The organism is Mesorhizobium sp. M0491 (assembly GCF_040321265.1).
Taxonomy (GTDB): Bacteria; Pseudomonadota; Alphaproteobacteria; order Rhizobiales; family Rhizobiaceae; genus Mesorhizobium.
In genome coordinates this window covers 287,299-343,587 of sequence record NZ_JAMYRE010000001.1, presented here as the reverse complement: position 1 = coordinate 343,587, position 56,289 = coordinate 287,299, and the positions used below count along the sequence as shown (strand labels likewise).

Annotated in this window: 53 protein-coding genes and 1 other RNA gene (2 of these 54 cut by a window edge); 13 read left to right on the top strand and 41 right to left on the bottom strand. The window is 63.2% G+C overall.

What is annotated here, in order from left to right; genetic code table 11:
• The 6 genes from truB to rimP form a co-directional block, all read right to left on the bottom strand.
• A protein-coding gene (gene truB / locus NKI69_RS01560; RefSeq protein WP_023811404.1) for a tRNA pseudouridine(55) synthase TruB crosses the window boundary here: on the bottom strand, positions 1 to 501 show its 5' portion. 507 nt of this gene lie to the left of the window's left edge; 501 of the gene's 1,008 nt are visible here — the first part of the coding sequence; its start codon is at positions 499 to 501; the stop codon falls past the left edge of the window.
• The gene (rbfA, locus tag NKI69_RS01555) at positions 501 to 941 is read right to left on the bottom strand and encodes a 30S ribosome-binding factor RbfA (protein WP_023811405.1); all 441 of its coding nucleotides are present in this window, start codon (positions 939 to 941) and stop codon (positions 501 to 503) included. Before rbfA ends, truB begins: the two co-directional genes overlap by 1 nt.
• Positions 942 to 1,066: 125 nt before the next feature.
• Positions 1,067 to 3,643, bottom strand: a complete 2,577-nt coding sequence (gene infB, locus NKI69_RS01550) for a translation initiation factor IF-2 (RefSeq protein WP_352719708.1) — start codon at positions 3,641 to 3,643, stop codon at positions 1,067 to 1,069.
• A complete protein-coding gene (locus tag NKI69_RS01545; RefSeq protein WP_023811407.1) occupies positions 3,640 to 4,290 on the bottom strand; it encodes an RNA-binding protein in 651 nt (216 codons plus the stop codon). The genes infB and NKI69_RS01545 overlap by 4 nt, the downstream gene beginning before the upstream one ends.
• Before the next feature lie 38 nt (positions 4,291 to 4,328).
• The gene (gene nusA / locus NKI69_RS01540) at positions 4,329 to 5,924 is read right to left on the bottom strand and encodes a transcription termination factor NusA (protein WP_013527896.1); all 1,596 of its coding nucleotides are present in this window, start codon (positions 5,922 to 5,924) and stop codon (positions 4,329 to 4,331) included.
• A 49-nt stretch (positions 5,925 to 5,973) separates the two neighbouring features.
• Positions 5,974 to 6,618 (bottom strand): ribosome maturation factor RimP, encoded by a 645-nt coding sequence (gene rimP, locus NKI69_RS01535; protein ID WP_013527897.1) that lies wholly within the window; start codon positions 6,616 to 6,618, stop codon positions 5,974 to 5,976.
• A gap of 297 nt (positions 6,619 to 6,915) precedes the next feature.
• Here rimP and NKI69_RS01530 point away from each other — a divergent pair, with 297 nt between their 5' ends.
• Positions 6,916 to 7,083: a hypothetical protein gene (locus NKI69_RS01530; protein WP_013527898.1), complete on the top strand. Its 168-nt coding sequence runs from the start codon at positions 6,916 to 6,918 to the stop codon at positions 7,081 to 7,083.
• A gap of 66 nt (positions 7,084 to 7,149) precedes the next feature.
• On the opposite strand, the gene trmB is transcribed toward NKI69_RS01530, so the two are convergent.
• The 18 genes from trmB to NKI69_RS01440 form a co-directional block, all read right to left on the bottom strand.
• A complete protein-coding gene (gene trmB, locus NKI69_RS01525) occupies positions 7,150 to 7,851 on the bottom strand; it encodes a tRNA (guanine(46)-N(7))-methyltransferase TrmB (RefSeq protein WP_128304330.1) in 702 nt (233 codons plus the stop codon).
• A 23-nt stretch (positions 7,852 to 7,874) separates the two neighbouring features.
• Positions 7,875 to 9,140, bottom strand: a complete 1,266-nt coding sequence (metK, locus tag NKI69_RS01520; RefSeq protein WP_023811409.1) for a methionine adenosyltransferase — start codon at positions 9,138 to 9,140, stop codon at positions 7,875 to 7,877.
• 169 nt (positions 9,141 to 9,309) lie between these two features.
• Complete coding sequence (locus NKI69_RS01515; RefSeq protein ID WP_023811410.1) at positions 9,310 to 9,729, bottom strand: helix-turn-helix domain-containing protein; 420 nt, start codon at positions 9,727 to 9,729, stop codon at positions 9,310 to 9,312.
• A 140-nt stretch (positions 9,730 to 9,869) separates the two neighbouring features.
• A complete protein-coding gene (lnt, locus tag NKI69_RS01510) occupies positions 9,870 to 11,462 on the bottom strand; it encodes an apolipoprotein N-acyltransferase (protein ID WP_352719704.1) in 1,593 nt (530 codons plus the stop codon).
• A 102-nt stretch (positions 11,463 to 11,564) separates the two neighbouring features.
• Positions 11,565 to 12,035 (bottom strand): VOC family protein, encoded by a 471-nt coding sequence (locus NKI69_RS01505; protein WP_352719702.1) that lies wholly within the window; start codon positions 12,033 to 12,035, stop codon positions 11,565 to 11,567.
• A 16-nt stretch (positions 12,036 to 12,051) separates the two neighbouring features.
• Positions 12,052 to 13,164 (bottom strand): hemolysin family protein, encoded by a 1,113-nt coding sequence (locus tag NKI69_RS01500; protein WP_352719700.1) that lies wholly within the window; start codon positions 13,162 to 13,164, stop codon positions 12,052 to 12,054.
• Between the two features lie 28 nt (positions 13,165 to 13,192).
• The gene (gene ybeY, locus NKI69_RS01495; RefSeq protein WP_352719698.1) at positions 13,193 to 13,693 is read right to left on the bottom strand and encodes an rRNA maturation RNase YbeY; all 501 of its coding nucleotides are present in this window, start codon (positions 13,691 to 13,693) and stop codon (positions 13,193 to 13,195) included.
• 18 nt (positions 13,694 to 13,711) lie between these two features.
• A complete protein-coding gene (locus tag NKI69_RS01490; RefSeq protein ID WP_023758127.1) occupies positions 13,712 to 14,704 on the bottom strand; it encodes a PhoH family protein in 993 nt (330 codons plus the stop codon).
• An 83-nt stretch (positions 14,705 to 14,787) separates the two neighbouring features.
• Positions 14,788 to 16,209, bottom strand: a complete 1,422-nt coding sequence (gene miaB / locus NKI69_RS01485; protein ID WP_352719696.1) for a tRNA (N6-isopentenyl adenosine(37)-C2)-methylthiotransferase MiaB — start codon at positions 16,207 to 16,209, stop codon at positions 14,788 to 14,790.
• 72 nt (positions 16,210 to 16,281) lie between these two features.
• A complete protein-coding gene (gene olsA, locus NKI69_RS01480; RefSeq protein ID WP_352554676.1) occupies positions 16,282 to 17,082 on the bottom strand; it encodes a lyso-ornithine lipid O-acyltransferase in 801 nt (266 codons plus the stop codon).
• 20 nt (positions 17,083 to 17,102) lie between these two features.
• Positions 17,103 to 17,597 (bottom strand): ribosomal protein S18-alanine N-acetyltransferase, encoded by a 495-nt coding sequence (gene rimI / locus NKI69_RS01475; protein ID WP_024503455.1) that lies wholly within the window; start codon positions 17,595 to 17,597, stop codon positions 17,103 to 17,105.
• Positions 17,598 to 18,275: a tRNA (adenosine(37)-N6)-threonylcarbamoyltransferase complex dimerization subunit type 1 TsaB gene (tsaB, locus tag NKI69_RS01470; RefSeq protein WP_352719694.1), complete on the bottom strand. Its 678-nt coding sequence runs from the start codon at positions 18,273 to 18,275 to the stop codon at positions 17,598 to 17,600.
• A 95-nt stretch (positions 18,276 to 18,370) separates the two neighbouring features.
• Positions 18,371 to 19,477: a DUF1513 domain-containing protein gene (locus tag NKI69_RS01465; RefSeq protein WP_352719692.1), complete on the bottom strand. Its 1,107-nt coding sequence runs from the start codon at positions 19,475 to 19,477 to the stop codon at positions 18,371 to 18,373.
• 352 nt (positions 19,478 to 19,829) lie between these two features.
• Positions 19,830 to 20,909 carry an imelysin family protein gene (locus tag NKI69_RS01460; RefSeq protein ID WP_352719690.1) on the bottom strand — a complete coding sequence of 360 codons (1,080 nt, stop codon included), beginning with the start codon at positions 20,907 to 20,909 and terminating at the stop codon, positions 19,830 to 19,832.
• Positions 20,909 to 22,510 (bottom strand): di-heme oxidoreductase family protein, encoded by a 1,602-nt coding sequence (locus NKI69_RS01455; protein WP_023811420.1) that lies wholly within the window; start codon positions 22,508 to 22,510, stop codon positions 20,909 to 20,911. Before NKI69_RS01455 ends, NKI69_RS01460 begins: the two co-directional genes overlap by 1 nt.
• A gap of 12 nt (positions 22,511 to 22,522) precedes the next feature.
• Entirely contained in the window at positions 22,523 to 23,008 is a 486-nt protein-coding gene (gene bfr / locus NKI69_RS01450) for a bacterioferritin (RefSeq protein ID WP_013527914.1), read from the bottom strand.
• Complete coding sequence (locus NKI69_RS01445; RefSeq protein WP_023811421.1) at positions 22,974 to 23,285, bottom strand: (2Fe-2S)-binding protein; 312 nt, start codon at positions 23,283 to 23,285, stop codon at positions 22,974 to 22,976. The genes bfr and NKI69_RS01445 overlap by 35 nt, the downstream gene beginning before the upstream one ends.
• A gap of 114 nt (positions 23,286 to 23,399) precedes the next feature.
• Positions 23,400 to 24,689 (bottom strand): imelysin family protein, encoded by a 1,290-nt coding sequence (locus NKI69_RS01440; protein ID WP_352719688.1) that lies wholly within the window; start codon positions 24,687 to 24,689, stop codon positions 23,400 to 23,402.
• Positions 24,690 to 25,122: 433 nt separating this feature from the next.
• Here NKI69_RS01440 and NKI69_RS01435 point away from each other — a divergent pair, with 433 nt between their 5' ends.
• A complete protein-coding gene (locus NKI69_RS01435; protein ID WP_352610759.1) occupies positions 25,123 to 26,376 on the top strand; it encodes an NAD(P)/FAD-dependent oxidoreductase in 1,254 nt (417 codons plus the stop codon).
• Positions 26,377 to 26,491: 115 nt separating this feature from the next.
• Here NKI69_RS01435 and NKI69_RS01430 read toward each other — a convergent pair whose 3' ends face one another.
• Positions 26,492 to 27,769: a 4-aminobutyrate--2-oxoglutarate transaminase gene (locus NKI69_RS01430; RefSeq protein ID WP_352610760.1), complete on the bottom strand. Its 1,278-nt coding sequence runs from the start codon at positions 27,767 to 27,769 to the stop codon at positions 26,492 to 26,494.
• A 243-nt stretch (positions 27,770 to 28,012) separates the two neighbouring features.
• Here NKI69_RS01430 and NKI69_RS01425 point away from each other — a divergent pair, with 243 nt between their 5' ends.
• Genes NKI69_RS01425 through NKI69_RS01415 form a run of 3 tightly spaced genes read left to right on the top strand, consistent with a single transcriptional unit; the run spans position 28,013 to position 33,320 of the window.
• A complete protein-coding gene (locus NKI69_RS01425; RefSeq protein ID WP_023811425.1) occupies positions 28,013 to 29,152 on the top strand; it encodes an efflux RND transporter periplasmic adaptor subunit in 1,140 nt (379 codons plus the stop codon).
• Positions 29,149 to 30,228: an efflux RND transporter periplasmic adaptor subunit gene (locus NKI69_RS01420; RefSeq protein ID WP_352719685.1), complete on the top strand. Its 1,080-nt coding sequence runs from the start codon at positions 29,149 to 29,151 to the stop codon at positions 30,226 to 30,228. The genes NKI69_RS01425 and NKI69_RS01420 overlap by 4 nt, the downstream gene beginning before the upstream one ends.
• Entirely contained in the window at positions 30,225 to 33,320 is a 3,096-nt protein-coding gene (locus NKI69_RS01415) for an efflux RND transporter permease subunit (RefSeq protein WP_352719683.1), read from the top strand. Before NKI69_RS01420 ends, NKI69_RS01415 begins: the two co-directional genes overlap by 4 nt.
• A 12-nt stretch (positions 33,321 to 33,332) precedes the next feature.
• Here the strand turns inward: NKI69_RS01415 and NKI69_RS01410 are convergent, their stop codons facing one another.
• The 4 genes from NKI69_RS01410 to nikC are packed head-to-tail and all read right to left on the bottom strand — an operon-like array spanning position 33,333 to position 36,230.
• Positions 33,333 to 33,671, bottom strand: coding sequence for a hypothetical protein (locus tag NKI69_RS01410; RefSeq protein ID WP_128304325.1), 339 nt, complete (start codon positions 33,669 to 33,671; stop codon positions 33,333 to 33,335).
• Positions 33,672 to 33,715: 44 nt separating this feature from the next.
• Positions 33,716 to 34,465: an ABC transporter ATP-binding protein gene (locus tag NKI69_RS01405; RefSeq protein WP_352719681.1), complete on the bottom strand. Its 750-nt coding sequence runs from the start codon at positions 34,463 to 34,465 to the stop codon at positions 33,716 to 33,718.
• Positions 34,462 to 35,307, bottom strand: coding sequence for an ABC transporter ATP-binding protein (locus tag NKI69_RS01400; RefSeq protein ID WP_031213315.1), 846 nt, complete (start codon positions 35,305 to 35,307; stop codon positions 34,462 to 34,464). The genes NKI69_RS01405 and NKI69_RS01400 overlap by 4 nt, the downstream gene beginning before the upstream one ends.
• Positions 35,304 to 36,230, bottom strand: a complete 927-nt coding sequence (nikC, locus tag NKI69_RS01395) for a nickel transporter permease (RefSeq protein ID WP_023811431.1) — start codon at positions 36,228 to 36,230, stop codon at positions 35,304 to 35,306. Before nikC ends, NKI69_RS01400 begins: the two co-directional genes overlap by 4 nt.
• Positions 36,231 to 36,436: 206 nt before the next feature.
• On the opposite strand from nikC, the gene NKI69_RS01390 reads away from it, so the two are divergent.
• Complete coding sequence (locus tag NKI69_RS01390) at positions 36,437 to 37,570, top strand: IS481 family transposase (RefSeq protein ID WP_352719738.1); 1,134 nt, start codon at positions 36,437 to 36,439, stop codon at positions 37,568 to 37,570.
• 236 nt (positions 37,571 to 37,806) lie between these two features.
• Here NKI69_RS01390 and NKI69_RS01385 read toward each other — a convergent pair whose 3' ends face one another.
• The 10 genes from NKI69_RS01385 to ffs form a co-directional block, all read right to left on the bottom strand.
• Positions 37,807 to 38,874, bottom strand: a complete 1,068-nt coding sequence (locus NKI69_RS01385; RefSeq protein ID WP_128304323.1) for an ABC transporter permease — start codon at positions 38,872 to 38,874, stop codon at positions 37,807 to 37,809.
• 18 nt (positions 38,875 to 38,892) lie between these two features.
• Entirely contained in the window at positions 38,893 to 40,536 is a 1,644-nt protein-coding gene (locus NKI69_RS01380; RefSeq protein WP_352719679.1) for an ABC transporter substrate-binding protein, read from the bottom strand.
• A gap of 262 nt (positions 40,537 to 40,798) precedes the next feature.
• Positions 40,799 to 42,076, bottom strand: a complete 1,278-nt coding sequence (locus tag NKI69_RS01375; RefSeq protein ID WP_128304321.1) for a lytic murein transglycosylase — start codon at positions 42,074 to 42,076, stop codon at positions 40,799 to 40,801.
• Positions 42,077 to 42,270: 194 nt separating this feature from the next.
• Positions 42,271 to 42,876, bottom strand: a complete 606-nt coding sequence (recR, locus tag NKI69_RS01370) for a recombination mediator RecR (protein WP_128305643.1) — start codon at positions 42,874 to 42,876, stop codon at positions 42,271 to 42,273.
• A 112-nt stretch (positions 42,877 to 42,988) separates the two neighbouring features.
• Positions 42,989 to 43,921 (bottom strand): cell wall hydrolase, encoded by a 933-nt coding sequence (locus NKI69_RS01365; RefSeq protein WP_128305644.1) that lies wholly within the window; start codon positions 43,919 to 43,921, stop codon positions 42,989 to 42,991.
• Positions 43,848 to 44,216: a hypothetical protein gene (locus NKI69_RS01360; RefSeq protein WP_352719676.1), complete on the bottom strand. Its 369-nt coding sequence runs from the start codon at positions 44,214 to 44,216 to the stop codon at positions 43,848 to 43,850. Before NKI69_RS01360 ends, NKI69_RS01365 begins: the two co-directional genes overlap by 74 nt.
• A complete protein-coding gene (locus tag NKI69_RS01355; protein WP_352719674.1) occupies positions 44,194 to 44,583 on the bottom strand; it encodes a hypothetical protein in 390 nt (129 codons plus the stop codon). The genes NKI69_RS01360 and NKI69_RS01355 overlap by 23 nt, the downstream gene beginning before the upstream one ends.
• Before the next feature lie 27 nt (positions 44,584 to 44,610).
• A complete protein-coding gene (locus NKI69_RS01350; RefSeq protein ID WP_013527931.1) occupies positions 44,611 to 44,934 on the bottom strand; it encodes a YbaB/EbfC family nucleoid-associated protein in 324 nt (107 codons plus the stop codon).
• 30 nt (positions 44,935 to 44,964) lie between these two features.
• Entirely contained in the window at positions 44,965 to 46,776 is a 1,812-nt protein-coding gene (locus tag NKI69_RS01345; RefSeq protein WP_352719672.1) for a DNA polymerase III subunit gamma/tau, read from the bottom strand.
• 105 nt (positions 46,777 to 46,881) lie between these two features.
• An RNA gene (gene ffs, locus NKI69_RS01340) (signal recognition particle sRNA small type) lies at positions 46,882 to 46,978 on the bottom strand.
• 170 nt (positions 46,979 to 47,148) lie between these two features.
• On the opposite strand from ffs, the gene NKI69_RS01335 reads away from it, so the two are divergent.
• The 3 genes from NKI69_RS01335 to NKI69_RS01325 are packed head-to-tail and all read left to right on the top strand — an operon-like array spanning position 47,149 to position 48,897.
• Positions 47,149 to 47,568, top strand: a complete 420-nt coding sequence (locus NKI69_RS01335; RefSeq protein ID WP_127293986.1) for an HIT domain-containing protein — start codon at positions 47,149 to 47,151, stop codon at positions 47,566 to 47,568.
• A gap of 41 nt (positions 47,569 to 47,609) precedes the next feature.
• Complete coding sequence (gene nudC, locus NKI69_RS01330; RefSeq protein WP_352719669.1) at positions 47,610 to 48,554, top strand: NAD(+) diphosphatase; 945 nt, start codon at positions 47,610 to 47,612, stop codon at positions 48,552 to 48,554.
• A 37-nt stretch (positions 48,555 to 48,591) separates the two neighbouring features.
• Positions 48,592 to 48,897 (top strand): Dabb family protein, encoded by a 306-nt coding sequence (locus NKI69_RS01325; RefSeq protein ID WP_127293984.1) that lies wholly within the window; start codon positions 48,592 to 48,594, stop codon positions 48,895 to 48,897.
• Positions 48,898 to 48,953: 56 nt separating this feature from the next.
• On the opposite strand, the gene NKI69_RS01320 is transcribed toward NKI69_RS01325, so the two are convergent.
• Together NKI69_RS01320 and NKI69_RS01315 are read right to left on the bottom strand one after the other, a co-directional pair.
• A complete protein-coding gene (locus NKI69_RS01320) occupies positions 48,954 to 49,817 on the bottom strand; it encodes a prephenate dehydratase (RefSeq protein WP_127293982.1) in 864 nt (287 codons plus the stop codon).
• A gap of 9 nt (positions 49,818 to 49,826) precedes the next feature.
• Positions 49,827 to 50,555, bottom strand: a complete 729-nt coding sequence (locus NKI69_RS01315; RefSeq protein WP_128305649.1) for a 3-deoxy-manno-octulosonate cytidylyltransferase — start codon at positions 50,553 to 50,555, stop codon at positions 49,827 to 49,829.
• A gap of 193 nt (positions 50,556 to 50,748) precedes the next feature.
• On the opposite strand from NKI69_RS01315, the gene NKI69_RS01310 reads away from it, so the two are divergent.
• The 4 genes from NKI69_RS01310 to NKI69_RS01295 all read left to right on the top strand — a co-directional run.
• The gene (locus tag NKI69_RS01310) at positions 50,749 to 51,435 is read left to right on the top strand and encodes a c-type cytochrome (protein WP_128305650.1); all 687 of its coding nucleotides are present in this window, start codon (positions 50,749 to 50,751) and stop codon (positions 51,433 to 51,435) included.
• 156 nt (positions 51,436 to 51,591) lie between these two features.
• A complete protein-coding gene (locus tag NKI69_RS01305; protein WP_023811444.1) occupies positions 51,592 to 53,472 on the top strand; it encodes an extracellular solute-binding protein in 1,881 nt (626 codons plus the stop codon).
• The gene (locus tag NKI69_RS01300) at positions 53,472 to 55,340 is read left to right on the top strand and encodes an extracellular solute-binding protein (protein ID WP_023811445.1); all 1,869 of its coding nucleotides are present in this window, start codon (positions 53,472 to 53,474) and stop codon (positions 55,338 to 55,340) included. The genes NKI69_RS01305 and NKI69_RS01300 overlap by 1 nt, the downstream gene beginning before the upstream one ends.
• A 30-nt stretch (positions 55,341 to 55,370) precedes the next feature.
• A protein-coding gene (locus NKI69_RS01295) for a microcin C ABC transporter permease YejB (protein WP_352719666.1) crosses the window boundary here: on the top strand, positions 55,371 to 56,289 show its 5' portion. 179 nt of this gene lie beyond the right edge of the window; only the first 919 of its 1,098 coding nucleotides appear in the window; the start codon lies at positions 55,371 to 55,373; the stop codon falls past the right edge of the window.

Genomic DNA, 56,289 nt, shown 5'->3' with positions numbered 1-56,289 from the left:
GTCGGCGCCATGCTCGACAACGTCCAGACGGCCGATCTCGATCTCGCGCGCGGGTATGTCGACTGTCGCGCCGTCGCGGGCCAGATCATAGGCACGCTCGCCCGCGATCTTGATGGCCGAGAATTGCGGCGGCGTCTGCATGATGACGCCAGTGTATTTCGGCAGCAGGGCGAGCACTTGGGCTTGCGACGGGCGCAGGTCGGACTCTTTCGTCACCGGACCTTCGAGGTCATCGGTGGAGCGCTCCTGCCCCCAGGCAACGGTGAAGCGATAGATCTTTGCGCCGTCCTGCACGTAGGGAACGGTCTTGGTGGCCTCGCCAAGCGCGATCGGCAGCATACCGGACGCCAGCGGGTCGAGCGTGCCGGCATGGCCGGCCTTTTCGGCCTGGAACAGCCATTTGATCTTGGAGACGGCTTCGGTCGAGCCCATGCCGACCGGCTTGTCCAGGATCAGCCAGCCCGAGATCGGCCGGCCCTTCTTCTTGCCGCGGCGCGCCACTATTCGGTGTCCTTGTTGTCGTCTTTGCCCTGATCCGCGTTTTCCTGGTCCTCAGGACCCAGATCGCGCGCCACTTCAGGTGACTTCAACAGGTCATTGATCCTGGCAAAATTGTCGAAGGAGGTGTCGAGCTTGAAGCGGAACTCCGGCATGAACTTCATCTGCCGCAGCGCGCCGGAGACACGGCCACGGACGAATTTCGCATGCTTGTTCAGCGCCTCGACCACCGCATCGGTATCCTTGGCGCCGAGCGGCGAGACGAAAGCGGTAGCGACCTTCAAATCGGGCGACATGCGCACTTCCGAAACCGACACCACGGTGCTCTCGATCAGCGGATCGATGATCTCGCCGCGCTGCAGGGTTTCGGATAGCGCATGGCGCACCTGTTCGGCGACGCGCAGCATGCGCTGGGATGGGCTGGATGTGGTTGGACGGGGCATTTTTCTCTATCCTGAAGCGTGAGGCGCGGGATGGGACCGTGCCGCATGTCTCATATGGGTCGTTCTCAATAGACCTCGGGCGGCGGCCTCTCGGCCACCGCCCGGTATGGACAAGTCACTCGAACTCAGAGTGTCCGGGTCACCATCTCGACGCGGAAGCACTCGATGACGTCGCCGACGCGCATGTCCTCGTAGTTCTGGAAGGCCATGCCGCACTCCTGGCCGCCGGGGACTTCCGAAACTTCGTCCTTGAAGCGCTTCAGCGTCTTCAGCGTCCCTTCGTGGATGACGACGTTGTCGCGGATCAGGCGCACCCCCGCACCGCGTTCGACCTTGCCTTCGGTGACACGGCAGCCGGCGATCTTGCCGACCTTGGTGATGTCGAAGATCTCGAGGATCTGCGCGTTGCCAATGAAGGTCTCGCGACGCTCCGGCGACAGCAGGCCCGACAGAGCCGCCTTCACGTCATCCACGAGGTTGTAGATGATCGAGTAGTAGCGGATCTCGATGCCAGCCGCCGCTGCGGCGGCACGTGCCTGGACGTTGGCGCGGACGTTGAAGCCGATGATCGCGGCACCCGAAGTCTCCGCCAGCGACACGTCGCTTTCGGTGATGGCGCCGGCACCGGCATGGACGATGCGCGCACGCACCTCGTCGGTGCCGAGCTTGTCGAGCGCGGCGTTGATCGCCTCGATCGAGCCCTGCACGTCGCCCTTGATGACCAGCGGGAATTCCTTCAGCCCGCTTGTCTGCAATTGCGACATCATCTGCTCGAGCGACCCGCGCTGGCCGGCATGCTTGGCAACCGCCTTCTCGCGCGCCAGACGCTGGCGGTATTCGGTGATCTCGCGGGCACGGGCCTCGTTGTTGACCACGGCGAAGCGGTCGCCGGCCTGCGGTGTGCCCTGCAAGCCAAGCACTTCCACCGGCATCGCCGGCGGCGCTTCCTTGATCTGCGTGCCACGATCGTTGACCAGCGCACGGACCCGGCCCCATTCGTTGCCGGCAACCAGGATGTCGCCCGGCATCAGCGTGCCGGTCTGCACCAGCACGGTGGCGACGGGGCCACGGCCCTTGTCGAGCTGGGCTTCGATGACGACGCCTTCGGCGGTACGATCCGGATTGGCCTTCAGGTCGAGAATTTCGGCCTGCAGCAGGATCGCCTCGAGCAGTTTGTCGAGATTGGTGCCCTTGGTCGCCGACACTTCGACGTCCAGAACTTCACCCCCCATGGATTCGACGAAAACCTCGTGGCGCAGCAGCTCGGAGCGCACTTTCTGCGGATCGGCATCATGCTTGTCGATCTTGTTGATCGCCACGATGATCGGAACGCCGGCCGCCTTGGCATGGCTGATCGATTCGATCGTCTGCGGCATGACGCTGTCGTCGGCCGCAACCACCAGGATGGCAATGTCGGTCGCCTGGGCGCCACGAGCACGCATCGCTGTGAAGGCGGCGTGGCCGGGCGTGTCGATGAAGGTGATCTTGTGACCGTTCTTCTCGACCTGGTAGGCGCCGATGTGCTGGGTGATGCCGCCGGCTTCGCCGGAGACGACATTGGCGTTGCGGATCGCGTCGAGCAGCGAGGTCTTGCCGTGATCGACGTGACCCATGATCGTCACGACCGGCGGACGCGAAACCAGGTCCTCGGCACTGTCGGCGATGTTGAACAGGCCTTCCTCGATGTCGGACTCGGCGACGCGGCGGACCGTGTGGCCGAATTCGGTGGCAACCAGCTCGGCCGTGTCGGCGTCGATGACGTCGCCCGGCTTCAGGATCTGGCCCTGCTTCATGAAGAACTTGACCAGGTCGACCGCGCGCTCGGACATGCGTTGCGCCAGTTCCTGGATGGTGATGGTCTCTGGCAGGATCACTTCGCGCATGACTTTCTCGCGCGGCTCATTGTGCATCGCGCGCTTGAATTTTTCCTGGCGGCGACGCATCGACGACAGGGACCGGGCTCGCGCGTCTTCGTCGGACAATGCTGAATTCAGCGTCAGCTTGCCGCGGCGGCGGTCTTCCTCGGCCTTGGTCGGCTTGGCCGGACGCGCCACTTCGGGCGTGACCGGACGGCGCACCGGGGCGCCGGCACCAACACGCTTCGGCTTGGCCACTTCCTCGTCATCGACTGTTGCCAGTTCGGCAGCCAATGGCGCGCGTCGACGGGCTTCTTCCTCGGCCCGACGGCGGGACTCGGCCTCGGTCTGCAACCGCGCCTCTTCCTCGGCCTGGCGGCGTGCGGATTCATCGCGTTCGCGCTTGCGGCGCTCTTCGTCCTCGGCGCGACGCTTGGCATCCTCGGCGGCGCGCTGGCGGTCCTCGACCTCGCGAACCTTCGAGCCCTCCAGCGCCCTGCGGCGTGCTTCCATTTCACTGCGCGAAAGCTCGTTCAGCACCATGCCGCTGCGTTCGACCGGGGCCGGTGGCGGCGGGGGTGGCGGCGCCTTCGGTGCTTCCGGCACGACGACGGGCGCGGCCACGACCGCCGGCTTCGGTGTGAAGACGGGGGCGGCAGCAGGCTCCGGCTTGTCGCCGGGCATCGAGAACTTGCGCTTCTTGGTTTCGACGACGACCTGCTTGGTGCGGCCGTGCGAGAAGTTCTGGCGCACAGTGCCCTGTTCCATACCGGGGCGCTTCAGCGTCAAGGTCTTCTTCGGCGTCACACTCAGCGTATTGTCGTCACCCGATTTCGTATCGCTCATTCCATATCCTCTGCGGCATCATCTTCGTCAGCAACAGCCGCAAGCATTGCCAGATCGTCCGGGGAACCGCCCCGATACCGGTCGAGCGCAACCATGCGCTTCTGGACCGCCCTGCCCGCGTCTCCCGCGAGAACGGCAGCATGTATCACATTTGTACCCCCCAATGCCAAGCTCAACTCGGCCTCGGAGAAAAGTTTGTAGGCAAGGATGGCGGGCCCGCCGAGATGGACTGTCGCCCGTCGCGCCTGGCTGATCTTGCGCACGCCGTCGTCGGACGCCTCGGTCGCGTGGAGCACGAAAAGCGCCAATCCACCGCGGACAGCACTTTCGACCTTGGTAGCACCAAGCGAAATTGCGCCTGCCTTGCGGGCAAGACCAAGCATGCCCAGAGCGTGCCTGGAAAGTAGCCCGTCGATCATGCCGCCAAGATCGGGCGGCACGACCACCTGTGCCTTGAAGGCGCGGGCAAAGAGGTTCTTCGCCGCAGCCTTGTCGATATGTAGGCGGTCGGCGCTCACCCAGCAACCGCGGCCGGGCAGATTTCTCTTGATGTCGGGAACGACGGCCGAATCCGGGCCGACGACAAACCGGATCAGATCATCCGGTTCGGCTTGTTTGCGCGTAACGATGCAGGTGCGATCGTTCATCTCGTCCAAGGGCGGGTTCGGTGCGATGCGGTTTCACCTCACGCACCAACGGCTTCGTCAGCCGAGACTTCTTCGGCTGCAAGCTCGTCTTCGGTGATCCAGCCGGCCTTGAGGCGGGCGGCCAGAACCATTTGTTCGGCGTCTGCGCGGGTCACGCCATGATTGGCGAGCACGCCCGGATAGACTTTTGTCTCGCCGTCCTTGCGTTCCTTCCAGCCGGTCAGGTCGTCGGCGGCATAGCCGGCGAAATCCTCGATCGTCTTCACGCCGTCCTCGCCAAGCGTCACCATCATGGCGGTGGTGACGCCGGGGATTTCGCGCAATTCGTCCGAAACGCCGAGCGCCTTGCGCTTGTCGTCGTGCTCGGCCTCGATCTTCTCCAGATATTCGCGAGCGCGGGTCTGGATTTCCGAAGCGGTGTCCTCGTCGAAACCGTCGATAGAGGCGATCTCGCCGGAATCGACATAAGCGACTTCCTCGACGCTGGTGAAGCCTTCGGAGGCCAGCACCTGGCCGACCATCTCGTCGACGTCGAGGGCTTCCATGAACAGCGACGAACGCTCGACGAATTCCTTCTGGCGGCGCTCGGATTCTTCGGCCTCGGTCAGGATGTCGATATCCCAACCGGTCAGCTGCGAAGCCAGGCGCACGTTCTGGCCGCGGCGGCCGATGGCCAGCGACAGCTGGTCGTCGGGAACCACGACTTCGATGCGTTCGGCATCCTCGTCGAGCACGACCTTGGCGACTTCCGCCGGCTGCAGCGCGTTGACGATGAAGGACGCCGCCGAAGGCGACCACGGAATGATGTCGATCTTCTCGCCCTGCAATTCGCCGACGACGGCCTGGACGCGGCTGCCGCGCATGCCGACGCAGGCGCCGACCGGATCGATCGAGCTGTCGCGCGAGATGACGGCGATCTTGGCGCGCGAACCCGGGTCGCGGGCGACCGACTTGATCTCGATGATGCCGTCATAGATTTCCGGCACTTCCATGGTGAACAGCTTGGCCATGAACTGCGGATGAGTACGCGACAGGAAGATCTGCGGGCCGCGCTGCTCGCGGCGCACATCGTAGACATAGGCGCGGACGCGGTCGCCATATTTGTAGTTCTCGCGCGGGATCAGCTCATCGCGGCGGATGATCGCTTCGCCGCGGCCGAGATCGACGATGACGTTGCCGTATTCGACGCGCTTGACGGTACCGTTGACGATCTCGCCGATGCGGTCCTTGTACTCGTCATACTGGCGGTCGCGTTCGGCCTCGCGGACCTTCTGCACGATGACCTGCTTGGCCGACTGGGCGGCGATGCGGCCGAAATCCATGGGCGGCAGCTGTTCGGCGATGAAGTCGCCGAGCTGAGCGTCGGGATTGCGCTCGCGAGCCGAGGAAATGGCGATCTGCGTGGCGTAGTCATCGACCTTCTCAACCACTTCCATCAGCCGCTGCAGCTTCATCTCGCCGGTGTTCGGGTTGATGTCGGCGCGGATGTTGGTCTCCTGACCGTAACGCGAGCGCGCCGCCTTCTGGATCGCATCGGCCATGGCGGCGATGACGATCGACTTGTCGATCGACTTTTCACGCGCGACCGCGTCGGCGATCTGCAGCAATTCAAGTCTGTTGGCGCTTACAACCATCGTTTTTCTCCCGAGCCTGTTTGCCGGACCTTTGCGCCCGGCAGCTCAATCATAGTTCCTGTTCGTGTTCTTCCGTGGCGTCCGCTTCCGCACCCGACTCGTCGTCGTCCGGTTCGCCGCGGCGTTTCTTGGCTTCCTTGCGCGCCCTGTTGTCCTTCGACAGGGCATCGCGGATAAGATCGTCTGTCAGGATCAAGCGCACATCGGCAATCGCATCATAGGGGACGCGCACCGTCGGCTCCTCGCCATAGGCGGCCTTGTCGCGCTCGATCAGCACATCGTCTTCGCCGGCTTCGGCGATCTTGCCCTTGAAGCGCTTGCGGTCGGCAACGACGATCGATGTTTCCATCTTCACCAGATGACCCGTCCAGGTCGTGAAATCCGATTTGCGGACCAGCGGCCGGTCGATGCCGGGCGACGAGACTTCAAGATGATAGGCCTTTTCGATCGGATCGTCGACGTCGAGCGCCGGCGACACCGCGCGGCTGACCTCTTCGCAATCCTCGACGGTCATGGTGCCGTCCTCGCGTTCGGCCATGATCTGCAGCGTCAGCCCGTTCTGGCCCGACAGATGCACCCGCACGAGGCGGAAGCCGATGCCACGCAGGACCGGCTGGACGATCAGCGCGATGCGCGCATCGATGCCGCTTTCGCGGATGATGCGATCGTCGCCCTCGCTTGCCGTTGCAGTCATTGAAGCCCTGTCGTTCTACCAAGTTATCGGCAGGTAATAAAAAAGAGCGGGACCGGGTGGACCCACTCTTCGTCATACCGACCAAGAATTTGAGGCTGATATAAACGATCATGGCCTGTGTTTCAAGCCCGCTATGCTGGTCGGGCAACGCCGCCATCGAGGCGGCCCGCGCCAGCGTTGCATGGGGTGCATGGCGCCTATGCGGCGACCCCCATGGGATTGGCGCCGAAACGCACCTACCTATGTTGCGCTGCACAAATATGGCCGTGGGTCACACGTGCGCGAAAGGACATGATCATGAGCAATCGCAAGATATTTTCTGCAATAGGCGACTTCTTCACCGTATTCGGCAGCGCCGTGGCCGCTTCACGGGCCGTGGAAGCCGGTCGCAGGCCGCGCGCCGACGACCTGCGCAACCTCGGCGTCGAGCCTGCCGCCTTCGATCGCATCGGCCGCCGCTTCTAGCTTTGACGCAATTCCGGACGGAAAACCGTTTCACACTTTTCCTGGAATTGCTCTAAGACCGCGAGCCTATTTCCGAATGAAGGTAAGATAGGCCGGCCGCCGTCCCTCGCGAATGGCCTTGGCCTCATAACGGGTGCCCGGCCAACCATCATAAGGCCGGTGCCAGTCTGCCGCCTCGCAAGCCTGCCATGCGAACGCGCCATGCGCGCGGCAATGCAGCAGGGTCCAGTTGACATAGGTGTCGATGTCGGACGCAAAGCGGAATTTTGAACCAGGCTTCAGCACACGCGCGAACCGCTCCAGATTGACCGGGCTGACGAAGCGCCGTTTCCAGTGTTTCTTCTTCGGCCAGGGATCGGGGTAGAGCAGATCGATGCCGTCGAGCGAGGCTTGCGGCAGCCAGTCCAGCAGCCTTGTTGCGTCGTCGTCATAGACCCGCAGATTGGCGAGCGGTTTCTCGCGCACCGCCATCATCATCTTGGCCATGCCGTTGACGAACGGCTCGACGCCGATAAAGCCGATCGAGGGCGCCTCGGTGGCGCGATGCAGGAGATGTTCGCCGCCGCCGAAGCCGATCTCGAGGCGAACCGCGCTAACATCGGCTTCAAACAGAGTGTGCAGATCAGCCGGCGGCTCGGCCGCCAGATCGAGCCGATATGTGCCGAAGCCGCTTTCCAGCGCGGCCGCCTGCTGCGGGCGCATGGTCTTGCCGCGCCGGCGACCGAAAAAGGCTTCGGTCGCGCGGCTTGGTCTGTCCTTCGGATCCATGGCGGGACTTTGCGGTGCCGCTGTCAGGCGGCGACCGCGTCCTTGAGTGCCTTGGCGAGATCGGTCTTTTCCCAGGAGAAAGACCCATCACGGCCGGCCTTGCGGCCGAAATGGCCGTAGGACGACGTCTTGGCGTAGATCGGTTTGTTGAGATCGAGGTGACGGCGGATGCCCGACGGCGACAGATCCATCACCGTGCGCAACGCGTCCTCGAGCTTTGCCTCGTCGACCTTGCCGGTACCGTGCAAGTCGACATAGACCGACAGCGGCTGGGCAACGCCGATGGCGTAGGAAAGCTGGATGGTGCAGCGGTCGGCGAGTTTCGCCGCCACGACGTTCTTGGCCAGGTAGCGCGCCGCATAGGCCGCCGAACGATCCACCTTGGTGGTGTCCTTGCCGGAGAAGGCGCCGCCGCCATGGGGTGCGGCACCACCATAGGTGTCGACGATGATCTTGCGGCCGGTCAGTCCGGCATCGCCGTCCGGCCCGCCAATGACGAACTTGCCGGTCGGATTGATGTACCACATGCAATCGTCGGCGATCTTGAGGTCGCCCAGCGCCTCTCGGATATAGGGTTCGACGACCTTGCGGACCTTCTTCGAATCCCAGCTCGCATCGAGATGCTGTGTGGACAGCACGATCTGCGTCGCCTCGGCGGCCTTGCCGTCGACATAGCGAACGGTGACTTGGCTCTTGGCATCCGGCCCGAGCTTGCCGGCTTCACCGCTGCCTTCGTGACGGGCGGCAGCCAGCAGCTCGAGGATCTTGTGGCTGTAGTAGATCGGCGCCGGCATCAAATCCGGCGTCTCGCGGCAGGCGTAACCGAACATGATGCCCTGGTCGCCGGCACCCTCTTCGCCCTGACGGTCGGAGGCGTTGTCGACGCCCTGGCCGATGTCAGGCGACTGGCCGTGCAGCAGAACCTCGATCTTCGCCGTTTTCCAATGAAAGCCGGCCTGCTCGTAGCCGATTTCGCGGATCGCCTTGCGGGCGACCGATTTGAACTTGGCCGGATTGACGACCGAATGCCCGGCGGCATCCTTGAGAATATTGCCGGCCTTGTCCCGCTTGAGCAACGTGTCGGGAACACGCACTTCGCCGGCGATCACGACACGGTTTGTGGTGGCCAGCGTCTCGCAGGCGACACGGACTTTCCACGGGTCCATGCCGGTCTTCTTGGCTTCGCGATACACCAGATCGACGATCTCGTCGGAAATCCGGTCACAGACTTTGTCGGGATGGCCCTCGGCAACGGATTCCGAGGTAAAGAAGTAGTTCTGCCGCGTCACGGGTGTCCCCTCTTGAAAAACGATCGGCAGGCTGCCGATTTTGGCGCGCCACGTGTTAGCGGGGCGAAGCGCCGCTCGTCAAGCGGTGCTTCGGTTCTGGCATGAATGTCGATGCAGTTATCTTGTGCCACCGGCGGCAAGACGCCGCCAGTCCTGGCGTGATTGCCGATCAGTCGGGATCGTCGGTGGAGAGGGACTTGACCAGGTCTATGATCCTGCGGCGCACCTTGGCATCCGCGATCTTGACAAAGGCCCGGTTGAGCTGGAGTCCTTCGGGACTGCCGCAGAATTCGACGGCGAAAGCCATCGACGCGTCCTCGGCAAATCCACGGCCCGCCACGGGCTCCTGGCCGGGCGCATCCTCGAAAAAGAAGGCGACCGGCACGCCGAGTATGGACGCTATCGCCTGCAGTCGGCTGGCGCCGACGCGGTTGGTGCCTTTTTCATATTTCTGAATCTGTTGAAATGTGATGCCGAGGTTTTCTCCCAGCTTTTCCTGGCTCATTCCCAGCATGTTACGGCGAAGCCGGATGCGACTGCCAACATGGATGTCGATCGGATTCGGTTTCTTCTTGTTGTCTTCTGTCATTTTTTCCTCGCCGAATTTTTTCGGCTTTCTCTATTTTTTCCTGCCCAAACAAAGCCGGAGGCAACTGCCCCAACAGAACGATCCACCGGCTTCGAGAAATTTTCAGGCACTTACAGTATGAGTTTCTAATGTGTTGGCTGTCAATTCACCCGTAGCCTTTGCCTTACGTTCAACAGCGCTGCCCCAACGGCAAACAGCAACATGATCAGCATTCCGTTAATGCGCCGTTGGCCGGGAGATATGAGCGCCTGTCCGGAAATCGGTATGTGGGCGTCGATGGCGCCGCGTGCGTCGATCGCAAGCGCATCGACGATGCGCCCGCGCGGATCGACGACGGCCGAGATGCCGTTGTTGGCAGCACGCACCAATGGCAATCCATTTTCCACCGCACGGATCTGGGCCTGCCTGAAATGCTGATACGGACCCGGCGTGTCGCCGAACCACGCATCGTTGGTAACGTTCACAATAAGCTGCGCTGACGCAGCGTCAACTGCCACAAGATCGGGAAAGATCACCTCATAACAGATAAATGGCAGCGCACGGATGCCATCGGGCAGCGTGATGGCGTGGCGCTCATTGCCGGCCGCGAAACTCATCGGCCCGGCAACCAGTTGCTCGATGCCGAAACGCTGGAGCAGATCGGCGAAAGGCAGGTATTCGCCGAACGGCACCAGGTGAACCTTGTCGACGGCGTCAGCGATTTCACCCTTGTCGTCGATCGCCACCACGGAGTTGTAGTAACGGCTGTCGGCATTCGCGGCCGAACCGCCTTCCTCGCGAACGACGCCGGCAATCAGCATCTGGCCGGGTCCGAGCATGTCCCCCAGCGCCGTCAATGCGTCCGGTCGCTCGGTGAAGAGGAACGGCACCGAGGTTTCGGGCCACAGGATCAGTTGCGGCTTTTGATGGCCTGGGTCCGGCGCCTTGGCCGAGAGCCCCATCAGGACCGCGAAGATGCGGTCGCGCACCGAGGCATCCCATTTTTCCGACAGGTCCACGGACGGCTGGACGATGCGGACATCCAGGCTGCGTGAAGCTGGCGGTTCGGGAGCGGCAAGCCTGATATAGCCGAAGCCGACATGGGCGGCGGCGAGCACGACAAACAGTGCCGCGCCGAGGCGCAGGTGCCGACGTGCCGCCAGCAGTGCCGGCAGTGCGAAGACGAACACCGCGAGCGCGTTCATGCCGATCATGCCCGTCACCGAGACGCTCTGCATCAGCAGCGGCACGGGCATGGCCGCGTAGCCGACGGCATTCCAGGGAAAACCGGTGAACAGGAAATCGCGCAGCCATTCCGCCAGGCCGAAGCCGAAGGCAAGGGCGGCGATGCGGCCAATGTCGTTGCTCCACAGCAGCCGGGCAACGATTGCCGCAAAGCCGTAGAAAAAGGCGAGCATGAAAGGAATGCCGACCACCGCGAAGGGAAGCGCCCAGGCAAAGCTGTCGGCCTCGACCAGCAGCGCCGAACCAATCCACCAGAGGCCGGCGAGGAAATAGCCGAAACCGAACCACCAGCCAACGGCGAAAGCCGGCCGCAGGCGCTGGAACAGGCTGCCGGAAGCTTCACCGGTGGCGCCGTCGAGCAGCCAGACCAGCAGCGGAAACGAGACGAAACAGGCAGCGAAGAAATCGTAAGGCGCCTGCCCAAGCACCGCAAAAGCGCCTGCGAGAAACGCCACGAGCGCACGCCGCCAACCCCAAAGCAGAATTATCCGGCCGGTGAGGCGCTCCATGCATACTTCCGAGTCGCGAATCAGGACACAAGATTTAACAGGCTGCGCTCCGCGCTCCAAACGGCGGATGGGCTGGCTGAGATGCACAGCTTCGGCCCTGCCCTACCGGTGCCAACCCTCCATTTGAACGCCGCCCAGCCGCTCGGCCTCCTCGCGCGGAACCGAACGGATGGTCTGCGTGAAGGTCCAGACATGGCCTTCGGGGTCGCGTGCACGATACTGGCGCTCACCGTAGAACTGATCCGCCGGCTCCTGGATTATATCAGCCTCGGCAGCCCGCGCCTGCTCGCAATGCGCATCCAGGCCGCGCTTCAGCCTGACATAGATCGACTGCGTGTTCTTGCCCAAGACCGAAGCCGGGCTGGCAACATAATCGCTCCATTCGGAATCTACGATGATGTAGCTGTCGCCGAATCGCATCTCTGCATGGACGAGTTTTCCCTCGGCATCGCTGACCACCATGCTGCGCGCGAAGCCGAAGGCTGCTTCCAGCCAGTCCAGCGCGGCACGAGGGTCCTTATAGAAAACACCGGAACCCAGACTTGGATGCTTGAACGGGTCGTCGACAGTCATCGGGCGAGCGTAACGCTTACGCCTGTTCGGTGCGCGCGGTGGCGCGCCGGCGGCGCTCACCCTTCTGGCTCTGCACGATGCGCACGCGCTTGACGCGGCGCGGATCGGCGTCGAGGACGTGGAACTCGAAGCCGGGTATGGCCTGCACCACCTCGCCGCGGGCCGGAACACGGCCAAGCGTGTTGAAAATCATGCCGCCGATCGTGTCGACATATTCGCCATGTTCACCGGCGGCGAAATCCCCGCCGATCATCTTGGCGACGTCGTCGATCTCGGCCTTGCCGTCGACGATGAACACGCCGTCGCCGCTCTGGGTGATCATCGGCTCGTCGTCGTCATGCTCGTCCTCGATGTCGCCGACCACCATCTCGACGATGTCTTCCAGCGAGGCGAGGCCGTCGGTGCCGCCATATTCGTCGATGACCAGCGCCATCTGGGTGCGCGTCGTCTGCATGCGGCCCATCAGGTCGGAGGCAAGCATCGACGGCGGCACGAACAGCACCGGGCGGATCAGATTGAGGTCGCCAATGGTGCGGGCGAGATCGACCTGGGCAAGATCGAGAACCGTGGCAGCAGGGGTTTTCCTGGTCGTGCGGCCCTTCTTGACGCGCGCGATCTTGGTGATGTGGGCCAGCACGTCACGGATATGGACCATGCCGCGCGGATCATCGAGCGTCTCGGAATAGACCGGCATGCGGGAATGGCCGGATTGTTCGAAAGTGCCCAGGAGATCGCCGAGCGTCGTCGTGATTTCGACCCCCTGAATGTCGGCGCGCGGTACCATGACGTCCTCGACGCGCACTTCGCGCAGCCGCAGGATGTTGTTGAGCATGGCGCGTTCGCCGGGCGAAAAGGCGCCGGCATCGCTCGTCGTCTCGGCAAGCGCGCCGGCGATTTCCTCACGCAGGCTGGTTCCGTTGCGTTGCCTGAACAGGCCCAGAACGCGGTCGAACAGGGAGGGACCGGCAGGCAACGTCTCGCTGGCAGCGCTGCCAGCACCGGCAGCAGCAGAGGTACTGCTAGCGCCAGACGTAACGGTACTCGGACTTGATCCCTCTTCCGACGTGTCGGAAGCCTTGGTCGCACTGCCGGCGTCGGGGCGGGCGGCAGTCTCTGGTTTGTCGTTCATCGTCGTCCGGTCAATTGATCAGATGTAGTTACGCGTAGGGGTCGGGAATGGCAAGCCTTGCAAGCGCCGCGCGTTCGACGGCTTCCATCGCCTCGGCCTCGGCCTCGGTCTCGTGATCGTAGCCCAGCAAATGCAGCAGGCCGTGGATGACGAGATGGGTGATATGGTTCTCGACCGGCTTGTCTTCCAGTGCCGCTTCATGGGCGACCGTTTCGGCGGCCAGCACGATGTCGCCCAGCATCGGCGGCAACGGACCGCCTTGCGCAAACGGAAAAGCCGGAAAAGACAAGACGTTGGTCGGCTTGTCCTTGCCGCGCCAGCCGGCATTGAGGAGCTGGACATGGGCGTCGTCGGTAAAAACGAGGCTGAGTTCGGAACAGCCCGCCACGCCGGTTTCGGCAAAAGCCGCCTTGACGGCGCCATCGACCAGCCGCGTCAGGCTTACCTCGTCGGGCCAGTTGCCCGCCTCAACCGATATGTCGATGTCGACGGGAACATTCCCGTCGCCGGATATTATGTCCTCAGGCATGAAGCCGCATCGTCAACATCAATTCTCGGCGCCGAGGCCGCGCGCCAGCTTGGCGTCCCGGTCGTAGGCCCTGACGATTTCCGCCACCAGCGGATGGCGGACCACATCGCCGTCGTTGAAGCGCACGGTGACCGCGCCCGCCACACCGTCCAGCACCCGCAAGGCTTCGACGAGGCCCGATTTGGTGTTCGAGGGAAGGTCGATCTGGGTCGGGTCGCCGGTGACGATCATGCGCGAATTTTCGCCCAGACGCGTCAGGAACATCTTCATCTGCATCGGCGTGGTGTTCTGCGCCTCGTCGAGGATGACGGCGGCATGCGCCAGCGTGCGGCCGCGCATGAAGGCGAGCGGCGCGATCTCGATCACTTCGGCGGCAATGGCGCGCTCGACCTTGTCGGCGGGCATCATGTCGTAGAGCGCGTCATAGAGCGGCCGCAGATAGGGATCGACCTTCTCCTTCATGTCGCCGGGCAGGAAGCCCAGCCGTTCGCCGGCCTCGACCGCAGGCCGCGAGAGAATGATGCGCTCGACCATGCCGCGCTCGAGCAGCATCGCCGCATGCGCCACCGCCAGATAGGTCTTGCCGGTGCCGGCCGGGCCGATGCCGAACACCAATTCCGACCGTTCCAGCGCCCGCATATAGGCATCCTGGTTAAGTGAACGGGCATAGATCGTCTTCTTGCGGGTGGCGATCTGGGCGGCGGAAACCTTGCCCTTGCGCTCCAGCGTCGGCAGGGTCAGCTGATCGTCGGCGGCGATCGCCATGCGCACGGCGCCGTCGACGTCGGACTGGCCGATATCGACGCCCTTCTGGAGAATGCCGTAGAGATTGTCCAGGGCGCGGCGCGCCTGCTCGGCGGCCGACGCTGAGCCCTTGATGGTCAGCTGGTTGCCGCGTGAGCGGATGTCGACGCCAAGCTTCTGCTCCAGCCTGGCGAGGTTTTCGTCGAACTGACCATAAAGGGCGCTGGCAAGCTTGTTGTTGTCGAAAGTCAGAACGATGTGCGCCATGTCAGAAGCCCCAGATGCCGGTACCGGGGGCAGGTTCTTCAGCTCTGCTGCGCTCAACCGTCTCTCCTCATCTGCCGAGACCCTCAGGCCAATTCGGCGAACAGGCTATTGTAGCCCGTCTTCGTGATTCGCACCTGGATAATGTCACCGATTTCGCCGGCCTTTTCATCAACAATAACCGGCTGCAGCCAAGGTGAGCGGCCAACCTTCTGGCCGGCCTGACGGCCGGGCTTCTCGATCAGCGTGTCGATGGTGGTGCCGACGAGGCTCAAGCCGAAATCCTGCTGCTGCTTCACAAGCAGAGCCTGCAGCCGCTGCAAGCGCTCGTCCTTGACCGTTTCCGGCACATGATCGGACATTTCGGCGCCCGGCGTGCCGGGGCGCGGCGAATATTTGAACGAGAAGGCCGAGGCGTAATTCACCTGACGCACCAACTCCATGGTCGCCTCGAAATCCGCCTCGGTCTCGCCGGGGAAGCCGACGATGAAGTCGCCGGAGAGCGCGATGTCAGGCCGTGCGGTACGGATACGGTCGAGCAGCGCCAGATAATCCCTCGCCGTGTGCCGGCGATTCATCGCCTTGAGGATGCGGTCGGAGCCGGATTGCACCGGCAGATGCAGATAGGGCATCAACGTCGGCAGATCGCGATGGGCCGCGATCAGTTCGTCATCCATGTCGCGCGGGTGGCTGGTGGTGTAGCGCAGACGCGCCAGCCCGGGGATTTCGGCCAGCCTGAACAGCAGGCGGCCAAGGCCCCACTCCTCGGTCTTGCCCCCTTTGGCCTCGCCCCGGCCATGCCAGGCATTGACGTTCTGGCCAAGCAGCGTCACTTCGCGCACGCCGGCTTCGGCCAGGCGCTCAGCCTCCGCGACAATCTGCGCCACCGGCCGGGAGACTTCGGAGCCCCTTGTGTAGGGCACAACGCAGAAGGTGCAGAACTTGTCGCAGCCTTCCTGCACGGTGAGGAAGGCGGTGACGCCGCGCTTGATGACCTCGGCGCGCTTGGGCTGCGGCAGATGCTCGAACTTGTCCTCGATGGCGTAGTCGGTCTCGACGATCTTTTCGCCGCCGCGCACCCGCGCCAGCACGTCCGGGAGCCGGTGATAGGTCTGCGGACCGATGACCAGGTCGACGGCAGGCGAACGGCGGATGATCTCGGCGCCTTCGGCCTGCGCCACGCAGCCGGCGACGCCGACCAGCATCTCACGGCCGGCCAGGGCACGCTCGGCTTTCATGTCGCGGATACGGCCGAGCTCGGAATAGACCTTTTCGGCCGCCTTCTCCCTGATATGACAGGTGTTCAGCAACACCAGGTCGGCCTCGCCAATGGCATCGGTCGCGGAATAGCCGTCGGCAGCCAGCGCATCGGCCATACGCTGTGAATCATAGACATTCATCTGGCAGCCATAGGTCTTGATGAAGACTTTTCTCGCTGCCGCGGGAAGCACCGCCGGCTGTCCAGCCGTAGTGCCGATGTCGTCGCTTTCTATCGTGTTCAAGTCCATAAGGCGGCTTCTAACGCCTTTCCGTGACAAAAAACAGACGATTCTCGGCGCGCCAGCAAGGGCATGCCGGAGCTACCGGCTCGGCCGCGGGTCGGCAAGCGCCGCCTGCATCATCTCACGCACCTGGCTTTCCATCAGTTTCGACGTCTCCTTGCGGTTCGAACCCTTGGAAAAGGCGATTGCCTCGCCGAAATGCACCTCGACGTCGAGCGCGCCCTCAGCGAGCAATACCTTGAGATGCGGCATCAGATCCTCATCGCCGATCCAGGCGGCAAGCGGGCGATGCCGGCGGCCGAGCGGCACGCCGTGCAGACGCGTATAGGCGATCGCCACCGGCTGGATGAACACCTGTTCCGCCGCGCCTTCGGAAATCGCCATCGAGGCGGCGCCGAACAGCGTGCTCTTGAACGGCAGGACCATATTGCCGTCGCCGGTCGAGCCCTCGGCAAACAGCACCATCGCATCGCCCTTGGCCATGCGGCTGGCAATCTCGCTTGCCTGGTCGCCCGACGATCGCTTGCGCTCGCGCTCGATGAACACGGTGCGCTGCAGCTTCGACAGCATGCCGATCAGCGGCCAGCCTTCCATATCCGCCCTGGCGATGAACTTTACGTCGGCAAAAGAGCCGAGCACCATGATGTCGGTCCAGGAGATGTGATTGGACGCAACCAGCAGCGGGCGCTTGTCGGACAGCGCTCCCTTGACATGGATGCGCATGCCGAGCGCCCTGACGATCAGCCTGTGCCAGACCTTGAGGATGAAGGTTTCCGGCCACCAGCCAGTCTTCATCGACAGTATCTGTAACGGCACGAGGACCAGCGAACCGGCGACAACGAGGCCCAGCGCCAGGAGAATCCTGATTTTCTTGATCATCGCCCCATCCGGCCGTCTCGCTAGCGAAGATCGCGGCGCATGACAAGCGCGCCGGTCGGTCCGTGTTCGGCCGATCTGTAGTAATTCGGCCGCTTGCCGACCTCACGGAAGCCCAGCCGACGATAAAGCGCGATCGCCGCGACATTGGTCTCGTCGACCTCGAGGAACAGCGCTTCGGCGCGCTGCGCGTGCAGTTCGCGCAACACCGCGTCCATCAATTGCCAGCCCAACCCCTGGCGACGATGCGATCGCGCCACCGCGACGGTCAGGATCTCGCCCTCGCCTGCCGCAAGCCTCGCCAGTACGAAGCCGACGGGCGGCTTGGAGCCCTGTCCGGTTTCGCGCGCGGCATAGCCGAATACGGTGTCCTGTTCGAGCAGGGCGGCGAATTCGCCATCGGTCCAGGGGCGGACAAAGTCCTCGCGATGCAGCAGCGAGACCGCCGGACTGTCGGCGATCCTCAGCGGCTCGAGCGCGTAGTCCCTGCGGCGTGGTTGGAGAAAAGGTATGCGCATTTATCTTTCTTGCCTTGATAGAATAAAGCCAGCCTGCGGCTTGGCGTCGGCGCCGCGCATATAGAGTGGTTTCGGCCGTTCGCCTGCGCCCTTGGCGGCAGCCAGGCGGGCGTAGGTGACAATGTCGGCGGTGGCTGTCCGAGGGCCGACATCGAATTCGCGCCCGGCCGATGCGCTGATGAGCGCTGCCGCGGTGCCGGCAAGCACCGGAGACGTTTCCTTCGCCATGGCCACCACGTCAGCCAGCGTGGCCGCGGCCGGACCGTAAGCCAAGGCTGACATTTCATCGTAAAAGGCCGCGTGGATCTCTTCACGGCCGGCATCGAGCGCCGCCAGCACGGCGCGACCGGGAAATGCGGCTGCTGCTTCGGCGGCCAGCGCCTCCAGGGTCGTCACCCCGATCGCCGGTATCTTCAGCGCCAGCGCCAGGCCACGCGCGGTCGAGACGCCGACCCGCAGACCGGTGAAGGAACCTGGGCCGACGGAGACTGCGATGGCGCCAAGACCGGCATAGTCGGTTGCGCTTGCCTCCAGCGCTTCGGCTGTGACCGCCATCAGGTGCTCGGCATGGCCCTTGCCGAGATCGAGCACCGAGCGGCCAAGCTCCCGCTTCGCCACAGCATCATAGACGCAAGCGGCGCAAAGGTTGGCGGCACAGTCGATGGCAAGCAATTTCATGAGGCAACCGGTTCGAAAAACAATTCCCTGTGCCCGCCACGGCCCGCCACCGCAAGGGGATAGTGCATAATTCGTTAAACGGCTTCGCTGGTAGACTATGCGGCCTGTTCGATGCGCAGCATGTGGTTGTCCCAGACATAGTCCGGTTCGGAGCGTGTCGCGCCGCTGCCCTCGACGATCTCGCCGGCGCCGGTGGTGGCCATGAAGCCGGTTCCATCGGGGGCCACGCCGCAGACCTCGACCAACGCGCTGTTCGCAACGACCCGGCCGCTGGCCGCATCGATCACGACAAGCGAGTTGCCTTCCGGCGAGGAAACGGCGACGGTTCCGGCAGCCCGATTGGCCGCGACCGAGCCTATGTAGTTGCGGAAGCCGGACAAAACGTCCTGCGGCATGTCGAGCAACTGCAGATCCTTGCCGCGCGCGGCGCGACCGACCAGCAATGGACGATCGCTGCCCGGTCCCCGGTACTGGCAGCCGAACCAGACGGTTCCGGCCGGATCGGTGTCCATGTGGCGGATCGACAGCTGATGCAGTGCGGCCGGCAATTCGTGTTTCTCGATGACATAGCCGGTGACGCGGTCTATCAGCACATAGGACGGCTTCATGGTGGCGATGTTGAGCTCGGCGCGGCCGTAGTCCGGATGAGTCTCGATGCCGCCATTTGCAACCGCAATCGTCCTGCCATCGCCCAGGAGCAGAAGCTCGTGCGGACCCATGCCATAGGTCGGGAACTCACTGATGCGGCTGAATTTCGCCCGCGCGTCGTAGACGCCGACGACGCCGGCAGCATTCTCGAAGTCGTTTTCGGTGGCATAAAGCAGCGCCCCGTCGGGCGAGAACACGCCATGGCCGAAGAAATGCCGGCCGGCGATGCTGGCGATGGTCAGCGGCGCGTCACGGCCCGAGTGATCGAAAACCACGGCGAAGGTGCCGGGCTGACGCGCGAAGACCACCGAGCGTTTCGATATGGGATCGAAGGTGACATCGTGGCCGCGATCGGGCAGGTCGATCGCATGCAGGACCTTGCCGGCCTCGGACAGGACGGCAGCGCCAAAGCTGCCGTCGCGTTTGACGAAAGCGGTGGCGAAGACGGCGTCGGCCGCAAGCGTCGTTGCCCAGGCCGACGGCGCCATTGCCGCGGCAAAGCCGATACCCGCAGCCCTCAGGAAATCGCGGCGATCGATGAGGGAGGTTTTCAAGAGACTATCCTCCCCTGCACTGGCTCGCTCCAGGACACGGTGATTATTACGGATCGGAGCTGACGCTTGGCACCTACCGATTCTTGGAATAATCCATCGCAGACATTGGAAGTTGGCCGAAGCCTCCGGAACTTCGTCATCCACGGGCGGAGCAGGAGCGAAGCTCCGTCGCGGAGACCCGAGGATCCATGCTGTGACCTTGACCGTCGGGTGCAACGGAGCAAAATTCTGGACCGCGGCAGCGCTTTGAAGTCGCGGCATGGATCCCGGGGTCTACGCTGCGTCGCTTCGCTCCTTGCTTCGCCCCAGGATGACGAAGCTATGGGCGTATCGGCCAATCTCAAGGTCATGCTCAGTCCCCATCCAGCGAGGAGAAGCCTGCGGTCAGGCCGAATTCAGCGGTCAGCCTGGTGCCGATCAAGGCCGACAGGCTGGAGGTGATCAGCGCGAAATGATCGAGCTTGTTACGCAGCGCCGGATCGGCAAGCGCCTTGTCGATTGGACCGCTGACCGCCTTGGCGGTGGCGACACCGTTGACCAGCTGGATATGGATCGATTCGGCCATCCAGCGTGCATCGGCCGGCAGAGCGTCGCCAAGTTTCGAGGCCTGGAACAGCGTATCGATGCCGGAGAGATTGCCGGCCAGTGACGCGGTGGTGTTTTGCGAGCGCCAGTAGATTGCCTGTTTCGGCTTGTCCGCATCCGGCTTGCCGCCGAAAAACCCTTTCAGGCGCACGTCGCGGACCATTTCCAGTTCGTTGATGAAGACGCCGACCAGTTCCGTCACCGCTTCGTTGCCGTCGCGGTAGAGCGGGTTCTGCGTCCCCGGATTGGCCCAAAGCGCGGCAAATCCGTCCGGCTTGTTCCAGGCGGCGCTGACCTCGCCGGCCATGGTTTCGATGTTGCCGGCAACAGCAGTGCCATAAGCGCAGCGGTAGGGATCATCCTTGCCGGCAAGTGCATCGGCGCCGTCGCCGTAAAGAACGAATTCGAGCGCGCCCAGCCCCTGCATGGCAACGCTCTTGCCAGCCAGTTGTGCCGGATCGGTCGCGGTCGGATCCTTGTCGGACAGCGCCGCCTGTACCTGTTTCAGGCCGATGCTCTTGCGATCCGGCCAGAACAGCATGCGTTCCAGCCGGTTGTTCTCCTTGATCGGTCCGAAGGCGATGATTTCGGCTGACGACCAGGCATAGACGGTGGCGGAGAATTCGGCGCGTGCGGCATCGAGTTCTCCTTGCGAGGGCGCTTCGCAGAGCTTGTGCATCGCTTTCGTCAAGGCTTCCGCATGCTGATGCAGGCCGGCATAGGCCGGGCGGACAAAGCCATCGATCGCCCGCTGGATGATGTCGGAGGCTTTGACCGCCGCCGACGCCGGGACGACGCCCAGCAGAGCCAGCGGAAGAACGAGAAACAATGCAGAGCGCTTGAACATCACAGTGCCTCCAGGAATTTGAGCAGCGCATTGCGGTCGGCCGCATTGGCTGCGGCAAAGCGGTCGCGCGCTTTCTGCGCCTCGCCGCCATGCCACAGGATCGCCTCGGTCAAGCTGCGCGCGCGCCCGTCATGCAGGAAGAAGGAATTGCCGTTGACCGTCTCGGTCAGGCCGATGCCCCACAGCGGCGGCGTGCGCCATTCATTGCCCGTCGCATCTCCCACGGCCTGGCCGTCGGCCAGATCAGGCCCCATGTCGTGCAGCAGGAAGTCGGAATAGGGCCAGATCAGTTGGAAGGCCTGCGCCTTGTGGGCCGTGCCGCGACGGGTGACGAATTTCGGCGTATGGCAGGCGATGCAGCCGATCTCGTAGAAGATTTTCTTGCCAATGAGCACCTGCGGCGTGTCGAGGTCGCGGCGCGCCGGCACGGCCAGGTTCTGCGAATAGAAGGTGACGAGATCCATCACCGGCGGCGGCGCCTCGACCGGGCCAAGACGCTGCTGCACGCCGTTCGGCATGGCGATGCATTTTGCCTCCGCAGCAGTGCAATCGCCCCAATGCTTCGGCTCTTCGGGCGTCGAGATGCCGATGTCGCCGGCAAAGGCATCCGCTGCCTGCTGGCGGATCGACGCGGTCTGCGCCTTCCAGCCGAAGCGGCCGAGCGTCAGTTCCCCGCTCAAGCTATCGCGCACGATGTTCGGCCTGCCGGAAATGCCGTCGCCGTCCCTGTCGTCCGGATCGGCGTGGGCGAGAATATCAGCCGGCGCGATCTGTTCGATCAGGCCCAGGCCGATCATTGGCGGCGTCAGTCGCGGCGACAGCGTGGTGCGCGGGTCGAGTGGTCCATAGGCAGGGTCGACGACCGAATAGCTCGGTTTGCGCAAGGAAATCACGGTGCCGTCCGTCAGCTCCGCCTTACGTTCCTGGTAGTCGACATGCATCCCACCTTCGCCGCGCAGACCGGGTACGGCGAGCTCCTGCAATTGCGTGCCGTAGACCGGGTCGGGGAAGTTGAGCACCTTGTGTTCGGCAATCGCTGCCCTCTCTTCCGCGTTGCTGGCCTCCCGTGCCAGCCGCAGGAACATCGAGGTCGTGCCGGCGTCGCCTTGCGGCGGGCGGCCGCGGCCATCCTTCAGATGGCAGTTCTGGCAGGCACGTTCGTTGAACAGCGGGCCGAGCCCGTCCGAAGCCTGCGTCGAGGATGGCGACGACACCCAGTTCTTGCGGAAAAGGGCATTGCCGAGCTTGAAGTCGCCCTCTTCCTCGAAGGTGATGTTGGCCGAGGATTGCGAGAAGGAATCGCGGCTGACGTCCTTTCGGGACGTGCCGGCGCCACCTTGCATCAGTTCGAACTGCTCTGGCCTGGAAAAATCCATGGTCGGCCTGGTGACGGCGATGACGCGCGCCTGATCCTTCGCATTGAGGTCGGTGCGCGTGGTGGCGAGCCCGGCCGGCTGAAGATCACCGGCCATCGCCGAAGAGGCAAGCGCAAACACGAGCACGACACAGCGCCGACGCGCCAATCCGGCCGGCGTCTTCTCAGGGAGCGGCGAGCCGTCGGCCCGCCGCGAGCGGCGCACGAATTCTAGCAGGCGCCGCATTCCCGCATGCCCTTACTCCGCCTCGTCCGCCGATGCGGCGTTGAGCTGGCCGTATTTCTCCTCGCCGATCGAGGCAAGCAGGTCGAGCTGCGTCTCGAGAAAGTCGATGTGACCCTCCTCATCGGCCAGCAATTCCTCGAACAGCTTCATCGTCACGTAGTCGCCGGCGTCGTTGCAGATTTCGCGCGAGCGCTTGTAGGCGGTACGTGCGTCATATTCGCCGGCAAGGTCGGATTCGAGCACTTCCTTGACGTTCTGCCCGATGCGCAGCGGCGCCACGGACTGCAGGTTCGGATGGCCTTCGAGGAAGATGATGCGGGCGACGAGCTTGTCGGCATGGTGCATCTCCTCGATCGATTCCGCCCGCTCCTTCTTTGCCAGCTTGGCGTATCCCCAGTCCTCGAGCAGGCGGAAATGCACCCAGTACTGATTGACAGCCCCAAGTTCCAGAAAAAGGGCCTCGTTAAGCCGCTCGATGATCTGCGGATCGCCTTTCATGAATTCTGCTCCCGTATTGGACGCGCAGGCCTCTGACGCGATCCAGGTGTGAAACGACATCCACGCCGCTCGCCTCCGAGCGGGCGTGGTAATTTTCGGTGACCCGAATGATCGTTTCCACCACATTTGGGAAGCAGCCGCAACAGCGACCGCGCTTTTGCATGGCATGATAGATCTTCGCCGGCACGATCAGCTGCCAGGGATCCTGGTCCAGCAGCCCGACGATCGTCTGCTCGATCTCCTTCTCGGTGATGATATTGCAATGACAAATCAGCATTGGCTTGCTCGGCTGGCTGACGGCGTCTCCCGCGCCGTGTGGCTTGATTTTCTAGCGGAGGCCGTTCCAGAGCCGGTTTTCCGGCTCCCGGATCAGTCACCTGTCTTTCGACCCTTACTTGAACACCTTGTCCGGCGCGTCGAGGCTATCGGACCCTTCGAAGGCGATGGTGCTGAGCTTCAAGGAGCCGACGGCGCGCTCAATCGACTTGGTCTGATCGATCAGCGCATCGATCGCCGCCTGCACGGTGGCGTTGCCCTCAATGTTGCCCTCGGCGATCTGCTGGTCATAGGCCTCGCCGGCCAGTGCACGCGCCTTGATCGCCTCCATCTTGGCGACCGAAACATCGAGCTTGTCAGACAGTTCCTTGTCGATCGCCGGATCGGCCGCCTTCACCATATCGGCCACCGAGGGACCCGAAACGACGGTGCCGTCGAGACGCGTGTAGCTCGCATGATAGGCCGCGCGAATGCCGATGGCGTCGTAGAGATGCGAATTGTACGTGTTGTCGGAGAAGCAATCGTGCTCCTCTTCCGGATCATGCAGCAGCAGGCCGAGCTTCATGCGCTCGCCGGCCAGTTCGCCGTAGGACAGCGAGCCCATGCCGGTGAAGATGGTCGAGATCGCCGTGTTCGGCTCGCCATCGACGAGAGCCTTGCGGGCGGCGCCGTCTTCCTTCCAGTTGCCGACCATCTCCTGAATATCCGAAACCAGAAGGTCGCTGGCCGATTTCAGATACTCGGCGCGGCGATCGCAATTGCCGCCGGTGCAGTTCTGGAGGTCGTAGTCGGTATAGGGGCGCTCGCCGGCACCCGGCCCGGTGCCATGCAGGTCCTGGCCCCAGAGCAGGAATTCGATGGCGTGGTAGCCGGTGGCGACATTGGCCTCGATGCCGCCGGCTCCCTGCAGCGTGCCGGAGAGGAATTCCGGCGAAAGCTTCGATGCATCGACCTTCTTGCCGTTGATCTCGATCTCCTTGTTGGCGATCACATTGGCCGTGTAGAGCGCATTCGCGTCCGATTCGGTGCCGTAGCTCTTGGCGACGTAGTCGATCAAACCTTCATCCAGCGGCCAGGAATTCACCTTGCCTTCCCAGTCGTCGACGATCTTGCTACCGAAGCGGTAGACCTCGGTCTGCTGGTAGGGAACGCGCGATGCCTTCCAGGCGTCACGGGCAGCGTTGAGGGTTTCCGCCGATGGCGTGGCGAGCAGCGCGTCGACCGCCTTGTCGAGCGCCTGCGCGGTGGTCAGCGAATCCTCATATTTGGCGAGCGCGATGTCGGAATAGGTCTTGATGACGGCCTTTGCATCGGTTTCCGCCTTTGCCGGCAACACGAATACCGCCGCCGTCAGCAGGGCAGTGGCGCCGATCGCCGCAAGCCTGCTGCCATATCGTGCTGTCATAATCACTCTCCAGTTTCTCGGAAATTCTGTAAACGGCGCGCACAGCAACCGGCGCCAGGCCATCTGCGGGCCATTGGGCGCAAGAGATGCCGCGCTAGCGCGCGGTTCGCGGAAGAAAGACACCAAAATGCCTCCAATCGAAAGGGTTCAAGGCCCAGACATTAAAGGGATGCGCTGACGCGCGAGCTTCCATAAAGCTGCGACATCGTCGGATGTCAATGACAATCCGTAGGAAAAGTCAATTGAAACAACAGTTTAGAATTATTCTAAACTACGACTGTCAACTTATGCGTCTTTCTGCACCGGTCTTGCCGTTGAACTGTACGATTGACAGCTGCCATTCCGGGTGCGACCCGCAAAAGCTCTCTTGCGGCGGCACCAGACAATTGCCACTTGGCGAGACATCCTAGGATAGAAGCGGGATTGGAATGCGATGAAGAACGGTGTGGTCATTGTCGGCGCGGGTCATGCGGGCGTGCAAGCGGCCGCCAGTCTGCGCGAAGACGGCTATGACGGGCCGGTGATCCTCGTCGGGGATGAGGACGAACTTCCCTATCACAAGCCGCCGCTGTCGAAGACTTTCATCAAGGATGCCGAGGCCAAGCCGCAACCCTTGCGCGGCGAGGCCTTTTACACCGGCAGCGCCATCGATTACCGGCCTGGCGTCAGGATCGATCGCATCGATGCCGAGCGCCGCAGCCTGGAGATATCAGGCGGTGGCGCGCTTGCTTTTGATCACCTGATCCTGGCGACCGGCTCGCGCCCGCGCACCCTGCCGTTGCCCGGCTCGGACCTGTCCGGCGTGCTGTCGCTGCGCTCGCTGGCCGATGCGCGGCTGATCCGCGACCTCAGCGCGCAAAGCGACGAAATCGTCATCCTCGGCGGCGGTTTCATCGGGCTGGAGATAGCAGCCACACTGCGGGCCACCGGCCGCACGGTGACAGTGGTGGAGGCCGTGGACCGGCTACTCGGCCGCGCCGTGGCGCCGGTGGTGGCGAGCCACGTCCGGCAACGGCTGGAAGCGACAGGCGTGCGCATTCTCACCGGCACCTCGATCGCCAGGCTCGATGGCGAAAACGGTCATGTCACGGCCGCCATCACCTCGTCAGGCGAAAGGCTGCCGGCGCGCATGGTCATCGTCGGCATTGGTGCCATGCCGAATGTCGAACTGGCGCAGTCTGCAGGCCTCGGCATCGCCAACGGCATCCGCGTCGATCATCAGATGCGCACGTCGATGCCGGAGATTCTTGCCATTGGCGATGCTGCCTCCTACCGTCACTGGTTCACCGGCGGCGACGTGCGGCTGGAATCGGTGCAGAACGCCACCGATCAGGCGCGGCTTGCCGCGCGCACGATATCAGGCCACACCGACGCCTATTCGGCGGTGCCATGGTTCTGGTCGGACATCGGCGACATGAAATTGCAGATGGTCGGCCTGACCGCCGGCGGCGACAGCCATGTCGTGCTGGGCGACCTGCCCGAAAACAAATTCTCGATCTACCACTATGCCGGCGACCGGCTGCTCGGCATCGAATCGGTCAACCGCCCCGGCGACCACATGCTTGGCCGCAAGATGCTCGGCGCCGGCTTTTCGCCGACGCCGGAAACGGTTGCTGAGGGACCTGACGGTTTGAAGGCGGCGCTGGCCGCGTTTCAGCAGGATGAGCCTGCCAGGGCTGCGGGCTAGCCCCCGCTTACCCTCCCTTGTGGGGAGGGTCGCTGTGAAGCAGCGGGGTGGGGTCTGCGCGAGGCGCCCCACCCGGACCTTCGGTCCGACCTCCCCACAAGGGGGAGGTAGAAGTTCAGGCGGCGCAGACTTCGCGGATCGAGCTTTCCAGGATGTCGAGTGCTTCGTTCATGACTTCGTCCTGGATGGTGATCGGCGCCAGGAAGCGGATGACGTTGCCGTAGACACCGCAGGTCAGCAGGATCAGGCCCTTGTCGAGCGCCTTCAACCGGATCGCATTGGCGATCTCGGCCGACGGCAGGCCCTTCTTGACGTCGTTGAACTCGACCGCGTTCATGAAGCCGAGGCCTCTGATGTCGACGATCTCGGGCACGTCGTCGCGGATCGACTGCAACCGCTGCTTCAGCCTTGCGCCCAGCGTGTTGGCGCGGTCGCACAGGTTTTCGTCCTCGATCACGTCCAGCACGGCGTGCGCGGCGGCAACGCCGATCGGGCTGCCGCCATAGGTGCCGCCTAGCCCGCCGGGGCCGGGCGCATCCATGATTTCGGCGCGGCCGGTGACCGCCGCCAGCGGAAAACCGCCGGCCAGGCTCTTGGCCATGGTGGTGATGTCAGCCGCCACCTCATGGTGATCCATCGCAAACATCTTGCCGGTGCGGGCAAAGCCGGTCTGCACTTCGTCGGCAATCAGCAGCATGCCGTGCTGGTCGCAAAGCTTGCGCAGCGCAACCAGGAAGTCACGCGGCGCCTCGTAGAAGCCGCCCTCGCCCTGAACCGGCTCGATGATGATGGCGGCGACGCGGGCCGGATCGACATCGGCCTTGAACAGCCGGTCGAGCGCCGCCAGCGAGTCGGCGACCGAGACACCGTGCAGCGGCACCGGGAACGGCGCATGATAGACATCGCCCGGCATGGCGCCGAAGCCGACCTTGTAGGGCACGACCTTGCCGGTCAGTGCCATGCCCATGAAGGTGCGGCCATGGAAACCGCCGGCGAAGGCGATGACCGCCTGACGGCCGGTGGCATTGCGGGCGATCTTGATGGCGTTCTCTACCGCCTCCGCCCCGGTGGTGACGAAGATCGTCTTCTTCTCGAACTTGCCGGGCAGCATGCCGTTCAGCCGTTCGGCCAGGCGCACATAGCTCTCATAGGGCACCACCTGGTGGCAGGTGTGGGTGAAGCGGTCGAGTTGTGCCTTGACCGCTTCGATCACCCTGGGATGGCGATGCCCGGTGTTGACGACGGCGATGCCCGACGAGAAATCGATATAGCGACGCCCCTCGACATCCCAGATTTCCGAATTTTCAGCCCGGTCGGCATAGATCTGCGTGGTCATGCCGACACCGCGGGAAATCGATTGGTTCTTGCGTTCGGAAATGGCTGAATTCTTCATCGTATCCCTCACCGGGCCGGCGCCCGTCCTGTTTGATGCCGTTGAGACATCTTCTGACCTTATTTCACGTTTTCCTCAAGTCGGCACCACCGGCAGGCGATTGGGCCTGCGGTGGGCAGATCCCGGCGCTTAACCAGTCAGGCGATACACGTACGAGACCGGTTTCCTTTTCCCGGGGATCGACTATCCTCTGGATGTCCACGAGGCATCGCGACCAGCGAGCCGCCGCGGCCGGGGGAGCCCATGAGCAGGAACGTGACTTCGCCCGTCTCGCAGCCGTCGGTCCAAGCTCCCGGTCTTTTGTCTTTTCCAGCCGCCCCGGCGCTTTTCGCCTGCACGGCTGCGCTGCTTTTGGTCGGCTGCCAGAAGCAGGAAGCGGTGGACAAGAAACTGCAGATCATGGTGCGCACCGAAACGGTGGCGATGGCCGACTATGCGCCAAGGACCTCGCTGACCGGGGTGATCGCGGCGCGTACGCTGAACAATCTGTCGTTCCGGGTCGGCGGTCGCGTCGCCGAACGGTTTGTCGATGTCGGCCAGCATGTCGATCAAGGCACGGTGCTTGCCCGGATCGATCCGCAGGAGCAGGAATCCGATTTGCGCTCGGCGCAGGCCGATCTCGACGCGGCACAGGCGCAATTGACCCAGTCCGCCGCCGCCTTCGAACGGCAGAAGACGCTGCTCGCCCAGGGTTTCACCACCAGGCGCGATTATGACGCCGCGGACCAGGCCCTGAAGATGGCACAAGGCAGCGTCGATGCCGCGCAGAGCGCTTTCTCCAACGCCCAGCAAAACCTGTCCTTCACCGAACTCAAGGCCGGTGCCGCCGGCGTGATTACCGCCCGCCAAGTCGAAACCGGCCAAGTGGTGCAAGCCGCGCAAACCGTCTTCACCGTCGCCGAGGACGGGGACCGCGACGCGGTATTCAACGTGCAGGAGACGCTGATCGCCAAGACACCGGCATCGCCTGCGGTGACGATCACGCTGTTGTCCGATCCGCAGGTCAGGGCGACGGGCAAGGTCCGCGAAATCTCGCCTGCGGTCGACCCGGCTTCGGGCTCGATCCGGGTCAAAGTCGCCATTCCCGACACGCCCGCCGGCATGCCGCTGGGGGCAGCCGTCATCGGCTCGGTAAGCGCCAAACCGGCGAAGGCGATCCTGCTGCCTTGGCAGGCGCTGACGTCCAGCGGCGGCAAGCCGGCGGTCTGGATCGTCGATCCCTCGACCAAGGCGGTGACGATGGCGCCGGTCGAAGTGCTGGCGTTCAATTCGGGCACGGTCGTGATCGCCAAGGGGCTGGACGCGGGCCAGAGCGTCGTCACCGCTGGAGGACAGCTGCTCAGCCCTGGACAGACGATCGAAATATCGGGAGCGGGCCAATGAGCCGAACGCCACGCATCCTGCTCGGCGTGCTCATGCTCGGCGCGCTGGCATCCTGCTCCAAGTCGGAGGAAAAGCCGCCAGAGATCATCCGACCGGTGCTGTCGATGGTGATCGAGCCGCGCACCACGCAAATCTTCGGTTTTGCCGGATCCGTCGAACCGCAGGTCAGCGCCGACCTGGCCTTCCGCCTGCTTGGCCGGGTCGTCTCGCGCGACGTCCAGGTCGGCGACATCGTCAGCAAGGGCACGACGATAGCGGCACTCGATCCGACCGCGCTGGAGTTGGGCCTCCAGGCGGCCAAGGCGGAACTGTCCAATGCCGAGGCGCAGCTCGCCAACGCCGCCGCCAGCGAGGAACGGCAGCGCCAGTTGCTCGCCTCGGCCAACGCCACGCAAGCTGTCTTTGATGCCGCGCAGCAGGCGCGCAAAGCTGCGGAGGCAGGTGTCGAGCGGGCCAAGGCTTCGCTTGCCAAATCGCAGGAGCAGCTCGGCTATGCCAGGCTGTTCTCTGATTTCGACGGTGTCGTCACCGCGGTCGGCGCCGAAGTTGGCCAGACGGTCTCGCCCGGCCAGACCGTCGTCACCGTGGCGCGTTCGGACCTGCGCGAGGCGGTGGTCGACATTCCCGATCAATTGACCGGTGATCTTGAGGCCGGCACGCCCTTCCAGGTGATCCTGCAGTCGCTGCCGACGATCCAGACCGGGGCCAAGCTGCGCGAGATCGCACCGCAATCCGAGGGCTCGACCCGCACGCGGCGCGTCAAGCTGACGCTCACGGATCCGCCACAGGCCTTCCGGCTCGGCTCGACGGTAACGGCGACCCGCGTGACCAAGGTGGCACCGACGATCGAACTGCCGATGTCGGCGCTGTTCGAAAAGAACGGTTCCGCGAAAGTGTGGATCGTCGACCCGCAGACATCCAGCGTGAACGCACGCGACATCAAGATCGCGTCGAAGAATGGCGTTATCTTCACCGTGGCCGAAGGGCTTGACGCGGGCATGCGTGTCGTCACGGCGGGCGTCCACAGCCTGAGCGAAGGCCAGAAGGTGAAAGTGCTCGAGGGAGGCGCCTCATGAAAGGCTTCAATCTCTCCGACTGGGCGCTCAACCACCGCTCCATGGTCTGGTATTTTATGCTGGTCTTCGTCGTGGCTGGCGTGTTCTCCTACCTCAATCTCGGCCGTGAAGAAGACCCCAACTTCACCATCAAGACGATGATCATCCAGGCCAACTGGCCGGGCGCCTCGGTCAAGGAAACCGTGCAGCAGGTGACCGACCGTATCGAGAAGAAACTCGAGGAACTCGACAGCCTCGACTACACCAAGTCCGTCACCACGGCCGGCCAGACCGTCATCTTCGTCAACCTGAAGGACACCACCAAGGCACGCGATGTCGTGCCGAACTGGATTCAGGTGCGCAACATGGTCAACGACATCGGGGCGCAGTTTCCGCAGGGGGTGCAGGGACCGTTCTTCAACGACCGCTTCGGCGACGTCTATGGCAACATCTACGCCTTCACATCGGACGGGCTGACGCCGCGCCAGTTGCGCGACTATGTCGAGGACACCAGAACAAAAATCCTGACCGTGCCCAACGCCGGCAAGGTCGACCTGGTCGGCGCCCAGGACGAGGCGATCTATCTCGAATTCTCGACCCGCCAGATCGCCGCCCTCGGCCTCAACCAGCAAGCGATCGTGGCGAGCCTGCAGGCGCAGAACGCGATTACGCCGTCCGGCCTCATTCAGTCCGGGCCGGAGCGCATCAGCGTGCGTGTCGGCGGGCAGTTCACCTCCGAGGACAGCCTGCGCGCCATCAATCTGCGCGTCAATGACCGCTTCTTCCGCCTCAGCGACGTGGCGACGATCACGCGCGGCTATGTCGATCCGCCTACGGCGCTATTCCGCTTCAACGGCCAGGACGCGATCGGGCTCGCCATCGGCATGAAACCCAACGCCAACCTGCTCGAATTCGGCGAGGCGCTGCACAAGGAGATGGACAAGGTGCTGGCCGACCTGCCGGTCGGTGTCGGCGTGCATCTGGTGGCCGACCAGCCGGTCATTGTCGAGGAGGCCGTCTCGGGCTTTACGCGCGCGCTGTTCGAGGCGGTCGCCATCGTGCTCGCGGTGTCGTTCATCAGCCTCGGCATGCGCGCCGGCTTCGTCGTGGCGCTGTCGATCCCGCTGGTGCTGGCCATCACCTTCACGGTCATGGCCTATCTCGGCATTTCGCTGCAGCGAATTTCCCTGGGTGCGCTGATCATCGCGCTCGGGCTTCTGGTCGACGACGCGATGATCGCGGTCGAGATGATGGTGGCGCGGCTGGAGGTCGGCGACAATCTGCGCAAGGCGGCGACTTATGTCTACACATCGACCGCCTTTCCGATGCTGACCGGTACGCTGGTGACGGTCGCCGGCTTCATCCCGATCGGCCTCAACAACAGCGCCGCCGGCGAATATACCTTCACCCTGTTCGTGGTCATCGCCGTTTCGCTGCTGGTGTCATGGGTCGTGGCGGTGCTGTTTGCGCCACTGCTCGGCGTCACCATCCTGCCGGCGACGATGAAAACCAAGCATCACGACCAGCCCGGCCGCTTCACCTCGCTTTTCCGGCGCGTGCTTGTCGGCTCGGTGCGCCATCACTGGCTGACCATCATCGTCACCGTGCTTTTGTTTGCCGGCTCGATCGCCGGCTTCGGGCTGGTGCAGCAGCAGTTCTTTCCGCCATCGGACCGGCCGGAGCTGATCGTCGACTGGAACCTGCCGCAGAATGCCTCGATCGCCGATACGCGCGACCAGATGGAGCGGTTCGAGCAGCGGGCGCTGGTCGGCAATCCCGACATCGACCATTTTTCGTCCTATATCGGCCAGGGCGCGGTGCGTTTCGTGCTCGCCTATGACGTGCAGCCGGCCAACCCCTATTTCGGCCAGACCGTCATCGTCACCAAGAGCATCGCGGCCCGCAACCGGGTCAAGCCGGCGCTTGAAAAACTGCTGCGCGAGGAGTTCGTCGGCACCGACGCCTTCGTCAAGCCGCTCGAACTCGGGCCCCCGGTCGGCCGCCCGGTGCAGTATCGCATCGGCGGTCCCGACATCCAGACGGTGCGCGAACTGGCGCAGCAATTCGCCGGTGTCATCTCCGCCAATCCAAAGCTTGCCGCGCCTACCTTCGACTGGAACGAGCCGCAACGCGTGCTGAGGGTCGACGTGCTGCAGGACAAGGCACGCCAGCTTGGCATCACCTCTTCCGACATCGCCAGCGCGCTCAACAGCACCGTCGGCGGCGCTACCATCACGCAGGTGCGTGACGCCACCTACCTGATCAATGTCGTGGCGCGCTCGCGTGGGTCCGAACGCGGCTCGATCGAAACGTTGCAGAACATGCAGCTGCCGACCAGTACCGGCGAGGCGATCCCGCTCGCGGCCGTCGCCAACTTCCGCTACGATCTGGAGCAGCCAACGGTGTGGCGACGCGACCGCATCCCGACCATCACCGTGCGCGCCGGACTGGTCGGCGACGTGCTGCCGGCCACCGTCGTCAACGAATTGAAGCCGTCGGTCGATGCCTTCACCGCCAAGCTACCGCCGGGCTATTCGATCGCCACCGCCGGCTCGGTCGAGGAGAGTGCCAAAAGCCAAGGACCGATCGCCGCCGTCGTGCCGTTGATGCTGTTCGTCATGGCGACGATCCTGATGGTGCAATTGCAGAGTTTCCAGCGCCTGTTCCTGGTGGTGGCGGTGGCGCCGCTCGGCCTGATCGGCGTTGTGGCGGCCCTGGTGCCGAGCGGCGCGCCGCTCGGCTTCGTCGCCATCCTCGGCGTGCTGGCGCTGATCGGCATCCTGATCCGCAACTCGGTCATCCTGATCGTGCAGATCGAGGATCTCGTCCGGGAAGGCAAGGACCGCTGGGCGGCCGTCATCGAGGCGACGGAACACCGCATGCGGCCAATCGCGCTGACGGCGGCGGCCGCAAGTCTCGCCCTGATCCCGATCGCGCGCGAAGTGTTCTGGGGCCCGATGGCCTATGCCATGATGGGCGGCATCATCGCCGGCACGGCGATCACGCTGCTGTTCCTGCCAGCGCTTTATGTGACGTGGTTCAGGATCAAGGAGCCGAAAGCCCAGGAAGAGCTACCCGTGGAGAGCGGCGAACCGGTGCAAGCTCAGACTTAAGGCTTTGCCGGGTCATTCGTTGTCGTTGGAGGGTACGGGGCGTGACTTGGCGCGTTGCCACGGCGACGATTTTGAGGTGCGCCAGGCATGCCAACCTTTCGGCAAATCGGCCAACTCCACGATGGTTTCATCCAGTTGAACCACCTCTTGCAGGCCTACGAGCATTACCTCGCGTTCATCCCAATCTCGAGTGTCGCTGCTGTAGAATTGCCAACTGCCACCTTCGTCGTTGTAGCTGTCGTCGTCGTCATCTTCATGCACAACGTATGCGATCCAGTCGCCACGTTTAAATAGGCTCTTGTCCGACAACACCGCGAGGTTGGGCGGATCCGCAAACTTCCATTCCTCCATCGGAATCCCTGAAGACGGTTGGTTCTGCACACAGGAAGACGAATTCAGGCGGTTCTCACAAACCCGTCGCTCGCTCTCAGCAGGTTGCGAGTATAGTCCTTCGTCACGCGACGTTCGACGAGATCCGCCGCCGCCAGGTTCTCAACCGCCTCGCCGCTTTGCATCACCATCAGCCGCTCGCACATATGGGTGATGATGGCGAGGTCGTGGCTGACCATCAGGAAGGTCAGCTTGCGCCGCTTGCGTACCTCTTCCAACAGGTTGAGCACTTCCGCCTGCACCGAGGCATCGAGCGCCGAGGTCGGCTCGTCGAGCAGCAGGATCGAAGGTTCGAGGATCAGGGCACGGGCAATCGCCACGCGCTGGCGCTGGCCGCCCGATAGTTGGTGCGAATAGCGGAAGCGAAAGCCGTTTCCCAGCCCGACCTCGTCGAGCGCCCGCTGGATGCGCTTTTCGCCATCGGCGAAGCCGTGGATGGCAAGCGGCTCCTGCAGCAGGCGGTCGACGGTCTGGCGCGGGTGCAGCGAGCCGTACGGATCCTGAAAGACCATCTGCACTTTGCGGTAGAAGGCCTTGTCGCGGCGTGGCCCGAGCGTCTTGCCGTTGACGGCGATGCTGCCCGATGCGACCGGCGCAAGGCCGGCGATGGCCCGAAGCAGCGTCGATTTGCCGGAGCCGGATTCACCGACCAGGCCAAAGGATTCACCCGGCTGCACGTCGAGGCTGACGCCCTTCAGTGCGCGAAAACGGTCGAAGATCACTTCCAGCCTGTCGACGGCAATCGCAGAAGTCATGCCGCCCACTCCGGCTTGCGGTCGAGCACCGGCAGCGGGTGGCGGTCGGCACCGATCTTGGGCATGCAATTGAGCAAGCCGCGCGTGTAGGGATGCTGGGCATGGCCGAGTTCGGACGCCTTGAGCTGCTCGACCACCTTGCCGGCATACATGACGATGACGCGGTCGCAGAAGGATGAGACCAGGCGCAGATCGTGCGAGATGAAGATCAGCCCCATGCCGCGCTCACTGACCAGCCGGTCGAGAATGCCGAGCACATCAAGCTGCACGGTGACGTCGAGCGCCGAGGTCGGCTCGTCGGCGATCATCATTTCCGGACCGGCGATCAGCATCATGGCGATCATGGCGCGCTGGCCCATGCCGCCGGACACTTCATGCGGATGCAGGTTGAAGACGCGAGAGGGATCACGGATCTGCACCGCCTCCAGCATGGCCAATGCGCGGTCGCGCGCCTCGGCCTTGCCGACCTTTTCATGCGTGCGCAGCGTTTCGACGATCTGGCGGCCGATGCTCATCACCGGGTCGAGCGAGTATTTCGGATCCTGCAGGATCATGGCGATGCGCTTGCCGCGCAGCGCCCGGCGTTCGCGCGGCGAGACGCTGAGCAGGTCGATGCCGTCGAAGGCGAGCTTGTTGGCCGATATCCGCGCCTGCGGCGGCGTCAGGCCCATGATGGCGCGGCCGGTCTGCGATTTGCCGGAGCCGGATTCTCCGACGATGCCGAGCCGTTCGCGGCCGAGCGAGAAGGAGACGCCGCGAACCGCCTCGATCAGCCCGGTGCGGGTCGGGAAGGTGACGCGCAAATCGTCGACCTCGAGCAGCGTCTTCGTTTCCCTGCTCATTGGTCACCACTGCGGGGATCGAGCGCGTCGCGCAGGCCGTCGCCGAGCAGGTTGAAGCCGAGGCTGACGATGAGGATGGCGAAGCCCGGCGCACCGGCCACCCACCACTGGTCGAGCACGAAGCGGCGCCCCGACGCGATCATCGTGCCCCATTCCGGCAGCGGCGGTTGCGCGCCGAGGCCGAGGAAACCGAGCCCGGCGGCGGTCAGGATGATGCCGGCCATGTCGAGCGTCACCCTGACGATCAGGGACGAAATGCAAAGCGGCATGATATGGCGCAGCACGATGCGGAAGGGCGAGGCGCCCATCAGCTGCACCGCCTTGATGTAATCGGAATTGCGCACCGTCAGCGTCTCTGCCCGCGCGATGCGGGCATAGGGCGGCCATGAGGTGATGGCGATGGCCAGCACCGCATTCTCGATGCCGGGGCCAAGTGCTGCAACAAACGCCAGCGCCAGGATCAGCTTGGGAAAGGCGAGAAAGATGTCGGTGATGCGCATCAGGATGGCATCGGTCCAGCCGCCGGCATAGCCGGCCACCGTGCCGACCAGAAGGCCGATCGGTGCCGCGATGATGGCGACCAGGATGACCACATAAAGGGTCCAGCGCGAGCCGTAGAGGATGCGCGACAGGATATCGCGGCCGAGATCGTCGGTGCCAAACCAGTGCTCGGTGCTCGGCGCCAGCAGGCGCGCGTTCTTCAGGTCGCCGAACGTCGGAGAATAAGGCGCCAGCACACCGGCAAGGGCGGCAACGATCAGCAAGGCAATGATAATGAGCAGGCCGAGAAAGGCCAGCCGGTTGGCGGAAAAGCGCCGCCACGCCACATAGGCGCGGCCGAGCCTCGCCTGGGTGCGCGAGGCCGGCCGCTCGCTGAGCAGCCAGTCGCGACGAGAGAGAGGACGGGCGTCGGAGGCGGTCATGATGATGCCTCTTGGAGCTGTCGACCCCCACTCCGGCCTGCTTCGCAGACCACCTCTCCCCCGCTCGACGGGGGAGAGGAAAGGCGCGAAGCGTGCGACCGGCTTTTCCTCTCCCCCGGGCAGGGGTGTTTGGACCGGAGACATCGCGAACAGGTGTGCGAGGACATCGCGAACAGTTTGGCGTGCTTTGCGCCGGGAGGTTCGCGATGCCATTTGGGAACACCAGCGTGATGGATGGGAAGTTGGAGTTTGTGCGTCTTGCGGTGCAGGATGGCAGCAATGTCAGTGCGCTTTGTCGTCGTTTCGGGATTGGCCGAACCTGTGGTCACAAGTTGATCGCGCGGTATCGCGCCCATGGCGAGGCCGGGCTTGCGGAGCAATCGCGCCGTCCAGCGACGAGCCCGGCGCGCAGCCCGGATGCAGTCGAGGCGGCGGTTCTTGGCATGTGCCGGGCGCACCCGGCCTGGGGCGGACGCAAGATCTCCAAGGTCCTGCGGCGCGAGGGAACCGGTTCGCCTGCACCTTCCACGGTGACCGGGATCCTGCACCGCAATGGCGTCGAGCTGGGTTTGCTCGGGGGTGGAGCCAAGCCGTTCGGGCGCTTCGAGCATGCCGCCCCCAACGATCTGTGGCAGATGGACTTCAAGGGCCATGTCGCATTGCGGCAGGGCGGCCGGCTGCATCCGCTGACCGCGCTCGACGACCATTCGCGCTTCTCCGTCGTGCTGCAGGCTTGCATCAACGAGACCGGCGAAACGGTCAAACCCCACCTGATTGTCGCCTTTCGCCGCTATGGACTGCCGCAGCGCATGGCTTTCGACAACGGCCCACCGTGGGGAGATGGCGGACGAAGCAACTTCACACGCTTCACCATCTGGCTGATCGAGCACGGCGTCGCCATCTCCCATTCCAGGCCTCTGCATCCGCAGACGCTGGGCAAGGAAGAGCGCTTCCACCGCTCGCTCAAGGCCGAAGCGATGGCCGGACCTGCTTTCGAAAATCTCGATCGCGCGCAGAAAGCCTTCGATGCCTGGCGCGACCTCTACAACACCGAAAGACCCCACGATGGCCTCAAGGGTTGCGTCCCCCTCGACAGATACACACCCTCGCCGCGATCCTTCTGCGAGGCCGTCGAAGCTTTCGACTACCCACAAGACGCCATCGTTCGCAAGGTCCAGAAAGAGGGCCGCGTCGCCTTGTGCGGCTACATCCTGCGCCTCTCCAAGGCATTTGGAGGGAAAGCCGTGGCCTTCACCCCCACCGGCAAGGACGGCGTCTTCCAAGCCTTCTTCAGACATCAGAAAATAGAAACAGTCGACCTCAACCTCTGCAGACGATAAGTGACAAAACTGTTCGCGATGTCCTCGCACACCTGTTCGCGATGTCTCCGGTCCAAACAAGGGGGAGAGGTGACCCGAAGGGCCGGAGTGGGGGTGATTGGCCGCAGCTGGAGCAATTCCAGGAAAAGTGTGAAACGGTTTTCCGTCCGGAATTGCGTAAAAACAAGGAGTTGGAGCGGGTCGCCGTTTCCGTGAAACGGTGAACTGCTCTAGGCCCGAAAGTGGAATACCTCTGCTCATTGAACCTTCGTCCTCGGATCGAGCACCCGATACAGAAGGTCGGAGAGGAGATTGATGGCGATGAACACCGAGCCGATGACTATGGTGCCGCCGAGCACCGCGTTCATGTCGGCGTTCTGCAGCGAGTTGGTTATGTAGAGGCCGATGCCCGGCCATGAGAAGACGGTCTCGGTCAGCACCGAACCTTCGAGCAGCCCGGCATAGGAGAGCGCGATCACCGTCACCATCGGCACCGCCGCATTGCGCAGCGCGTGGCCCCAGATGATGCGGGTTTCCGACAGTCCCTTGGCGCGCGCCGCGACGATATATTCCTGCGACAATTCGTTGAGCATGAACGAGCGCGTCATGCGGCTGATATAGGCGAGCGAGAAATAGCCGAGCAGCGAGGCCGGCAGGATGATGTGGCGGAAGGCGTCGTAAAAAACGTCCCACTGCCCCTGCATCGCAGAGTCGAGGAGATAGAAGCCAGTGATCGGCGTAAAGGTGTATTCGTAGACGATGTCGAGCCGCGCGGGGAAGGCAACCCATTGCAGCTTGGCGTAAAACAGCACCAGCGCCAGCAGTCCCAGCCAAAAGATCGGCACGGAATAGCCGATCAGGCCGATGATACGCACGATCTGGTCGATGAAACTGCCGCGCCTGACCGCGGCCAGCACGCCAAGCGGCACGCCGAACAGCGCGCCGATCAGCGTCCCCAGCGTCGCCAGTTCCGTCGTGGCCGGAAGCGCCCGGCGAATGTCGGTCATGACAGGATTGGTGGTCAGCACAGAGACACCGAAATTGCCGTTCAGGGCATTTTTCACATAGATGTAGAACTGCTCGACCAGCGGCAAATCGAGGCCCATCTCGCGGCGCGTGCGCTCGACGACATTGGCCGGCGCCCGGTCGCCGAGCACCGCCAGCACCGGGTCGATCGGGATGACGCGACCGATGAAGAAGGTGACCGCGAGCAGACCAAGATAGGTCGTGATCGCGATGACCAGGAAACGGCCAAGCGATGATGCAATAGCGACGGCACGGGCGCTGCCGCGCCCCGCCGCCACTTCCTTTTCAACCGTGCTCATGCGGCGTGTCCGCGAGCACTATTCCTTGGACACCGGCCCGACGAAATTGCTGTCGAAGCTCGGGCCGAGGGCAAAGCCCTTGAGGTTCTTGCGCAGGCCGGCCACTTCCAGCTGCTGGTGGATGACGACGAAGGGGCTGGTGTCCAGGATCTTCTTCTCGAGATCCTTGTACATGTCAGCGCGCTTGCCGGCGTCCTTCTCAAGCAGCGCTGCTTCCGTCTCCTTGGTCAGGTCCGGAATGTCCCAGGCATTGCGCCAGGCCAGCGTCTTGGACTTACCCGCATCCGAGTTGTCCGGATTCGAGGCAAAGGTCTGGGCGTTGGAGTTCGGATCGAAATAATCCTGGCCCCACTGGCCGATATAGATGTCGTGGTTGCGGGCGCGGTACTTGGTCAGCGTCTGCTTGCCGTCGCCCGGGACGATCTCGAGCTTGATGCCGGCCTGTCCGAGCGTCTGCTGGATCGATTCCGCCATGCCGGTCGTCGGCTGACCGGTGCGTACGTCCATGGTTACGCTGAAGCCGTCGGGCAGACCGGCCTTGGCCAGCAATTCCTTGGCCTTGGCGACATCGAACTTGAACGGATTCTCATCCAATTCGCCGAGCACACCCTTCGGCAGGAAGGTCTGGTGGATTTCGCCGATGCCCTTGAGGATCGTCGAGCTCAGCGCATCGTAGTCGACCAGGTATTTGAAGGCTTGGCGGACCTCGGGCTTGGCGAGGTTGGCATTCTTCTGGTTGAGGCTGATGTAATAGACCGTGCCCTTCGGCGCGCTGGTCGAGGTGAGATCGGCGTTCTCGGCGATGGCGTCGAGGTCGTTCGGCTCGAGATTGCGGGCAACGTCGATGTCGCCGGCCTCGAGCGCCAGGCGCTGGCCCGAGCTTTCCTTCATGTTGCGGTAGATGACGCGGGCAAGCTTGGCCTTCTCGCCGTAGTAATTATCGTTGCGCTCGAGAACGACCACCTCATTGGCCCGCCATTCGCGCAGCTTGAAGACGCCGGAGCCGGCATAGCCGGTCTTCAGCCAGGCATTGCCGAAATCATTGTCCCATTTGTAGTCGGCGCTCGGCGTCACCGCAGCGACATGTTCCTTGACCAGCTTGGCGTCGACCACCGATGCAACCGTTGCCGACAGGCAGTTCAGCACGAAGCTCGGCGCATAGGCCTTGTCGACGGTGAACTGGAAGGTGGTCTCGTCGACCGCCTTGGCCTTCTCGGCGACGTTGTCGCCGCTGATGCCGAATTGGCCGATGATGAAGGCCGGGCTCTTGTCGAGCTTGACGGCGCGTTCGAACGACCAGGCGACGTCGGCCGCGGTGATCGGATTGCCGGAAGCGAATTTCAGGCCGGGCTTGAGCTTGAATGTGTAGGTCAGGCCGTCATCGGAGACGGTCCAGCTTTCGGCAAGGTCTCCCTTGACCTTGGAGGTGTCGCTGAGGTCGAGACGGACAAGCAGATCATACGTGTTGCCGGTGACCTCGGCGGTCGACAGCTCGAACGCCTCGCCCGGATCCATGGAGATGATGTCGTCGATCGCGAAACCTTCGACCAGCGTGTCGGCGGGCGTGACCGCACCGGCGGGCGCGCCGGCCAGAAGCAGCGCGGACATGGCTGCACCCGCCAGCAGGAAGCGAGAGCGTAGAGCAAACTTTTCCATCATCATCGTGATTGTTCCCTGTTTTGTTGTTTGTTGACCTGAGTTCCCGGCTCAGGGTTGTGCAATTCTTTTCGGGCCTGGAGAAGGCCCCAGTGATCTCTTACCGTTGCGGTTTTTGTCCAGTTGGTCAACACCATATCCGGCAGCCTCGTGGCGGGCAACGAGCATTTATACGATGGCTCAATGGGCCAGAAAGGCCGGTGGGATGTCGACGCATCGGCCAGCCAATCGAGGCTGCCGATCGAGGATAATCTGGCGAATGTCGCGGCTATCTCAGCGCCGCGACCAGGCTGGTGTCAGGGAAGCAGGTGGCGGCGCGGCCGTTCTTGGCTTGCCAAATGCCGATCGAACGGCGGGTCTTGAAGCCGGGCAGGCCATCGGCGCTGCCGACGTCATAGCCCTTGGCTTCCAGCGCGCGTTGCAGAGCGGCTATGTCCGAACGGTGGAGCCCGCCGACCGCGCCCCAGCTGCCGGCAAAATTCGAATCGCCATGGGCGATGCGATCGGCGCCATGGCCGATGAACAGCGCGTAGAGGTCGCTGGTGTTGTACTGCTTCAGCACGTAGAAATTGGGCGTGGCGATAAAGGCCGGACCGCTGCGCCCTGCCGGCATCAGCAGGAAGCCTTCGGCCTTCATCTCACTCGCTGGAAACGGCTTGCCGCCGACGCGCCTAACGCCCATTGCCGCCCATTCGGAGATTTTCTTGCCCTGGTCCGGGCCTTCCAACGAACAGGAAACGCTTTCCGGCACCATCACCTCGAAACCCCAGCCACGGCCCTTTACCCAGCCATAGTGGACGAGATAATTGGCGATCGAGGCCAGCACGTCCGGCGTCGAGTTCCAGATGTCGGCGCGGCCGTCGCCGTCGAAATCGACGGCATGTTTCAGGAACGAGGTCGGCATGAATTGCGGCTGGCCGAGCGCTCCGGCCCAGGACGATTTCATCGCGCCGACCGGAGCCAGCCCGCGCTCGACGATCTCGAGTGCAGCAAGCAGTTCGGTGCGGAAGAAGTCCTTCCTGGTCGACATGAACGCTTTGGTGCCCAGCACTTCGAAGGCGTCGTAGGGCATCTTCGCCGCGCCGAATCCGGTCTCGCGGCCCCAGATCGCCAGCAGCACTTCGCCCGGCACGCCGTAGCGCTTTTCGATAGATGCAAGTGTCCTGGCATTGGTGGCTTCGCGCGCCCGGCCGCCTGCCGTCACCGCGCGAACCGTCTTCTCGGCGAAATAGGCGCCGGGTGAGCCGAATTCGGCCTGGTGCTGCTTCTGCGGCGTGGTCGCCTTATCGCCCGGCTTGACCAGGTCGGGCAGCTTCAGATTGGGATTGATGCCGTCGAAGGCGGCATCGAGGGTGGCTTTGGAAATGCCTTTCGCCCTGGCTTGCGGCCAAAGGTCGTTCTGCAGCCAGGCGCGAAACTGGTCGTCGATCTTTGCGGCGGAGGCGGGGGTGGAAAGGAGGACCGCGAGAAGAACTGCAAAAAAGGAAAACAGAGCCAATCTGAGAGGTTTGCGTTCCTTCACACCCCCCTCTGTCCTGCCGGACATCTCCCCCGCAAGGGGGGAGATTGGCCGCTTCATCGGCGGCGCTCTTGTTGCAATGTCGGCGATTTGCGAAAACAAAGATGACATCCGATCTCCCCCCTTGCGGGGGAGATGTCCGGCAGGACAGAGGGGGGTGCTTGGCACCAGCCTCGACGGATGCGCAACAATCATGATCCGCATCCTCTGCCGCAACTTTGTCAAAACGCCGTCCGCGAGCGCAGCGCCGCGGCCAGCGTGCCCTCGTCGAGATAGTCGAGTTCGCCGCCGACAGGCACGCCATGCGCCAGTCGTGTCACCTTGATATCGAAGCCGGACAGCTGATCGGTGAGGTAATGCGCGGTCGTCTGGCCCTCCACCGTAGCATTGACGGCGAGGATGATCTCCTTGACCTCGCCACCGGCGACGCGGTCGATCAGCGAGCGCATGTTGAGCTGCTCGGGGCCGATGCCGTCGAGCGGGGACAGCGTGCCGCCGAGAACGTGGTAACGCACATTCATCGCCGCCGCGCGCTCCAGCGCCCACAGGTCGGAGACGTCCTCGACGACAATGATGGTGCCGGCATCTCGGCGCGGATCGGTGCAGATCATGCAAGGGTCCGATGTATCGACATTGCCGCAGGTCGAGCAGATGCGCACCTTGTCGGCCGCCTCGGCCATGGCGGCGGCCAGCGGCGACAGAAGCTGCTCCTTCTTCTTGATCAGATGAAGGGCGGCACGCCTGGCCGAACGGGGACCCAGCCCCGGCACCTTGGCCAGGAGCTGGATCAGACGTTCGATCTCGGGACCGGCGATTCGCTTCGACATCGCTCTGATCTAGGATTTTTCAGAGCGCTTTGGAACATCCGCATACGCATGACCGCCATATTGGCCTTGGCGGACCAAAATGGGCGGGGCCCATGGGATCATGGAGAGCAGATCAGTTGGTTTCGAGCGGCCGGCCCTGGCTGACGATCATCGCGCCGACAGCGTCGGTGTTCTCAGGCGTCGACTGGAAACCCATAGACGCCTCTTGCGGCGCTTCCTCGACCGAGGAGATGACCCTCGTCCTTGTGTTCAAGGTTCCGCCAAAACGGGCGGCATCCGGTTCCTCCATCGGCTCCTGCATCGCCACCACCGTCGGCTCCGCCGAGACACGCGCAGATTTCGCGGCCGGCGCGGCGGCCGCGGTCATATAGGTCTGTTGGGCAGGAGCGGACCGGACGGTGGCCGGCTTGGCCGGACGCACCGGCTCGGCGGACGCGACCATCGTCACCGGCTCCGCTGGCTTCTGCGGCGCCGCCGAGGCAATGGCGACCTGCGGCTCGTCCGGCAGCGGCTGCCAGTTGCGGCCGCGCTTCTCGTAAAAGGCATTGCCGCCGGCAACCATGGTGTAGTGCATGTTCTTGTAGGGGAAGCGTAGGCCGGCGGTGTGGAAGAACATGGTGTTCTTGAGCTTGGACTTGCGCTCCCCCTTCAGCACCGCGTCGGCGGCTTCCTCGACATCGGGCATTGCGCGTGAATTCATCGGCCTTGTCATGACGCCGGGGGCAAACTGCCCGCGCTCGCCCACCACCGCGCAGATGGTGCTGCCGTGCTTGCCGGAGCGCAGCCGGTTCATCACCACCGTGCCGACCGCGATCATGCCGTCGCGGCTCGAGCGGTTGGATTCAAAGAACATCGCCCGTTCCAGGCATTCCTTGTCCTTCGGCGTGTGGCTGTACGCCCGGGAGCTCAGGAAACCCGGCGTGATGGCGTCGGTCAGGCTGGCGACGGACATGCCGTGTGAAGTGGTCTGGCTACAGGCAGCCAAGAACAGGGGTGAAATGACGGCGCCGAGCAACAGCGGCGTCTTCCATCGCGTAGAAATCAACAGGTAACCCTCTCACTTCGTGCCCGCCCCCAGGCTGCGGCAAGAATGAGACACTTTCGGGCAAAATGATGGCCAAAACGTTATTAACAACGCGCTGTTGCCAAATTGGCACAATTTCCTGGTTTTCCAGATAGATCGCACCCATCATTTCACAAAGGCGATGACCTCTCTCTCTTTGTTTCGCCGCAATTGCCCCAAGGGAAAGCACTACGCGCTTTTCCCGGGCAAACGCTGTTAATTTCTCCTGGAACCGGTCTGCAGCCCGGCCGCAATCACGGCCGCTGGCCAGGCTCAAGCTCCTCGACCTTCTCCGAAAACAGGCCGCGCCGGAGGAACAGCGTCCGCGCCTCCCTGGTCGTCGGGGCGATCTTTCCCGGCCAGTCGCTGTCAATGAACTCAGCCTTGGTGAAGTCCGGATTTGTCTCGCTTGCCGCCTCCAGGAATTCGGCGATCTCCAGCACGATCGCGCGCTCGTCCTTCGAAAGCGCCGATGTGCCGGCTTCGATCGAAGGGCGATGGACGAAATCCTCGAACAGATAGAAATAACCCTTGATGCCGACGAGATCGACGCCGTCGTCACAATCGGCCAGGATTTCCAGGATCTCGTAGATCCTGTTGCGGATACGCTGCTCGATCAGTCTTTCGGAGGGCTCTTCGGTCATGTCGATGATGGGCGCGCACGCCGAATGCTAGAAGGGCAGTTTCATTCCCGGCGGGATCGGCAGACCTGCGGTCAGCGCCTTGGTCTTTTCCTGCATGATCTGCTCGACCTTGGTCTTGGCGTCGTTGTGAGCGGCCAGCACCAGGTCTTCCAGGATCTCGACATCGTCTTCCTTGAACAGAGACGGATCGATCTTCAGCGACTTCATCTCGAATTTTCCGGTCAGCGTCACATTGACCAGGCCGCCGCCGGCCTGGCCGGACGCTTCCAGCGTGGCGATCTCGTCCTGCATGGCCTGGAACTTGGCCTGCATTTCCTTCGCCTTGCCCATCAGGCCGAGAAGATCTTTCATGGTCGGGTCCTTTGCGGATTCGTGGCTGGATCAGGGTTCATCGTCGTCAGCCGGCGGCTCGACCGGCACTTCAGCCTCTGTCGTTTCGGCTTCCGGCGCGTCTGGAATGCGCACGTCGATGATCTTGGCGCCGGGAAAGCGCGCCAGGATAGCGGCCACGGTCGGGTCGCTCTTGGCATCGAGAAAAGCCGTCTCGCGCTTGGCCGATTCCATTTCGGCGAGCGTCTGGCCGCCCTCTTCCTTCGACAGCGAGACCAGCCAGCTGCGGCCGGTCCAGGCGCGCAATTTCGTCGTCAGGTCGTTGAGCAGCATCTTGGGCGCATCGCCGGTCAGGCCGACGTCGATGCGGCCGGGCTCGATGCGCACAAACCGGATGCAGCTCTTGACCAGCACCTTGAAGGCGATGTCACGCTGCGCATCGGCGAGCGCAATGATGTCGGCCAGCGATTTCAGCGGCGCCGCTTCCATGGCCGGCTCCGGAGGAGCGACGTAGGCAACGGCAGCAGGCGAGGCTTCGACCAGCCGCATGGTCTGCGCACCGCCAGGACCGGCGGGCATGCGCGTCTGCGCCACCGCGCCGGCGCCACCGCCGTTGCCGGAACTTGCAGGCGCGCCATTCGGGCGCGGCGCGCCGCTTTGGACCGACGCTCCGCCCTCGAGCGATCTCAACGCCTCGTCCAGCGTCGGCAGGTCGGCGGCATGCGCCAGCCGGATCAGCACCATTTCGGCGGCACTGACCGGCCGGTTGGAGGACTGCACTTCGGGAATGCCCTTGAGCAGCATCTGCCATGTCCGCGACAGCACCCTGACCGACAGCGTCCTTGCGAAATCGGCGCCGCGCTGCCGCTCGTCCTCCGACAGCGAGGCATCCTCGATGGCCGTCGGCACGAAACGCAGCCGGGTGACGAGATGGTTGAATTCGGCAAGGTCGGTCAGCACGGCGGCCGGATCGGCGCCGGTGTCATACTGCGCACGGAATTCGCCAAGGGCGGCTGCCACATCACCCTTCATCACATGTTCGAACAGATCGACGATGCTGGCGCGGTCGGCAAGTCCCAGCATCGCCCGCACAGCCGCGGCACCGACAGTGCCGGCGCCATGGGCAATCGCCTGGTCGAGGATGGAGAGCGAATCACGGGCCGAGCCTTCGGCGGCGCGCGCGATCATCGCCAGCGCGTCGTCGTCGACCGCAATGCCTTCCTGGGCCGAGATCGAGCCGAGATGCGCGACCAGCGCGCCGGCGTCGATGCGCCTCAGGTCGAAGCGCTGGCAGCGCGACAGGACAGTGATCGGGACCTTGCGGATTTCGGTGGTGGCGAAGATGAATTTGACGTGCGGCGGCGGCTCTTCCAGCGTCTTCAGCAGGCCGTTGAAGGCCTGCGTCGACAGCATGTGCACTTCGTCGATGATATAGACCTTGTAACGGGCCGAGACCGGCGCATAGCGCACGCGCTCGATGATATCCCTGATGTCGTCGATGCCGGTATGCGAGGCGGCGTCCATCTCGATGACGTCGACATGGCGGCCCTCCATGATCGCCTGGCAATGCTCGCCGAGCACCGCGAGGTCGACCGAAGGCTGGTCGATATCAGCGGTTTTATAATTCAGGGCCCGCGCGAGGATGCGCGCCGTCGTGGTCTTGCCGACGCCGCGCACCCCGGTCAGCATCCAGGCCTGGGCGATGCGGCCGGTGGCAAAGGCATTGGTGAGGGTGCGCACCATCGGCTCCTGGCCGACCAGCTCGGAGAAGTTCGAAGGACGGTACTTGCGCGCCAGCACGCGATAGGCGGCGGCCTTGCCTATCTCCAGGCTTTTTGGTCCCGAATTTCCGGCTTCGCTCATACGCCCGTAAAGCTCCAAATGGCCGCGCCCGAAGGCGGCCGATTCCTGCGCATAGTCTCGCCCGCGCTGCAATGCGTCGTCAATGTCGCGAGAGGGGCCGATGAGGTGGGAGGCTGGAACAATGACCCGTTCCGGGCTCGTTAGGGCTGCTTCCTTCCGGACCTGACCCGGTTGGCGAGTGGATCGTCCACCACCAACCTCCCGCTTTCCATATCGGCAATTGCGCGACGAAATGCAAGTCCGCCGAAGAAATCGCAAAATATGGAATTGGCGCACCAATGCGTGAGGGGCGCAATGATTCGCTTGCAGCCCCCTTGCCGCCGCTCTAGCCTTCATGTGTTGAGCAAACCAAGAAAAGCAAGGGAAACGCCGATGCTGCCGGGCCTGGAGGCCGGATTCACGCTGGACGCACGGCTGGAGGCGGACAGCGAACAGTTGATGTGGCTTGGGCTGTGCGAATTGCGGGTGATGAACGACCGCCGCTGGCCATGGCTGCTGCTGGTGCCGCAGCGGCCCGGCGCGGAGGAAATCCATGACATGACGCCGCTCGACCAGACGATGCTGACCTTCGAGACCAATATGGTGGCGCAGGCGCTGAAGAAGGCGACCGGCTGCACCAAGATCAACACCGGCGCGCTCGGCAACATCGTGCGCCAGTTGCACATCCATGTCATCGCGCGTTCGGAAGGCGATCCCGGCTGGCCAGGCCCTGTGTGGGGACATGGTCTGCGAGAGCCCTATCAACGTTCCGACTTGCGACGGTTTGCCGAAACGATCAAGGCGGCGCTATAAGCGTTCCCCGTGTCCATCCCTCAACGTATCCCAGAGTCCCCATGAGCTTCCGCCTGTTTGACGCGCCTTTGCGCGAGCCGAGCCAGTTCGTCGGCTTTACCGGCAACATGATCGACCGGCAGTCCGAGAACCGCGCCGACGATTCGGTCGACAAGGCGCTGGCCGATCCGGCGACGCGGCTGCTTCTGATGCATGGCGGCCGGCTCTATTTGAAGCTCGGCGATAGCGGTGCTCTCGATCCCTGGTTCGGCGCCACCGAGAGCGAGCCCTTCAAGGTTTCCCTGGCGCAAGGCATTCTGCTCGGCTTTTCCGAACGAGGACCGGTGCTGGCCGTGCCCGCCGGCTTCGAACCCGAACAGCTTCCGGAAGCAGTCAAGGCCATCGACTACCGCTCGGTCTACATGCAAGGGCTGATCGACGAGGCGGCGGCTGGCGCGATGGCGCAAGGGGCGGCCCTGCTTGCCTGGCATGCCAGCCATCGCTTCTGCAGCAAATGTGGTACGGAATCGCAGATGCGGGCCGGCGGCTACAAGCGCCATTGCCCGAATTGCGGCACCGAGCATTTTCCGCGCACCGACCCGGTGGCGATCATGCTGACGGCGACGCGGGAAAAATGCCTGCTCGGACGCGGCCGGCATTTCGCGCCGGGCATGTACTCGGCCCTTGCCGGCTTCATCGAGCCGGGCGAGACGATCGAGGCGGCGGTGCGCCGCGAGACGCTGGAAGAGGCCGGTATCCGGCTTGGCCGCGTCGTCTACCACGCCAGCCAGCCCTGGCCGTTCCCCTATTCGCTGATGATCGGCTGCTTCGGCGAGCCGCTCAATGACGATATCCAGGCCGACCTCAACGAGCTTGAGGACTGCCGCTGGTTTTTTCGCGACGAGGTGCGCCTGATGCTGGAAAGGACGCACAAGGACAATCTGGTCACGCCGCCGAAAGGCGCCATTGCGCATCACCTCATCCGCGCCTGGGTCGATTCAGAATGATGGCAGCGAACACCGAAAGACATTGCAGGAGCAGGACATGATCCGTCACACCGTCGTTTTCACGCTGAAGCATCCGCCGCATTCGCTGGAGGAAAAGCGGTTCCTGGTCGACGCCAAGAAAATCCTAACCGCGATCAGAGGCGTCACGCATTTCGAGCAATTGCGGCAGATCAGCCCCAAGAACGACTATCATTTCGGCTTCTCGATGGAGTTCGCCGACCAGGCCGCCTACAACAGGTACAACGACCATCCGGACCATGTCGCCTTCGTGCGCGACCGCTGGGTGCCGGAGGTCGAGGCCTTCATGGAGATCGACTACGTGCCGCTGGGCGCGGTGATTTAGGGCATGGTCCCGAAAAGTGGAAACCGGTTTTTGGACAAGATCATGCCCAGTAGCGATCAGTCCGCAACCTTCCACTGCTCACGCGACTCACTGGCCGGATAGACGCCCAGAATCCGCACTTCGCGGGAGAAGAAACGGAGCTCGTCCAGCGCAAGCTTGACCAGCGGGTCGTCGGGATGGCCCTCGATGTCGGCATAAAACAGCGTCGCCGTGAAAGCGCCCAACTGGTAGCTCTCCAGCTTGGTCATGTTGATGCCGTTGGTGGCAAAACCGCCCATCGCCTTGTAGAGCGCGGCCGGCACGTTGCGGACGCGAAAGATGAAGGTCGTCATCATCTTGACGTCGGGTGATGGGCGCTCGGCCCATTGCTTGTTCTTGGTCAGGACGACAAAGCGGGTGACGTTGCTGTCGGTGTCCTCGACGTTTTGCTCGATGATGTCGAGCCCGTAGAGGGTCGCTGCCAGCGCCGGCGACAGCGCCGCCATGGTGCGGTCCTTGACCTCGGAGACCATCTTGGCTGCACCAGCCGTATCGCCGGCGACGATCGCCTTCCAGCCGTTCTTGCGGATGTATTTGCGGCACTGGCCAAGCGCGTGGATGTGGCTGTGCACCGTCTTGATCTCGTCGCGCCTGACGCCCGGCAGCACCATCAGCTGGAAATGGATCGGCAGGAAATATTCGCCGATGATGTGCAGCTTCGATTCCGGCAAGAGATGATGGATATCGGCGACGCGCCCGGCAATGGTGTTCTCGATCGGGATCATGGCGAGATCGGCCTTGCCGGTCTCGACCGCGTTGAACGCATCCTCGAAGGTCGGGCACGGCAACGGCTCCATCGATGGATAGACGTTGCGGGAGGCGGTGTCGGAATTGGCGCCCGGCTCGCCCTGGAAGGATATTCTGTTGGTCTTTTCAGGCATGCCGATATCTCAGGTTGAAAGGATCTGTCTGGCGCGTTCGAGGTCTTCCGGCGTGTCGACGCCGAGCGGCAGCGACTGGACGATCTCGGCGTCGATGCGCATGCCGGCTTCCAGCGCCCGCAACTGTTCCAGCCGCTCGCGCCGTTCGAGCGGCGACGGCTTCAGCGCGACGAAACGCTCAAGTGCTTCGCGGCGATAGGCGTAGAGGCCGACATGATGATAGAGCGGCCCCTCGCCCCAAGGCGCCGTGGCACGGGTGAAATAGAGCGCCCTCAGCCTGCTGCCGGAAAGCGGCGAACCGACGATCTTGACGACATTGGGATTGGTCTTTTCCTCGTCGCGGACGATCTCGACGCCGAGCGTGGCGATGTCCACCGCACTGTCCTCGAAAGGCCTGAGCGACGCGGCGATAATCTGCGGATCGATGGTCGGCAGGTCGCCTTGCACATTGACGATGGTTTCGACCTTGCGCCCGGGGTCGAGCGCGATCAGCGCCTCGTGGATGCGGTCGGAGCCGGATTCGTGATCCGTGCGCGTCATCACGGCCTCGAACCCGTGCGCGCGCATCGCTTGCGCCACGCTTTGCGTGTCGGTCGCCACCACCACCCGGCCAAGGCCGGCTTCGGCGGCGCGGCGGGCGACATGGACGATCATCGGGGCGCCTGCGATGTCGGCCAGCGGCTTGCCCGGCAGGCGGGTCGAGGCCATGCGGGCCGGGATCAGGATCAGCGTGGACATTTCGGGTGCAAGGCGTCTCGAAAGAGGACAGGGAAAGTGGCAAAAGGTCTCACTGGAAGCGCCCTTATAGGTGTTGCAACGCCGCAGCAAAAGACCTAGTTTCCGCCCGATTTGACCGCCCTGGCAGGACGGGTCACGATACCGACGGACGGAGTGGACGGTTCTGTCCGCCGGAAAAGGGAGCAAGGGGCGTATGGATTCCAACGAAGTCAACAAACTGCTCGCCGGATTGCTCGGAACCGTTTTCGTCGTCTTCTCGGTCGGCATTGTGTCCGATGCGCTGTTTGCCTCGCCTGCGCCGGAAAAGCCCGGCTTCGCCATCGAGGCCGCGGAGCCCGCCGAAGGCGGCCCGGCCGCTCCTGCCGCAGCCGAAAAGCCGATCGCAGATCTTCTGGCCAATGCAAATGCCGAACAGGGCGCTGCCATCTTCAAGAAGTGCCAGGCCTGCCATTCCGGCGAAAAGGGCGGTCCTAACAAGGTCGGCCCCGATCTGTGGGACATCGTCGACCGTCCGGTCGCCTCTCACGAGGGCTTCGCCTATTCGGCGGGCATGAAGGAATATTCCAAGGGCGGCACAGAGAAGTGGACCTACGATAACCTCAACCACTTCATCACGTCGCCCAAGAAGGACGTTAAAGGCACGGCGATGGGCTTTGCCGGCCTGCCGAAGGAAGAAGACCGCGCCAACGTCATCGCCTATCTGCGCACGCTGTCCGACAATCCCAAGCCGCTGCCGGCACCGGGTGCCGCCGCCGATGCAGGCGCCAAGCCTGCCGATGCAGCCGCTCCGGCAAAGCCGGCTGATGGTGCCGCGCCCGCGAAACCGGCCGCTCCTGCCGCCCCGGCTCCGGCCGCACCCGCACCGGCGCCTGCCCAATAGTCAGATATCATCTCGACGACCTTGAAAAAGCCGGGTTCAGCCCGGCTTTTTTGTTGGGAAAACCGCATAGGCGGCGACAAAGCCGCGCATGGCGGTTTTCACGGGCGCCAAATCATCTAGATTGCCGATGAACGGGCATTGCGAAGAGGATAGTGCATGACGGTTGGCCGAACGCTTCTCAAGTCGTTGCTGGCGGCAGCCCTTCTGGCGGCGGGATTGCAGGCTGCCCTCGCCGATGAATGGCGCACCACGTCATCGCTGATCGGCGAGTCCAAATACGGCGCCAATTTCCAGCACTACGACTACGTCAACCCCGACGCGCCCAAGGGCGGCACGCTGAACCGGGTGGTGATCGGCACCTACGACAACTTCAATCCTTATATCGTGCAGGGATCGCCGGCGGCCGGCCTCGTGGGATTCGGCGGCGGCCTACTCTACGACACGCTGATGGAGCAGGCGACCGACGAAGGCAGCACCAGCCACCCACTGATCGCCGATGCCTACAAGTATCCGGCCGACTATTCCTCCGCGACCTACCGCCTCGACCCGCGCGCCAAATGGCACGACGGCCAGCCGATCACTGTCGACGACGTGATCTGGTCGTTCCAGGTGCTGAAGGCCAACAGCCCGTTGTATAACCGCTATTTTGAGAACGTCACGGACGCGGTCGCGGTCTCCGATCGCGAGGTCGAGTTCCACTTTAATCAGAAAGGCAACAGGGAACTGCCGAAGATTCTCGGCGATCTCGTCGTTCTGCCAAAGCATTGGTGGGAGGGCAACGACGCCAGCGGCAAGAAGCGCGACATCACCAAGACGACTCTGGAGCCGCCGCTGGGGTCAGCGGCCTACAAGATCGCGAGTTTCAAGCCGGGTTCCGAAATCGTCTGGCAGCGTGTGCCGGACTATTGGGGCGCCAAACTGCCAGTGAAGATCGGCCGCGAGAATTTCGACAGGCAGCGTTTCAGCTATTTCCTTGACGACAACGCCGGTTGGCAGGCCTTCACCAAAGGGGGGTTCGAAGACTTCCGCGCCGAGACACGCGCCCAGCGTTGGGCGGTCGAATACACCTTTCCGGCGATCAAATCCGGAGATGTCATCAAAAAGGAGTTCCCCACAACCTCACCGGAACCCATGCAGTCCTATTTGATAAATACGCGCCGCCCGCTGTTCCAGGATGTACGCGTACGCCAGGCACTCACCTACGCGTATGATTTCGAGAGCATGAACCGAACCATTTTCTTCGGCGCCTATACGCGCACAGACAGCTATTTCGAAGGCGGCGATCTGGCCTCGACCGGCCTGCCACAGGGCAAGGAGTTGGAGATACTCCAGCCGTTTCGAGACAAGTTGCCACCTGAACTGTTCAAGCAGGAATTCAAGCTGCCGGTCTACGACACGCCACAATCGGGTCGCGAGAATTTGCGCAAGGCCTACGAGCTTTTCAAGCAAGCCGGCTGGGTCAATCAGGCCGGAAAGCTGGTGAATGCGAAGACCGGCGAAGTGTTCAAGATCGAGTTCCTCGGCAACGATCCCGTTGACGAGCGGGTCGCCTCGCCTTTCATCGACAATTTGCGGCGGCTGGGCATCGATGCAACGCTGCGCATTGTCGATGACAGCCAATACACCAACCGTACTCGCGCTTTCGACTTCGATATGCTGGCGCTCGCAGGTTTTCAGCAATCCAACTCACCCGGCAACGAACAGCGCGACTTTTTCAGTTCCACAGCTGCGGACAGGGCCGGATCACGAAATTTGGCCGGCATCAAGAATCCTGTCGTCGACGCACTGATCGACCGCGTCATCTTTGCAACGGACCGAGACGACCTGATGGCTGCGACCCATGCCCTTGACCGAGTGTTGCTTTGGAACTTCTACATGGTGCCGCAATGGCACCTGGGGAAAGTTCGGGCCGCATACTGGAACAAGTTCGCAATGCCTGAAAAACAGCCAACCTATCTCGGCGTCGATTTGGACTCTTGGTGGATCGACCCGGACAAGGAGAAGGCGCTGGCGGCCAAATACAAGGGTGGCAATTGATGGCGGCCCTTGCCCGCCGCGACTTTCTCGCCCTGGGCAGTGCCGCGGCAGCCGCCGCCTTGCTGCCCGGCAAGGCCTTCGCCGACACTGCGACCGGCACCAAGCTGCACGGCCTGTCGGCCTTCGGCGACCTCAAATACAAGCTCGGTTTCGCGCATTTCGACTACGTCAATCCGGACGCCCCAAAGGGTGGCCAGATGAATTTCGCGCCGCCGAACTCGACCCTCAATCAGAGCTTCCTGACCTTCAACACATTGAACTCACTGGTGTTGAAGGGGGAGGCGCCGCCGCGTACCGAACTTTGTTTCGATTCCCTGATGACAAGCGCGCTCGATGAGCCGGATGCGGCCTACGGCCTGCTTGCCGAAACCGTTACCCTGTCGCCGGACCGCAACGGTTTCCGCTTCGCGCTGCGACCGCAAGCGCGTTTCCACGACGGTTCGCCGCTGACCGCGCAGGACGTTGTCTTTTCGCTGAAGCTTTATCAAGACAAAGGCCATCCTAACCTTTCCCAAGCGTTGCGGTACATGACCGACGCGGTTGCGGTCGATCCCGCTACCGTCGATCTCACCCTCAACGGCAAGCAGTCGGCGCAAAACATCCTTGCGATCGTGGGAATGCCTATCGTCTCCAAGGCCTTTTATACGGCCAATGATTTCGATGCTTCGACCATGACACCGCCGCTTGGCTCGGGTCCCTACAAGATTGGACGCGTGGCGGCCGGACAGACTGTCGAATATGACCGCGTGGCCGACTATTGGGGCCGCGATCTGCCAGTGAACCGCGGCCTCTACAATTTCGACCGCATCCGCATCGACTTCTATCTTGACCGGCAAGCGGCATTCGAGGCCTTCAAGAAAGGCGACACGCATTTTCGCGAGGAATTCACCTCACGGGTATGGGCTACCGGCTACGACTTTCCGGCGCTGAAGGACGGCAAGGTCGTCAAACGGGAATTTCCCGGCGAGAAGACGCCGGACATGCAGGCTGTCGCGCTGAACCAGCGTCGTCCGCAATTCCGCGATGAGCGGGTGCGGCGGGCGATCGCCAGGTGCTTCGATTTCGAATGGATGAAGCGGGCGCTGTTTTACGGCTCCTACGAGCGCTCTCAATCGAATTTCGAACGGTCGGACTACAAGGCCGAAGGCCTGCCCTCGCCTGAGGAATTGGCCCTGCTGGAGCCGTTCCGGGCCGAGTTGCCGCCAGAGGTTTTCGGTGAAGCGGTAACACAGCCCCTGTCCGACGGTTCGGGCCATGACCGCAAGCTGCTGGGCGAGGCTTCGAGATTGCTTGCGCAAGCCGGCTGGAAGCGCGATGGCAGTTTCGTCGTCAACGACAAGGGTGAGCGGCTGCGGGTCGAAATGCTGGCGGAGGACGACGGCATCGTTCGCATCTACACCCCTTGGTCCGAGAATATGAAGGCGATCGGGATCGACGCATCGATCCGGCAAATCGATTCGGCGCAGTATGAGCAGCGGCACAGCAATTACGACTTCGATCTCGCCTTGCTGCATTGGTCAATCGGGGCGACGCCGACCGACGACAGCCTGCAGATGCTCTATGATTCCCGGATGGCGAAAATCCCGGGGCAGCGCAACTATCCGGGCACCGAAAGCAAGGCCATCGACGCCCTGATCGCGGCAGCCGGCAAGGCGAAAGACCGTATAGAACTCGTCACGGCGCTCAGAGCGCTCGACCGGGTCTTGCGCGCGCGGCTCGACTGGATTCCAACATACTATCTGGCGAATCACCGCGTCGCCTATTGGGACATGTTCGGCTTTGTCGAACAGAAGCCCGATTTCGGCTTTCCGGTCGAGACGCTGTGGTGGTTCGATAAGGGCAAGGCGGCAAGAATTGGCAAAGGCTGAGATGTTCGCTCAACGAGGGCAGAAGGCCTGATGGGCGCCTATATCCTGCGCCGCATCCTTTTGATGATCCCGACGCTGTTCGGCATCATGGCGATATCCTTCGCCGTCATCCAGTTCGCCCCCGGCGGTCCGGTCGAACAGGTCATCGCCCGGCTGACCAATCAGGGCGGCAGCGACCGCCTCGGCGGCGGTGGTGGCGACGCGGGCGCTGGCGGCAATTTCGATGCCGCCGGCGACGTCAGTTCCAAATATCGCGGTGCGCAGGGACTCGATCCGGAATTCATCAAGAAGCTGGAGAAGCAGTTCGGCTTCGACAAGCCGCCGCTCGAGCGCTTCGGCATGATGCTTTGGAATTACGCCCGCTTTGATTTCGGCGACAGCTATTTCCGCGACATTTCGGTGCTCGACCTGATCGTGGAGAAAATGCCGGTGTCGATCTCGATCGGGCTGTGGATCACGCTGTTGTCCTACCTGATCTCGATCCCGCTCGGCATCCGCAAGGCGGTCAAGGACGGCACTCCCTTCGACGTCTGGACCAGCGGCGTCGTCATTGTCGGCTATGCCATTCCGGGCTTCCTGTTCGGCATCATGCTGATGGTGCTGTTTGCCGGCGGGTCTTTCTGGGACTGGTTTCCGTTGCGCGGCCTCACCTCGGACAATTGGGATCAATTGTCCTGGTGGGGAAAGATCGTCGACTATTTCTGGCACATGACCTTGCCGCTGACCGCACTGGTGCTATCGGCCTTCGCCACCACGACGCTGCTGACCAAGAACTCGTTCCTCGAAGAAATCCGCAAGCAGTATGTGGTGACGGCGAGGGCCAAGGGTCTGTCGGAACGGCAGGTGCTCTACGGCCACGTCTTCCGCAACGCCATGCTGATCGTCATCGCCGGCTTTCCCGGCGCCTTCATCTCGGCTTTCTTCACCGGCTCGCTGCTGATCGAGAACA

Excerpts from the sequence above, each read along its gene's own strand:
- NKI69_RS01515 (WP_023811410.1), bottom strand. The coding sequence starts at position 9,729 with ATGACAGAAGACAACAAGAAGAAACCGAATCCGATCGACATCCATGTT.
- NKI69_RS01460 (WP_352719690.1), bottom strand. The coding sequence starts at position 20,909 with ATGTTCAAGCGCTCTGCATTGTTTCTCGTTCTTCCGCTGGCTCTGCTG.
- NKI69_RS01380 (WP_352719679.1), bottom strand. The coding sequence starts at position 40,536 with ATGATGATGGAAAAGTTTGCTCTACGCTCTCGCTTCCTGCTGGCGGGT.
- rimI (WP_024503455.1), bottom strand. The coding sequence starts at position 17,597 with ATGCGCATACCTTTTCTCCAACCACGCCGCAGGGACTACGCGCTCGAG.
- NKI69_RS01425 (WP_023811425.1), top strand. The coding sequence starts at position 28,013 with ATGAGCAGGAACGTGACTTCGCCCGTCTCGCAGCCGTCGGTCCAAGCT.
- NKI69_RS01350 (WP_013527931.1), bottom strand. The coding sequence starts at position 44,934 with ATGAAAGATCTTCTCGGCCTGATGGGCAAGGCGAAGGAAATGCAGGCC.
- NKI69_RS01325 (WP_127293984.1), top strand. The coding sequence starts at position 48,592 with ATGATCCGTCACACCGTCGTTTTCACGCTGAAGCATCCGCCGCATTCG.
- NKI69_RS01310 (WP_128305650.1), top strand. The coding sequence starts at position 50,749 with ATGGATTCCAACGAAGTCAACAAACTGCTCGCCGGATTGCTCGGAACC.
- NKI69_RS01410 (WP_128304325.1), bottom strand. The coding sequence starts at position 33,671 with ATGGAGGAATGGAAGTTTGCGGATCCGCCCAACCTCGCGGTGTTGTCG.
- NKI69_RS01385 (WP_128304323.1), bottom strand. The coding sequence starts at position 38,874 with ATGAGCACGGTTGAAAAGGAAGTGGCGGCGGGGCGCGGCAGCGCCCGT.
- tsaB (WP_352719694.1), bottom strand. The coding sequence starts at position 18,275 with ATGAAATTGCTTGCCATCGACTGTGCCGCCAACCTTTGCGCCGCTTGC.
- rbfA (WP_023811405.1), bottom strand. The coding sequence starts at position 941 with ATGCCCCGTCCAACCACATCCAGCCCATCCCAGCGCATGCTGCGCGTC.
- NKI69_RS01405 (WP_352719681.1), bottom strand. The coding sequence starts at position 34,465 with ATGACTTCTGCGATTGCCGTCGACAGGCTGGAAGTGATCTTCGACCGT.
- NKI69_RS01530 (WP_013527898.1), top strand. The coding sequence starts at position 6,916 with ATGAGCAATCGCAAGATATTTTCTGCAATAGGCGACTTCTTCACCGTA.
- nusA (WP_013527896.1), bottom strand. The coding sequence starts at position 5,924 with ATGGTTGTAAGCGCCAACAGACTTGAATTGCTGCAGATCGCCGACGCG.
- NKI69_RS01320 (WP_127293982.1), bottom strand. The coding sequence starts at position 49,817 with ATGCCTGAAAAGACCAACAGAATATCCTTCCAGGGCGAGCCGGGCGCC.
- NKI69_RS01505 (WP_352719702.1), bottom strand. The coding sequence starts at position 12,035 with ATGACTGTCGACGACCCGTTCAAGCATCCAAGTCTGGGTTCCGGTGTT.
- infB (WP_352719708.1), bottom strand. The coding sequence starts at position 3,643 with ATGAGCGATACGAAATCGGGTGACGACAATACGCTGAGTGTGACGCCG.
- miaB (WP_352719696.1), bottom strand. The coding sequence starts at position 16,209 with ATGGACTTGAACACGATAGAAAGCGACGACATCGGCACTACGGCTGGA.
- NKI69_RS01420 (WP_352719685.1), top strand. The coding sequence starts at position 29,149 with ATGAGCCGAACGCCACGCATCCTGCTCGGCGTGCTCATGCTCGGCGCG.
- NKI69_RS01455 (WP_023811420.1), bottom strand. The coding sequence starts at position 22,510 with ATGCGGCGCCTGCTAGAATTCGTGCGCCGCTCGCGGCGGGCCGACGGC.
- NKI69_RS01440 (WP_352719688.1), bottom strand. The coding sequence starts at position 24,689 with ATGACAGCACGATATGGCAGCAGGCTTGCGGCGATCGGCGCCACTGCC.
- NKI69_RS01445 (WP_023811421.1), bottom strand. The coding sequence starts at position 23,285 with ATGCTGATTTGTCATTGCAATATCATCACCGAGAAGGAGATCGAGCAG.
- ybeY (WP_352719698.1), bottom strand. The coding sequence starts at position 13,693 with ATGCCTGAGGACATAATATCCGGCGACGGGAATGTTCCCGTCGACATC.
- nudC (WP_352719669.1), top strand. The coding sequence starts at position 47,610 with ATGAGCTTCCGCCTGTTTGACGCGCCTTTGCGCGAGCCGAGCCAGTTC.
- olsA (WP_352554676.1), bottom strand. The coding sequence starts at position 17,082 with ATGATCAAGAAAATCAGGATTCTCCTGGCGCTGGGCCTCGTTGTCGCC.
- trmB (WP_128304330.1), bottom strand. The coding sequence starts at position 7,851 with ATGGATCCGAAGGACAGACCAAGCCGCGCGACCGAAGCCTTTTTCGGT.
- recR (WP_128305643.1), bottom strand. The coding sequence starts at position 42,876 with ATGTCGAAGCGAATCGCCGGTCCCGAGATCGAACGTCTGATCCAGCTC.
- NKI69_RS01435 (WP_352610759.1), top strand. The coding sequence starts at position 25,123 with ATGAAGAACGGTGTGGTCATTGTCGGCGCGGGTCATGCGGGCGTGCAA.
- NKI69_RS01400 (WP_031213315.1), bottom strand. The coding sequence starts at position 35,307 with ATGAGCAGGGAAACGAAGACGCTGCTCGAGGTCGACGATTTGCGCGTC.
- NKI69_RS01500 (WP_352719700.1), bottom strand. The coding sequence starts at position 13,164 with ATGAACGACAAACCAGAGACTGCCGCCCGCCCCGACGCCGGCAGTGCG.
- NKI69_RS01545 (WP_023811407.1), bottom strand. The coding sequence starts at position 4,290 with ATGAACGATCGCACCTGCATCGTTACGCGCAAACAAGCCGAACCGGAT.
- NKI69_RS01335 (WP_127293986.1), top strand. The coding sequence starts at position 47,149 with ATGCTGCCGGGCCTGGAGGCCGGATTCACGCTGGACGCACGGCTGGAG.
- rimP (WP_013527897.1), bottom strand. The coding sequence starts at position 6,618 with ATGACTGCAACGGCAAGCGAGGGCGACGATCGCATCATCCGCGAAAGC.
- nikC (WP_023811431.1), bottom strand. The coding sequence starts at position 36,230 with ATGACCGCCTCCGACGCCCGTCCTCTCTCTCGTCGCGACTGGCTGCTC.
- NKI69_RS01430 (WP_352610760.1), bottom strand. The coding sequence starts at position 27,769 with ATGAAGAATTCAGCCATTTCCGAACGCAAGAACCAATCGATTTCCCGC.
- NKI69_RS01390 (WP_352719738.1), top strand. The coding sequence starts at position 36,437 with ATGCCATTTGGGAACACCAGCGTGATGGATGGGAAGTTGGAGTTTGTG.
- NKI69_RS01315 (WP_128305649.1), bottom strand. The coding sequence starts at position 50,555 with ATGTCCACGCTGATCCTGATCCCGGCCCGCATGGCCTCGACCCGCCTG.
- NKI69_RS01415 (WP_352719683.1), top strand. The coding sequence starts at position 30,225 with ATGAAAGGCTTCAATCTCTCCGACTGGGCGCTCAACCACCGCTCCATG.
- lnt (WP_352719704.1), bottom strand. The coding sequence starts at position 11,462 with ATGGAGCGCCTCACCGGCCGGATAATTCTGCTTTGGGGTTGGCGGCGT.
- NKI69_RS01300 (WP_023811445.1), top strand. The coding sequence starts at position 53,472 with ATGGCGGCCCTTGCCCGCCGCGACTTTCTCGCCCTGGGCAGTGCCGCG.
- NKI69_RS01375 (WP_128304321.1), bottom strand. The coding sequence starts at position 42,076 with ATGTCCGGCAGGACAGAGGGGGGTGTGAAGGAACGCAAACCTCTCAGA.
- bfr (WP_013527914.1), bottom strand. The coding sequence starts at position 23,008 with ATGAAAGGCGATCCGCAGATCATCGAGCGGCTTAACGAGGCCCTTTTT.
- NKI69_RS01305 (WP_023811444.1), top strand. The coding sequence starts at position 51,592 with ATGACGGTTGGCCGAACGCTTCTCAAGTCGTTGCTGGCGGCAGCCCTT.
- NKI69_RS01345 (WP_352719672.1), bottom strand. The coding sequence starts at position 46,776 with ATGAGCGAAGCCGGAAATTCGGGACCAAAAAGCCTGGAGATAGGCAAG.
- NKI69_RS01490 (WP_023758127.1), bottom strand. The coding sequence starts at position 14,704 with ATGGCGCACATCGTTCTGACTTTCGACAACAACAAGCTTGCCAGCGCC.
- NKI69_RS01355 (WP_352719674.1), bottom strand. The coding sequence starts at position 44,583 with ATGACCGAAGAGCCCTCCGAAAGACTGATCGAGCAGCGTATCCGCAAC.